52 protein-coding genes, 1 tRNA gene, 1 other RNA gene and 2 pseudogenes (1 of these 56 running past the window's edge) are annotated in these 57671 nt (G+C 30.6%); 27 read left to right on the top strand and 29 right to left on the bottom strand.

All coding sequences use genetic code 11. From position 1 onward, the window contains the following. The 3 genes in view from AJ930_RS03955 to AJ930_RS03945 are tightly spaced (at most 3 nt apart) and all read left to right on the top strand, a layout consistent with a single transcriptional unit that may run on beyond the window. Window positions 1-393: the 3' portion of a triose-phosphate isomerase gene (locus tag AJ930_RS03955; protein ID WP_044780152.1), read on the top strand. 279 nt of this gene lie to the left of the window's left edge; 393 of the gene's 672 nt are visible here — the last part of the coding sequence; the start codon falls outside the window, past its left edge; the stop codon is at window positions 391-393. Window positions 394-396: 3 nt separating this feature from the next. Further along, window positions 397-1221: an enoyl-ACP reductase FabI gene (gene fabI, locus AJ930_RS03950; RefSeq protein WP_002922790.1), complete on the top strand. Its 825-nt coding sequence runs from the start codon at window positions 397-399 to the stop codon at window positions 1219-1221. Between the two features lie 3 nt (window positions 1222-1224). Further along, complete coding sequence (locus tag AJ930_RS03945) at window positions 1225-2718, top strand: hydrogenase small subunit (protein ID WP_070274879.1); 1494 nt, start codon at window positions 1225-1227, stop codon at window positions 2716-2718. Here the strand turns inward: AJ930_RS03945 and feoB are convergent. The 7 genes from feoB to AJ930_RS03910 all read right to left on the bottom strand — a co-directional run bounded on the left by feoB (window position 2704) and on the right by AJ930_RS03910 (window position 10567). Next, the gene (feoB, locus tag AJ930_RS03940; protein ID WP_070274878.1) at window positions 2704-4557 is read right to left on the bottom strand and encodes a ferrous iron transport protein B; all 1854 of its coding nucleotides are present in this window, start codon (window positions 4555-4557) and stop codon (window positions 2704-2706) included. The genes AJ930_RS03945 and feoB overlap by 15 nt on opposite strands. Further along, the gene (locus AJ930_RS03935; protein ID WP_002779147.1) at window positions 4554-4778 is read right to left on the bottom strand and encodes a FeoA family protein; all 225 of its coding nucleotides are present in this window, start codon (window positions 4776-4778) and stop codon (window positions 4554-4556) included. The genes feoB and AJ930_RS03935 overlap by 4 nt, the downstream gene beginning before the upstream one ends. 81 nt (window positions 4779-4859) lie before the next feature. After that, entirely contained in the window at window positions 4860-6200 is a 1341-nt protein-coding gene (locus AJ930_RS03930) for an MmgE/PrpD family protein (RefSeq protein WP_070274877.1), read from the bottom strand. An 8-nt stretch (window positions 6201-6208) separates the two neighbouring features. Continuing rightward, a complete protein-coding gene (purB, locus tag AJ930_RS03925) occupies window positions 6209-7576 on the bottom strand; it encodes an adenylosuccinate lyase (RefSeq protein ID WP_070274876.1) in 1368 nt (455 codons plus the stop codon). 9 nt (window positions 7577-7585) lie between these two features. After that, complete coding sequence (gene metC, locus AJ930_RS03920; RefSeq protein WP_070274875.1) at window positions 7586-8749, bottom strand: cystathionine beta-lyase; 1164 nt, start codon at window positions 8747-8749, stop codon at window positions 7586-7588. Window positions 8750-8761: 12 nt separating this feature from the next. Beyond that, window positions 8762-10201 carry a C4-dicarboxylate transporter DcuC gene (gene dcuC / locus AJ930_RS03915; protein ID WP_070274874.1) on the bottom strand — a complete coding sequence of 480 codons (1440 nt, stop codon included), beginning with the start codon at window positions 10199-10201 and terminating at the stop codon, window positions 8762-8764. A gap of 3 nt (window positions 10202-10204) precedes the next feature. Continuing rightward, a complete protein-coding gene (locus AJ930_RS03910) occupies window positions 10205-10567 on the bottom strand; it encodes a RidA family protein (protein ID WP_052950112.1) in 363 nt (120 codons plus the stop codon). A gap of 167 nt (window positions 10568-10734) precedes the next feature. On the opposite strand from AJ930_RS03910, the gene AJ930_RS03905 reads away from it, so the two are divergent. Continuing rightward, on the top strand, window positions 10735-11391 hold the full coding sequence (locus tag AJ930_RS03905; RefSeq protein WP_070274873.1) for a helix-turn-helix transcriptional regulator: 657 nt from the start codon (window positions 10735-10737) through the stop codon (window positions 11389-11391). Here AJ930_RS03905 and AJ930_RS03900 read toward each other — a convergent pair whose 3' ends face one another. Together AJ930_RS03900 and AJ930_RS03895 are read right to left on the bottom strand one after the other, a co-directional pair. Further along, complete coding sequence (locus tag AJ930_RS03900) at window positions 11392-11862, bottom strand: Cj1386 family hemin-binding protein (RefSeq protein ID WP_002862058.1); 471 nt, start codon at window positions 11860-11862, stop codon at window positions 11392-11394. Window positions 11863-11918: 56 nt separating this feature from the next. Beyond that, complete coding sequence (locus AJ930_RS03895) at window positions 11919-13343, bottom strand: catalase (protein ID WP_070274872.1); 1425 nt, start codon at window positions 13341-13343, stop codon at window positions 11919-11921. A gap of 170 nt (window positions 13344-13513) precedes the next feature. Between AJ930_RS03895 and AJ930_RS03890 the strand changes: the two genes are divergently transcribed. From AJ930_RS03890 to fldA, 3 genes are read left to right on the top strand one after another with little or no spacing between them, the layout of a single operon-like run. Further along, the gene (locus AJ930_RS03890) at window positions 13514-13828 is read left to right on the top strand and encodes a DUF2325 domain-containing protein (RefSeq protein ID WP_002855637.1); all 315 of its coding nucleotides are present in this window, start codon (window positions 13514-13516) and stop codon (window positions 13826-13828) included. Window positions 13829-13830: 2 nt separating this feature from the next. Further along, the gene (locus tag AJ930_RS03885; protein ID WP_070274871.1) at window positions 13831-14526 is read left to right on the top strand and encodes a hypothetical protein; all 696 of its coding nucleotides are present in this window, start codon (window positions 13831-13833) and stop codon (window positions 14524-14526) included. Further along, window positions 14526-15017, top strand: a complete 492-nt coding sequence (fldA, locus tag AJ930_RS03880; protein ID WP_002855629.1) for a flavodoxin FldA — start codon at window positions 14526-14528, stop codon at window positions 15015-15017. Before AJ930_RS03885 ends, fldA begins: the two co-directional genes overlap by 1 nt. On the opposite strand, the gene AJ930_RS03875 is transcribed toward fldA, so the two are convergent. The 4 genes from AJ930_RS03875 to selA are packed head-to-tail and all read right to left on the bottom strand — an operon-like array spanning window position 15014 to window position 19481. Next, window positions 15014-15592: a hypothetical protein gene (locus AJ930_RS03875; protein ID WP_070274870.1), complete on the bottom strand. Its 579-nt coding sequence runs from the start codon at window positions 15590-15592 to the stop codon at window positions 15014-15016. The genes fldA and AJ930_RS03875 overlap by 4 nt on opposite strands. Before the next feature lie 5 nt (window positions 15593-15597). Continuing rightward, window positions 15598-16308: a thioredoxin fold domain-containing protein gene (locus AJ930_RS03870; protein ID WP_002862054.1), complete on the bottom strand. Its 711-nt coding sequence runs from the start codon at window positions 16306-16308 to the stop codon at window positions 15598-15600. Window positions 16309-16356: 48 nt separating this feature from the next. After that, complete coding sequence (selB, locus tag AJ930_RS03865; RefSeq protein WP_070274869.1) at window positions 16357-18162, bottom strand: selenocysteine-specific translation elongation factor; 1806 nt, start codon at window positions 18160-18162, stop codon at window positions 16357-16359. After that, complete coding sequence (selA, locus tag AJ930_RS03860; protein WP_070274868.1) at window positions 18159-19481, bottom strand: L-seryl-tRNA(Sec) selenium transferase; 1323 nt, start codon at window positions 19479-19481, stop codon at window positions 18159-18161. Before selA ends, selB begins: the two co-directional genes overlap by 4 nt. A gap of 77 nt (window positions 19482-19558) precedes the next feature. Between selA and AJ930_RS03855 the strand changes: the two genes are divergently transcribed. Continuing rightward, complete coding sequence (locus tag AJ930_RS03855; protein ID WP_070274867.1) at window positions 19559-21232, top strand: 4Fe-4S dicluster domain-containing protein; 1674 nt, start codon at window positions 19559-19561, stop codon at window positions 21230-21232. Window positions 21233-21234: 2 nt separating this feature from the next. Here the strand turns inward: AJ930_RS03855 and AJ930_RS03850 are convergent, their stop codons facing one another. Further along, window positions 21235-22536: an MFS transporter gene (locus AJ930_RS03850; RefSeq protein ID WP_070274866.1), complete on the bottom strand. Its 1302-nt coding sequence runs from the start codon at window positions 22534-22536 to the stop codon at window positions 21235-21237. Window positions 22537-22700: 164 nt separating this feature from the next. On the opposite strand from AJ930_RS03850, the gene rdgB reads away from it, so the two are divergent. After that, complete coding sequence (gene rdgB / locus AJ930_RS03845; protein ID WP_044778863.1) at window positions 22701-23303, top strand: RdgB/HAM1 family non-canonical purine NTP pyrophosphatase; 603 nt, start codon at window positions 22701-22703, stop codon at window positions 23301-23303. Between the two features lie 30 nt (window positions 23304-23333). Here the strand turns inward: rdgB and AJ930_RS03840 are convergent, their stop codons facing one another. Genes AJ930_RS03840 through mqnE form a run of 6 tightly spaced genes read right to left on the bottom strand, consistent with a single transcriptional unit; the run spans window position 23334 to window position 29978 of the window. Next, entirely contained in the window at window positions 23334-25805 is a 2472-nt protein-coding gene (locus AJ930_RS03840; RefSeq protein WP_070274865.1) for an efflux RND transporter permease subunit, read from the bottom strand. Beyond that, complete coding sequence (locus AJ930_RS03835; RefSeq protein ID WP_044794245.1) at window positions 25805-26374, bottom strand: Tgt2/MlaC family protein; 570 nt, start codon at window positions 26372-26374, stop codon at window positions 25805-25807. The genes AJ930_RS03840 and AJ930_RS03835 overlap by 1 nt, the downstream gene beginning before the upstream one ends. Before the next feature lie 9 nt (window positions 26375-26383). Next, window positions 26384-27082 (bottom strand): MlaA family lipoprotein, encoded by a 699-nt coding sequence (locus tag AJ930_RS03830; RefSeq protein WP_070274864.1) that lies wholly within the window; start codon window positions 27080-27082, stop codon window positions 26384-26386. Window positions 27083-27126: 44 nt separating this feature from the next. Then, entirely contained in the window at window positions 27127-27570 is a 444-nt protein-coding gene (locus AJ930_RS03825; RefSeq protein WP_002853580.1) for a phosphoribosyltransferase, read from the bottom strand. A 14-nt stretch (window positions 27571-27584) separates the two neighbouring features. Continuing rightward, window positions 27585-28904 (bottom strand): NCS2 family permease, encoded by a 1320-nt coding sequence (locus tag AJ930_RS03820; protein ID WP_070274863.1) that lies wholly within the window; start codon window positions 28902-28904, stop codon window positions 27585-27587. A 9-nt stretch (window positions 28905-28913) separates the two neighbouring features. Next, window positions 28914-29978, bottom strand: coding sequence for an aminofutalosine synthase MqnE (gene mqnE / locus AJ930_RS03815; RefSeq protein ID WP_070274862.1), 1065 nt, complete (start codon window positions 29976-29978; stop codon window positions 28914-28916). Between the two features lie 142 nt (window positions 29979-30120). On the opposite strand from mqnE, the gene AJ930_RS03810 reads away from it, so the two are divergent. From AJ930_RS03810 to fumC, 3 genes are all read left to right on the top strand, one after another. Then, window positions 30121-32469 carry a nucleotidyltransferase gene (locus AJ930_RS03810; protein WP_070274861.1) on the top strand — a complete coding sequence of 783 codons (2349 nt, stop codon included), beginning with the start codon at window positions 30121-30123 and terminating at the stop codon, window positions 32467-32469. 3 nt (window positions 32470-32472) lie between these two features. After that, window positions 32473-34269 carry a glutamine--fructose-6-phosphate transaminase (isomerizing) gene (gene glmS / locus AJ930_RS03805; RefSeq protein ID WP_070274860.1) on the top strand — a complete coding sequence of 599 codons (1797 nt, stop codon included), beginning with the start codon at window positions 32473-32475 and terminating at the stop codon, window positions 34267-34269. A 133-nt stretch (window positions 34270-34402) separates the two neighbouring features. Beyond that, window positions 34403-35794: a class II fumarate hydratase gene (fumC, locus tag AJ930_RS03800; protein ID WP_002854099.1), complete on the top strand. Its 1392-nt coding sequence runs from the start codon at window positions 34403-34405 to the stop codon at window positions 35792-35794. Window positions 35795-35823: 29 nt separating this feature from the next. Here fumC and AJ930_RS03795 read toward each other — a convergent pair whose 3' ends face one another. Beyond that, window positions 35824-36867, bottom strand: a complete 1044-nt coding sequence (locus tag AJ930_RS03795) for an AI-2E family transporter (RefSeq protein WP_044780168.1) — start codon at window positions 36865-36867, stop codon at window positions 35824-35826. 3 nt (window positions 36868-36870) lie between these two features. Then, window positions 36871-37878, bottom strand: a complete 1008-nt coding sequence (gene ruvB, locus AJ930_RS03790) for a Holliday junction branch migration DNA helicase RuvB (RefSeq protein ID WP_002862037.1) — start codon at window positions 37876-37878, stop codon at window positions 36871-36873. A 90-nt stretch (window positions 37879-37968) separates the two neighbouring features. Between ruvB and AJ930_RS03785 the strand changes: the two genes are divergently transcribed. Together AJ930_RS03785 and ssrA are read left to right on the top strand one after the other, a co-directional pair. Beyond that, complete coding sequence (locus tag AJ930_RS03785) at window positions 37969-38379, top strand: hypothetical protein (RefSeq protein WP_002783915.1); 411 nt, start codon at window positions 37969-37971, stop codon at window positions 38377-38379. Next, window positions 38380-38738, top strand: a transfer-messenger RNA (tmRNA) gene (gene ssrA, locus AJ930_RS03780). Between the two features lie 85 nt (window positions 38739-38823). Here the strand turns inward: ssrA and AJ930_RS03775 are convergent. Beyond that, window positions 38824-40908, bottom strand: a complete 2085-nt coding sequence (locus tag AJ930_RS03775; RefSeq protein ID WP_053872787.1) for an RNA degradosome polyphosphate kinase — start codon at window positions 40906-40908, stop codon at window positions 38824-38826. Window positions 40909-41095: 187 nt separating this feature from the next. Between AJ930_RS03775 and nrfH the strand changes: the two genes are divergently transcribed. The 4 genes from nrfH (at window position 41096) to AJ930_RS03755 (ending at window position 44292) form a co-directional block, all read left to right on the top strand. After that, the gene (gene nrfH, locus AJ930_RS03770) at window positions 41096-41611 is read left to right on the top strand and encodes a cytochrome c nitrite reductase small subunit (protein ID WP_070274859.1); all 516 of its coding nucleotides are present in this window, start codon (window positions 41096-41098) and stop codon (window positions 41609-41611) included. A 14-nt stretch (window positions 41612-41625) separates the two neighbouring features. After that, on the top strand, window positions 41626-43458 hold the full coding sequence (locus AJ930_RS03765) for an ammonia-forming cytochrome c nitrite reductase subunit c552 (protein WP_070274858.1): 1833 nt from the start codon (window positions 41626-41628) through the stop codon (window positions 43456-43458). Window positions 43459-43584: 126 nt separating this feature from the next. Continuing rightward, window positions 43585-44139: a membrane protein gene (locus AJ930_RS03760; protein WP_002892921.1), complete on the top strand. Its 555-nt coding sequence runs from the start codon at window positions 43585-43587 to the stop codon at window positions 44137-44139. 63 nt (window positions 44140-44202) lie between these two features. Then, window positions 44203-44292: transfer RNA gene (locus tag AJ930_RS03755), tRNA-Ser, on the top strand. A 72-nt stretch (window positions 44293-44364) separates the two neighbouring features. Here the strand turns inward: AJ930_RS03755 and ceuE are convergent. The 6 genes from ceuE to AJ930_RS03725 all read right to left on the bottom strand — a co-directional run bounded on the left by ceuE (window position 44365) and on the right by AJ930_RS03725 (window position 49668). Beyond that, window positions 44365-45357, bottom strand: a complete 993-nt coding sequence (gene ceuE, locus AJ930_RS03750) for an enterochelin ABC transporter substrate-binding protein CeuE (protein ID WP_052949159.1) — start codon at window positions 45355-45357, stop codon at window positions 44365-44367. A 12-nt stretch (window positions 45358-45369) separates the two neighbouring features. Further along, entirely contained in the window at window positions 45370-46125 is a 756-nt protein-coding gene (gene ceuD, locus AJ930_RS03745; protein ID WP_070274857.1) for an enterochelin ABC transporter ATP-binding protein CeuD, read from the bottom strand. Continuing rightward, a complete protein-coding gene (gene ceuC / locus AJ930_RS03740) occupies window positions 46122-47060 on the bottom strand; it encodes an enterochelin ABC transporter permease CeuC (RefSeq protein WP_002881476.1) in 939 nt (312 codons plus the stop codon). The genes ceuD and ceuC overlap by 4 nt, the downstream gene beginning before the upstream one ends. After that, a complete protein-coding gene (gene ceuB / locus AJ930_RS03735) occupies window positions 47053-48021 on the bottom strand; it encodes an enterochelin ABC transporter permease CeuB (RefSeq protein WP_002871405.1) in 969 nt (322 codons plus the stop codon). Before ceuB ends, ceuC begins: the two co-directional genes overlap by 8 nt. Window positions 48022-48106: 85 nt before the next feature. Next, a complete protein-coding gene (locus AJ930_RS03730) occupies window positions 48107-49096 on the bottom strand; it encodes a phospholipase A (RefSeq protein WP_070274856.1) in 990 nt (329 codons plus the stop codon). Continuing rightward, the gene (locus AJ930_RS03725) at window positions 49093-49668 is read right to left on the bottom strand and encodes a molybdenum cofactor guanylyltransferase (RefSeq protein ID WP_070274855.1); all 576 of its coding nucleotides are present in this window, start codon (window positions 49666-49668) and stop codon (window positions 49093-49095) included. The genes AJ930_RS03730 and AJ930_RS03725 overlap by 4 nt, the downstream gene beginning before the upstream one ends. Window positions 49669-49729: 61 nt before the next feature. Here AJ930_RS03725 and AJ930_RS03720 point away from each other — a divergent pair, with 61 nt between their 5' ends. From AJ930_RS03720 to AJ930_RS03680, 9 genes and pseudogenes are all read left to right on the top strand, one after another. Further along, a complete protein-coding gene (locus AJ930_RS03720) occupies window positions 49730-51037 on the top strand; it encodes an NFACT RNA binding domain-containing protein (protein WP_070274854.1) in 1308 nt (435 codons plus the stop codon). A 1-nt stretch (window position 51038) separates the two neighbouring features. Beyond that, the gene (locus tag AJ930_RS03715; RefSeq protein ID WP_002855905.1) at window positions 51039-51377 is read left to right on the top strand and encodes a hypothetical protein; all 339 of its coding nucleotides are present in this window, start codon (window positions 51039-51041) and stop codon (window positions 51375-51377) included. An 8-nt stretch (window positions 51378-51385) separates the two neighbouring features. After that, the gene (locus tag AJ930_RS03710) at window positions 51386-52111 is read left to right on the top strand and encodes a phosphatidate cytidylyltransferase (protein ID WP_070274853.1); all 726 of its coding nucleotides are present in this window, start codon (window positions 51386-51388) and stop codon (window positions 52109-52111) included. Further along, the gene (gene dxr, locus AJ930_RS03705) at window positions 52108-53178 is read left to right on the top strand and encodes a 1-deoxy-D-xylulose-5-phosphate reductoisomerase (RefSeq protein ID WP_070274852.1); all 1071 of its coding nucleotides are present in this window, start codon (window positions 52108-52110) and stop codon (window positions 53176-53178) included. Before AJ930_RS03710 ends, dxr begins: the two co-directional genes overlap by 4 nt. A gap of 1 nt (window position 53179) precedes the next feature. Continuing rightward, window positions 53180-54574 carry a M99 family carboxypeptidase catalytic domain-containing protein gene (locus AJ930_RS03700; protein WP_070274851.1) on the top strand — a complete coding sequence of 465 codons (1395 nt, stop codon included), beginning with the start codon at window positions 53180-53182 and terminating at the stop codon, window positions 54572-54574. Beyond that, complete coding sequence (gene tsaD, locus AJ930_RS03695) at window positions 54571-55578, top strand: tRNA (adenosine(37)-N6)-threonylcarbamoyltransferase complex transferase subunit TsaD (RefSeq protein WP_052858220.1); 1008 nt, start codon at window positions 54571-54573, stop codon at window positions 55576-55578. Before AJ930_RS03700 ends, tsaD begins: the two co-directional genes overlap by 4 nt. After that, window positions 55579-56094 (top strand): type II secretion system protein, encoded by a 516-nt coding sequence (locus tag AJ930_RS03690; RefSeq protein WP_052949168.1) that lies wholly within the window; start codon window positions 55579-55581, stop codon window positions 56092-56094. Beyond that, window positions 56094-57333: pseudogene (locus AJ930_RS10185) on the top strand (DUF2920 family protein). The gene AJ930_RS03690 and the pseudogene AJ930_RS10185 overlap by 1 nt, the downstream one beginning before the upstream one ends. Window positions 57334-57342: 9 nt before the next feature. Then, window positions 57343-57671: pseudogene (locus AJ930_RS03680) on the top strand (motility associated factor glycosyltransferase family protein); the annotation flags it as partial.

Genomic DNA, 57671 nt, shown 5'->3' with positions numbered 1-57671 from the left:
GATGAAGAATTTATTAAGGCTAAATTTGATTTTGCTAAAGAGCATGGTTATAAAATTGTTTTTTGTATAGGTGAAAATTTAGATACAAAAAATTCAGGCAAGACTTTAGAGTTTTTAAAAAAACAACTTGAAATTATTGATTTAAATTATGAAAAACTCATTATTGCTTATGAACCTATTTATTCTATAGGAACGGGAGTCAGTGCACAAAGTACAGATATCGCTAAAGTGCTTGAATTTTTAGCGAGTTTAACCAAGGTACCTTTGCTTTATGGTGGAAGTGTGAATGAAAATAGTATCAAAGAAATTTTAAGTGTAAATCATTGTAGCGGAGTTTTGATAGGCTCTGCAGCTTTAAAAGTAGAAAATTTTATAAAATTAATCAAAGGATAAAAGATGATTATGAAGGGTAAAAAAGGCCTTATTGTAGGGGTTGCGAATAATAAATCTATTGCTTATGGCATAGCAAAAGCATGTTTTGATCAAGGAGCCCAGCTTGCTTTTACTTTTTTAAATGATGCTTTAAAAAAACGCGTAGAACCTATAGCACAAGAGTTTAATTCTAATTTTGTTTATGAGCTTGATGTAAATAATAACGAGCATTTAGATTCTATTGCCGAAAAAATCAAAAAAGATTTAGATGAGATTGATTTTGTGGTGCATGCGGTTGCTTTTGCTCCAAAAGAAGCTTTAGAAAATTCTTTTTTAGAAACTTCAAAAGAAGCTTTTGATATAGCTATGCAAACTTCTGTGTATTCTTTACTTTCTTTAACACGTGCGGTTTTACCTATTTTAAAAGATAAGGGTTCGATTTTGACTTTAAGTTATCTTGGTGGGGTTAAATATGTACCTCATTATAATGTTATGGGTGTAGCAAAAGCTGCACTTGAAAGTTCTGTGCGTTATTTAGCAAGAGATTTAGGGGTAAAAGGAATTCGTGTTAATGCTATTTCAGCAGGTCCTATTAAAACTTTAGCAGCAAGTGGAATAGGGGATTTTAGAATGATTTTAAAATATAATGAAATCAATTCTCCTTTAAAACGCAATGTTAGTATAGAAGATGTAGGAAATTCGGCTATGTATTTACTTAGCGATTTGGCAAATGGTGTTACAGGTGAAATACATTATGTTGATGCAGGATATAACATCATGGGTATGGGTGATGTTGAAAAAAATGAAGAAGGGCAAACTGTTCTTTGTTGGGATAATCAAAAAGGATAAAAAATGGCAAAGCTTAGCAATGAAGAATTAAAAAATATACTTGAAGATCGCATTAAAAAACTTGAGAATTCTACTTTAAAAGAGGATAAGGTTATCAATGAAGAAAGTGTAAAAATTCTTGCTAGGCATTTATCTTTAGGCAATGAAATTCCAGCTCTTGCTCAAAGATTTTTTCAAATCGCACCTAAAACAAAGTTAGTATGGCTTCATCTTTGTGAATGTACAGGGTGTAGTGAGAGTTTGTTGCGTTCTGAGTTGCCAAGTTTTGATGAGCTTATTTTTGATTTTTTTTCTTTAGAATATCATGAAACTTTAATGGCAGCAAATGGTACTAAAGCCGAAGAGCTTTTAGAGCATGTTTTAGAAGAAGATTTTATTTTAGCGGTTGAAGGTGGTGTTGCAGCGATTGATACCTTTTTTCTTACTATAGGAGCACAAGGAGAGAGTGGCTATGAAATTTTAGAAAAACTAGCCGCTAAAGCCAAGGCTATTTTTGCAGTGGGTACTTGTTCAAGTTATGGTGGTATTCAAGCTGCCTATCCAAATCCTAGTAAAACCTGTGGTATTAGTGAAGTCTTAAGTCAAAAAGTAGTAAATATCCCAGGTTGTCCTCCAAGTGATGTAAATATCATTACGACTTTAAGTTTTTTTGCTTTATTTGGAGTTTTGCCTGAACTTGATGAGCAAAATCGTCCTGTGTGGGCTTATGGTAAATGTTTGCATGATATGTGTGAAAGAAAGGCGAAATTTGAAAGTGGGATTTTTGCTGAACATTTTGATGATGAAGCTGCAAAGAATGGAGCTTGTTTATTTAAGATAGGTTGTAAAGGACCTTATACTTACAACAACTGCCCTAAAGTGAAATTCAATGCTAAAACTTCTTGGCCAGTGGCTGCAGGACATGGTTGTATAGCCTGTAGTGAGAAAAACTTTTGGGATGAGTTTGGGAATTATGAAAAGCCTATGGCAAATATTTTTTCTTACGCTAAACTTTGCAATGAAGAGTTAAAACAAGAATTTTTTCTAGAAGAGCAAATTAAAATTTTAGAACAAATAGATTTTGAATTTGAAAGCAATATAAAACTTATTTTACAAAATATAGCTAAAAATAAATTAGGTGCTTTGCTTGTAGAAAATTATAAAAAATCTTTTGAGAAAAACTATGCTTTTATAGAACAAAATTTTGATGAAAATTCCATGCCTTCAAAAGATTTTTGGAAATATCTTGAGATGAGTTTTATTTTAGTTAAAGGTGAGTTTTTAAAAGATAAGAATGATTTTTTAATTGCGGCAAAAAATTACGCTTTTAAACATGCAAGTCCTTATGATTTTAAGTTAAATATGAACGCTGAAAAACCAAAGCTTGATGTGAATAAATCTTTTCGTATGACTTTAATCTATCTTTGCGGCGGACTTGATTTTGAAGGTATTGCTTATAGCATTTTAAAAGCTTTTGAAGATAATATTACTAAAATTTCATCATTAAAAGCAAGTTAATTTAATAAAATTTTTAGCGATATGAAGTCCTATAAAAGCTACTATATAAGCACTTGTGCAGGTAAAAAGAAAGAGAAAGAGAGTGTATTTTAGCTTTCCACTTTCTTTTGAAAAAACTATAGTTGCTGCAAAGCAGGGATTATAAATCATTACAAATAAAATAAAAGCCACTGCACTTGGCATAGGTATGTTTTTAGCGATAATTCCTTTTAAATCATTATTTGTTTCATCTACATCTTTTCCTAGTGAATAAAGCACGCCCATAGTTGAGATCATCACTTCTTTAGCAGCCAAACCACTGATTAAAGATACGCTTAATTTCCAATCTAACTCAAGGGGTTTAAAAATAGGTTCTATGCCTTTGCCAAATTGTCCTAAATAACTTTGTTCTATAGCTCTTTCTTGAGCATTAAAATCATTTAAATTTTCTTCACTTTTTGGAAAATTGCTAGCAAACCATATGAGCAAAGAGGCCAAAAGTATGAAAGTTCCTGCTTTTTTAAGATACATTTTGGCTTTATTATAAACCATAAACCAAACTAAATGCCAATTTGGCATACGATATTTTGGCATTTCCATAACAAAAGGTTCATCAAGTCCACGAAATGCTGTCATTCTTAAAAATTTTGCAGCACAAAGTCCTAAAATCGCACCTAAAATATAAATTCCAAAAAGATAATTTCCTGCTTTTTCACTTGGAAAAAAAGCACCGATAAAAAGCACATATACAGGAAGTCTTGCCCCACAACTCATAAAATTGATCACAAAAAGAGTTAAAAGCCTATCTCTTTTGTTCTTAAGAGTGCGTGTAGCCATAAAAGCAGGTACCGAACAACCAAAACCAGTGATTAGCGGAATAAAACTTTTACCATGCAAACCAAATTTATGTAAAATCCCATCAAGTAAAAAAGCTACTCTTGACATATAGCCTGTGGTTTCTAAAAGAGCTATGCCTAAAAATAAAATCATTATATTAGGTAAAAAAAGTATCACAGCGCCAACACCTGCGATAATCCCATCAGCCAAAGCTGAAGCGATAAAGGTATTAGAAATATTGTTTTTAACAAATTCACCTAAGGCATTAAAGCCTGATTCTATATAATCCATAGGAATTTGTCCTAAGCTAAAGGTGAGTTGAAATAAAAGCCACATTAAAAATAAAAATATAGGCAAGCCAAAGAATTTATGGATAAGTAAGGCATCGATTTTTTTGGTTAAATTTCTTTCTTCTTTTTTGTGTGTAATAATTTTTTTTGAAAGTTCATTAATAAAATATAATAAATCTTCTTTTTCTGGACTTTTTTCGCAAAGCGGAGTATAAAATTGGGATCTTGGAATAAATTTATTTTCAAATAAAATAATAATTTTTTGCAGCAAAAGTTCTAAATTTTCTTTTGTTTTTGCTGAAATTTCAACAACTTGACTTTGAAATTCTTGGCTTAAAACAGAAGTGTCAAGCTCTATACCTTCTTTTTTGGCTTCATCGCACATATTTAAAGCTAAAAGCATTTTTTTATTAAGGCTTAAAAGTTCTGCACTAAGGATAAGATTACGTTCTAAATTGGTGGCATCTAAAACATTAACAATAACATCATAGTCATTTTGATTTAAAAAATGACGTGTGATTTTTTCTTCTTCGCTATATCCATCTAAAGAATAAGTTCCTGGTAAATCAATGACTTCAAATTCATAGTTTTTGTAAAAAGTTTTTGCGCTTGCTTTTTCTATAGTAACTCCGCTAAAATTTCCTACTTTCATATTAGCTTTGCAAAGCGCATTAATAAGAAGACTTTTGCCTACATTAGGCTGACCTACAAGGGCTATTTTGATTTTTTTCATATAAGATTCACTTCTATGGTTTTAGCTTCATCAGATCTTAGGATAACACAACTTGTATCAAGTTCTACCATTATGGTGGCATTTTTTAAAGAGGAGTGAATTTTTTTCAAGTTTTTATTTTTAATAAATCCAAAGCTTAAAAGTCTATTTTTGAGTTCTTTGTGAGCGTTTAAATTGACAATAATAGCCTTTTGTCCATCTTTTAACTCGTTTAAAGTCATTGTAATTCCTAAATTAATAATAAATATTATAATAAAAAAGTGTAATGAAATTATCCTTCTTGCAAAAAGAAGGATAAATATTTAAAAAGAAAAGTGGTTTAAATTTTCTAGATTGATGATTTGATCTAGAATTTTGTTAGCTTTAGCATTATCAAGGTAAATTTGTGCATTGGCTAAAAATTTAGCTTTTAATTCTTCAAAACTGAGCGGATTATCAAAATTACCTTTATTGATAAAAACATCTTTTTGGATTATGTGTCCATCTTGCAAACTGGCTTCTAAATGCCCTGGAAAATATTTTGGAAAGCCTTGAGATTTCCTTTTTTCGTAACTGATTTTTTTAGCAAATTCTAGTACTTCTTCACGCTTTAAATTTTCATAAGATTCAAGAGTGATTTTACCATCAAAGAATCCTAGAGCCATTAAAAAAGGCATGGAAAATTTAGCTTCATAAGCACTATTTGGAGTGTATTTTGCTTCCAAAGGATCACAGATAAAAGAAATAGGAACTTCATCTACAAAACAATGAATACTTTTAATTTCATCAGCTTTTAAACCATCATTTTTTAAAGCAATAGCACAATCAATAAGCCCATGAGCAAAATGACAACTTGGATAAGGCTTGATTGAAACTTGCATGGTTTGCCAAATTTCACCTAAGGATTTGCTAAGTTCTGTTTTATCGCATTCTTCTTCTATACCAAAACATTTAAAGATATTGTCTCTACCTTCAAAAATACTCAAAGGTCCACTCATATTGTTTTTGGCAAAATGAGCTACCATAATACCGTTTTTAATAGCATTGGCAATATGTAAAACCTTAGAATTAGAACCATTGGATAAAAACTCATTAATCCCACTTGCAAAACTTCCTGCAAGTCCTAAAGCATTGATGATTTGTTCTTTGTTAAGATCCAGCAAGATTGCACTTGCACTCACACTTCCAAAAATTCCTGCAATAGCAGTGGTATGAAAACCACGCTTATGAAAAGTGCCTTTACCTGCAATGCCTACTCTAGCTGCAATTTCCCAGCCTATTATAAAAGCTTTGATGATTTTTTTTGCATCTTTACTAACATGAAATCCATAACTTAAACAAAGTGGAGTTAAAATCGCACTTGCATGCAAAATCGCTTCTGTATGCGTATCGTCAAAATCTAACGCATGAGAAGCAATGCCATTAAGCATAGCAGCATATATAGGATCTAATTTTTGATCATTTACCCAAATAGGAGTATTTTTTTCTGTGCTTAAATTTTCAAAAGCTTTAAAAGCATTTAAAACACATTCTTCTTTGCTTGCTGCTATAGCTGTTCCAAGGCTATCAAGCATAAGTTCTTTAGCTCTTTGAACAACTGTATTAGGGATATTTTCATATTTAAGATTGAAAATAAAATCCGCTAAAATTTCACTATAGAACATGATTTTTCCTATTTTAAGATAGCGCTATTTTTGATTTTTGCCAAAAATTCATCTATAAGTTTTGGTGCATATCCTACATAGGTTGTTGCATCAAGCAAAGCATCGATTTCTTTTTCTTTCAATACCTTAGATACTCTTTTATCTGCAAGTAAAACTTCTTTAAAAGTTTTTTGTTTTTCTATACCTAGCATAGCATTTTCATAAACAATTTCATGGGCATGTTGTTTTCCATAATGATCGCTTAATGCAAACATAACACGCTCTGCTAAAACAAAACCATTAAGAGTATTTAAATTTTTAAGCATTTTATCTTTTTTTACTTCTAAATCGCTAAGAGCGAATTTCATGTTTGCTAAAACCACAGAAAGCATTAAAAACATTTCAGGTAAAAGCTTCCATTCCATTTTCCAAACTTGACCATCTCTTTCATGTTCATGTCTTTCAATATCACTTAAAATGGCTAAATTTGCTTTAAAAGCATTGCTTACTGTAACTGCATTTTCGCTTACTGCAGGATTTCTTTTGTGTGGCATAGTGCTTGATCCTACTTGTCCTTTGCCAAAAGGTTCAGCAACTTCATCAATTTCATTATGCGAAAGGATTAAAATTTCATGAGCGATTTTGTTAAAGGTTGCGTTGATATTACCTAGTACAAAACCAAGTTCTATAAAGCGATCACGTGCGCTCTGCCAAGAAATATTAGGCACATCAAGTCCTAAATTTTCTAAAGTGAGTTTTTCTACCTCATTGCACTTATCACTTAAACTTGCTTTAGTTCCTACAGCGCCTACTATACTGCCTACATAAAGTCTTTTTTCAAGCTCAAGTATTCTTTCAAAATGACGCTCAAGTTCGCTTAACCAAATAGCCACTTTATGTCCGAAAGTAATAGGCAAAGCCTGAAGTGCTAAAGTTCTTCCCATCATAGCAGTATTTTTATGGGTTTTAGCTAGTTTTGCTAGGGCTTTTGCGATAGCTTTTAATTCGCTTTTTACAAGAGTCATTGCTTCTTTAAATTGTAAAACCAGTCCTGTATCGATGATATCTTGAGTGGTTACTCCAAAATGCACATATTCTCCTAAATTATTATCGCAAGCTTTTTCTAATCCTCTTACAGTAGGAACTAAAGGGTGTTTAGTCTTTTTAAATTCAGCAAAGATAAAGTCCATATCCATAAATTTATAATGAGCTTTTTTTGCGATCTCATCAGCTGCTTTTTTAGGGATAATTTTAAGTTTTGCTTGTGCTTTTGCTAAAGCTGCTTCAACATCGAGCCATTTTTGTATGCGGTTTTGTTCGCAAAAAATAGCACGCATTTCCTGCGTGCTCCATGAGTCTGCTAGTAATCTATGATCAAATACGCTAATTCCTGTCATCTTATCTCCTTATTTTTTAATACTATCAAAAGCTTGTGTTAAATCAGCAATTAAATCTTTAGTATCTTCAAGACCTATATGAAATCTTACAAATGGCCCTCTTGCATTCCAATTTGTTGCAGTTCTAGGTGGAGTAGTTACGGTGGCCAAGCTTTCATATCCACCCCAGCTAGCACCAATTGAAAAGTATTCTAGTTTATCTACAAATTTAATAGCATCATCTTTGTTATAACCTTCTGCAAATTCTATGGTAATCATACCATTTGCACCTTTATGATCACGCATGAAAATTTTATGATTTGGGTGGGATTTGAGTTTTGGATAGAAAATTGTTTTAATTTCTTTTCTGCTTTGTAAAAACTCTACAATTTCATCAGCACTTTTTTCATGAGCTTTCATTCTCACATCTAGTGTTCTCATACCACGAAGTACTAAGTAAGCATCATCAGGGCTTGTTGTAAAGCCTAAAGCTTCTGGAAGTTTGTCAAAATTTTTCCATTCTTTTTCGTTGATTACTACTATACCCATGGTTACATCAGAGTGTCCGCTAAGATATTTTGTAGCGGCGATAACTGAAATATCCACTCCAAGCTCTAAAGGATTTAGAAAATATCCACTAGAATAAGTATTGTCAATAGCTACAGGGATATTATGTGCATGGGCAATTTTGCAAAGTTTTGGTAAATCTATGATTTCATAAAGTATAGAACCTGGACTTTCGCATAGGATAAGCTTGGTATTAGGTTTGATTTTTTCTTCTACATCACTTGCATCAGCTTTTAAAAAATCAATTTCAACACCCATTTTTTCTAAAAATAATTCACAAATCGTTCTTACAGGCCCATAAATTGCATCAGTGATTAAAAAATGCGCATCTTTGCTTGCATAGTTTAAAAGCACCATAGCTAATGCTGCAAGTCCTGTTGGGAAAAGTTGTGCTCTATAACCACCCTCTAGAGTGCAAATAAGTTTTTCAAGTTCAAAATTGGTTGTTGTTCCTCTAGCCCCATAGCTTAAAACACGATCTGTTTTTCTTAATTCTCTGTATTTTTGCCAAGTTGCGTGATCTTTAAAAAGTATGGTTGATGCACGCATAAGTGTAGGATTAACTGATCTTACTTCAGCACTTTGATCGCCTCTGCCACAATGAATAAGTTTAGTTTTTGAGTTCATTTTTTCTCCTTTTTAAAGATAAATATAAGTCATAATAACATTTACAATAGCCGCTACAAGCATAGGAATAGCTGTTCTTTTAACCACGGCAAAAGGACTTACTTTTGCAATAGCTGAAATAGCTAAGATCGCTGGTGCAATAGGACTAACACATCTTCCAAAGCCCGTCATGATTTGAATTGGTGCTATCATGGTGATAGTTTCAACTCCAAAGTGTTTTGCTATATTTGGGATAAGTGGAGCAAAGCTAAAAAATGCTGCATTTCCTGAACCCATTAAGAAAGCACAAACTGCAAGTAAGATTGAAACGGCGATAATAATAGCCAAAACTCCAAATCCTGCATTTTTGCAAAATTCTATTAAAGTATCTACAAAACCTACAGATAAAAGACCACTTGCAAATACTTGACCACAAACGATAAGTGAAACTGTGATAACAAATAAATGTCCCATTCCTTTAAAGAAAATCATAATAGAATTAAGAGTTTCTACTATGCTTTTATAGCGTATCATTTCAAAAATAATAGCCACAAAAGTTGAAATCACCATTGCTACTGGAACATTCATTTTAATTGCGGTACTAGCAGCTGCTTTGACTTCTTCAGCGCTACTTATTCCCATTAAAACCAAGATGCTATCAAGCACGGAACTAAATCCTAGGATTAAAACCAAAGGAATTATAGGTAAAATCGCATAAATTCTAGGAGGTTTTTTAAGTTCTTTTTCTTTACCTTCATTTTCATTTAGTTCTTTTTCAATTTCTTGTGCATTGAAGACAAAATTATCTTTTTTGTCAAAAAATTTATTGCAAAGATATATTGCAATACCTACAGCTATAATGATAGGCAAGGTTGTAGGGAGTTGATAATGAACAAAATAAATTGCAGGATCAACTTCAGCTACTTTTGATGCCATGATCACATTTCCACTTCCAGGCCCATGATCGATATATTGACAAATAGCAATCACACTTAAGGCAGAAAGTTTTGAAACACCAGAGCGTACAAGTATAGGATACATAGTAACCATAAGTAAAAGTGCCAAGCCTGCGTGAGAAGGGATGAAAAGAACTAAAAATTGCACGATAAAATAAGCAACTATGAGTAAAACATAAGGAGATTTTACGGCTTTTAAAGGTTTTTCAAAAACTTTAAAAAGTGCATAAGAAGCCCCTACATGATCCATATAAGCAGAAAAACCTGCTATAGTCATAAGTGTAAGTCCAAGCCCTGCTAATGTACTTGACATGGTTTGATTAAAAACTTGAAAAATATCAAAAAAACCTAAATTTAAAGAACCTTTAGCGACAATGTGTGGAGAAAGTCCAAAAATAGCAGCTAAGGAAAGTAAAAGTAAACCACTTAAAAGCAATGCCATGTGAGCATTGATTTTTTTATAAAGCATAAAAACAAGTAAAAAAATGCTAAATAGAGATAAAACAATACCTAGCATATTTTAGCCTTTTTGAGCGATAATCTCTATCTCTACTTTAGCTTTTTTTGGCAGATCTTTTACTGCAAAAGCACTTCTTGCTGGATAAGGATCTTTAAAAAATTCAGCATAAATTTCATTAAATGCTACAAAATCATTGATATCAGCTAAAAAGCAAGTGGTTTTAATCACTTTATCATAACTGATACCATTTTCTTCTAAAATAGCACCGATATTTTTCAAAGATTGTTTGGTTTGTTCTTTGATGTCAGAACTTTCTATTTCTCCTGAAGTAGGGTTGATAGGAAGTTGTCCTGATATAAATAAAAGTCCATTTACTTCTCTGTAAGCTGAGTATGGACCAATGGCCTTTGGATAGTTTGACATGAATTCTCCTTTGTTAAATATAGATTAAGCAGAATGCATTTTATCACTACAATAATAATTTGTCAATATTTTATTATCATAATAATAAAATTTTATTTTTAAGAAATGTTTTAAAGTATAAAGAGTAGAATTTAATATTATATTAATTTTTTATTGAAGGCAGTTTTATGGATGAGGGACAAAAACAACAATTTATAAAGTTGACATATTTTTTAGGAGAAGTTTTAGGTGAGCAATATGAGATAGTTTTTCATGTAATTACTGAAGATGGAGCTTATATTGCGGCAATTGCTAATAATCACATTAGTGGGAGAAATTTAGATTCTCCCTTGACTGCTTTTGCAAGTGAGCTTATGCAAAATAAAAAATATTTAGAAAAAGATTTTTTATGTGATTATAAGGCTCTTGTTGGAAAATCAAAATTAATTAGAGGATCTACTTTTTTTATTAAAAATCATGATAAATTAGTAGGTATTTTGTGTATTAATCATGATACTAGCATTATGAGAGATTTAATATGCAAGATGATTGATTTAGAAAAAATTGGAGATATGGGTGATATTTTAGGAAATATTAGTTTTTCTCAAAATGATTCAAGCATAGAAACATTAAGTCACTCGATAGAGGATATTTTAGTTCAAAGTGTAGATTCTAGTTATTTAAATTCTGATTATCAATTAAGTATTACTCAAAAAGAAGAAATTGCTGAAAAGCTATATGAAAAAGGTATTTTTAATATAAAAGGAGCGGTTCCTATCGTAGCAAAATTTTTAAAAATTTCAGAACCTAGTGTTTATAGGTATCTGAAGAAATTTAAAAAATAACTAAAATTTTTTGATAAATTTTAGTATTTTTAGGCTCATTTTCTTTAAAAAATTATTTTTAGATTTTTTGAGTAAAAATTCTGCCACATCTTTGCGTCCAAACATAATAGCAAAAGTATAAGGTGTCATTCCTAAACCATTGTTTTCATCAATATTTGCTCCATACTTAACTAAAAGTTCACACATAGGTAAGTATCCTTTAAAACAAACTCCTGCTAATGGGGTTTGTCCACGATCGTTTTTTTCATCTACTTTTGCACCTTTTTCTAAAAGCATTTTAGCGCTTTCATAAGAATTATTATAAGCTGCAAGCATAAGTAAGCTATCGCCTTTATGAGTTTTTAAATTTACATTTAAACCCGCTTCTATCATGATTTTAAGATTTTCACATTCATTATTTCTTGCAAAATTAAAAGCCATTTTGCAAAGCTCTTCAAATCTTTTTTCTTCTTCTAAACTAAGAGTTGTCATTGTTTTTCCTTAATTATTATAATCTTTAGTTTGCCACCAAAAGTGGCAAGTAAAAATTATTTTTCTAAAGCTTTCTTAATTCCTTTTGCATAATCAGGTGAAATTTTTTCAAAATGTTCTAAAGCTCTAGTGATAATTTTTTCATCAACTCCTTCCATAGAAGCAGCGATATTATGAAAAAGTTGAGTTTTTTGATCATCATTCATAAGATTAAATAAAGCTCTTGGTTGAGTATAAAAGTCATTATCTAGTGGAGCATATCTTTGTGCCACGCCTTCTAAGACTAAATCAGGTTCAAGATAGCTTTTATCTTCTTTTGGGCTGTTATCACAGCTGTTTGGTTCATAATAAGCAGCATCATTTTTATAATTATCAAAATTCATAGCACCAGCGACATTGTAAGTATTCACTTCGCTTTTTGCACGATTTACTGGTAAAAGATGATAATTAGTTCCTATTCTATATCTTTGTGCATCAGGATATGAAAAAATTCTAGCTTGCAACATTTTATCAGGGCTAAAGCCAATTCCAGGAACGATATTGCTTGGACTAAAGGCAGCTTGTTCAACTTCATTAAAATAATTTTGAGGATTTTTGTTTAGAATCATTTCGCCTATATCCATCAAAGGTACAAGACTATGAGGCCAAATTTTTGTTAAATCAAAAGGATTAAATCCAAGCTTTTCTATATCTTTTTCAGCAAGAATTTGAACTTGAACTTTCCATTTTGGAAAATCTTTATTTTCTATAGCATTATAGAGATCTCTTTGATGACTTTCCCTATCCTTTGCTATAAGCTCTGCAGCTTCTTGGTTGGTAAGATTTTTAATCCCTTGTTGGGTTTTAAAATGGAATTTCACCCAAAATCTTTCATTTTTATCATTAATAAAACTATAAGTATGGCTTCCAAATCCATGCATATGACGATAACTTGCAGGAATTCCTCTATCACTCATAAGAATGGTTACTTGATGTAAGCTTTCAGGACATAAACTCCAAAAATCCCAAGCAGCATTATTGCTTCTTAAATGTGTTCTTGGATCTCTTTTTTGAGTATGGATAAAATCAGGGAATTTATAAGCATCACGGATGAAGAATGTCGGAGTGTTATTTCCTACCAAGTCCCAGTTTCCTTCTTTGGTGTAAAATTTAATAGCAAAACCTCTCACATCGCGTTCAGCATCTGCTGCACCTGCTTCACCTGCTACTGTTGAAAAGCGTAAAAATAATGGAGTAACTTCGCCTTTTTGAAAAATTTTAGCTTTGGTATAAGCACTTAAGTCTGCTGTAATTTTTATTTCGCCATAAGCTCCACTTCCCTTAGCATGAACGGTTCTTTCTGGAATTCTTTCTCTATTTTGATGAGCAAGTTTTTCAAGTAAAAGATAATCTTGCATAAGTAAAGGTCCTTTTGCGCCTGCGCTTAATGAATTTTGGTTATCGGCTATAATGTTTCCAAAATCGTTAGTCAATTTTTTCATTGTTTTCTCCTAAATAATAAAATTTATTAATTAGTAAATTATATCTATTAAAAATTAAAATTAACTGAATAATTGCATTTTATTGATAATAAATTTCAAAATAAATTTAGTTTTTTTATATTATAATAATAATTATCAAAATATATTTTAAAAATCACAAAGGAGAATTTATGTCAGTTTTGGTTATTGGTGCAGATGAAATCACTCCTATTAGAGCTGTTTTACATGATTTAGGTGCTAAAAAAATAGAACACTGGGATGCGCGTAATGAAAATAGAGTTAATCGCAAGCCGATTCCTTGTGATACAGAATGTATAGTAATGTTAACAAGCTTTTTAAATCATAATACTATGAAAAAAATCAAAAATGAAGCTAAAAAGCGCAAAATTCCATTAGTTTGTGCAAAAAGAAGTGTAAGTTGTGTGTATTGTGAATATTGTAAAATTTTTAATCTTAATAAAGAATTTTCTTGCTATAAAGGTTAAAGATGTTATTTGGATTTGATGATAAGCGAGAATTTATACCGCAAATTTATCGCTATTTAAACAATCAAGAACTTATGTTGACTTTTTTAACTCAATATAATGCGAGTGTTGATAGCGCTCTAAAAATTCCTCTTTTATATGCAAAAAATACCAAGAGTTTAAAAATGATATTTGGAAATTTTTTACATGATATAATGCATGTTTCATTTGGTAAGATTCAAAATATAAATATCAAGCTTAATACATACGCTTTCTATTTTCAAAAAAGAAAAAGCTTGATTTTTAATACTAAAATATCTAAGAATATCAATCTTTTAAGACTTTTAAGAATTTATCTTTATGGTATTTGTTTTGATGCACAAATTTTATTTAGCTCTTATGTTTATGATAAGGTTTCTTTTCAAAATAATGGAAAAAATATAGATCAAGATGGTAATCTTATTATAATAGATAAGAAATTTGCAATTTTACCACTTTGCAAAGAGATTAATACGCATAATTTAAAAGTTGAAAATGAAATTCATGGATTATTGAATTTAATAAAAGAAAACAATTTTGAAAAATTTTATATTGTTTGTCCACGTAACAAAAATTTCACACATTTTATTGAAATAAAACATTTTTTGTGTGATTTAAACAAAACTATGTTAAAATTAGTTCCGTATAAAATATCAAATCAAATTATAAGGAGAAAATAATGTCAGTAGCAGTAATCTATGGTAGTGCTATGGGAAATACAGAAGGAGCAGCTAATACAATTGCTTCAAAACTTGGAATTAGCGATGTTTTTAATATCTCAGATATTGATGCGGCTAAAATGAATTCTTACGATAAATTAATTTGTGGAACTTCAACTTGGGGAAGTGGTGATTTACAAGATGATTGGGATGGTTTTGATTTTTCAGGGCTTAGTCTTGGTGGAAAAACTGTAGCTGTATTTGGTATGGGTGATAGTGAAAGTTATTCTGACACTTTTTGTGGCGGCATGGGTAAATTAGCTCAAAATTTAAAAGATGCAGGTGCAAATTTGGTAGGAGAAGTTTCAACTGATGGTTATACATTTGAAGCAAGCGATGCGGTTGTAGATGGTAAATTTGTTGGACTTGCTCTTGACAATGATAATCAAGAAGATCAAACTGAATCAAGAATTGATGCTTGGGTAGAACAAATCAAACCTTATTTTGCTTAATAATTCTTAAAATCAAGAGTTTTTATACTCTTGATTGTTCTTTTCTTAAAAATAAAAAAACTCACTATTTGATTTATAATTTTATTTTCTAAAGATAATTGACAGTGTTCTTTATTTCCAAGATAAGCTGTTCTTGCAAGAAGACTTGTTTTTTGAGAATTGTAATTTTTAGAGTTGATTTGTAAATTAACTTGCATAGTATAGTAGTTTTCTACCATCCATTCTCCATCACTTTCAAAAGGATCAAAATCATAAAAAAATCTTGCTGAAGTTGTGATTTTTTGAGCATAAGAACGCTTTTTCATATCTACAAGATTGATTAAAATTTCATAATCTGCATTCTCTTTTACTTCTTTTAAGCCTAAATTTTTAAGTTTTAAAGCCAAATCTCTATCCAAAGTAGTTCGAAGTTGGCTAGGATTTTGAAAGGAAATTTTAAAACTTTGTTGTTTTTGCGATCTGATAAAAATGCCTTCATTGCTTGTTTGAATAAAGCTTTGTATGAAAGTTGCATTGGTGCAAGCACTCATAAAGAGTGCTATAAAAAAGCTTAAAATTAAAGCAAATTTAGACATTAGGTTTATTTAATAATAGTTGGAGTAGCGCTAAGACCTAATGAGCGATATTTTTCATATAAGGAAAAAACTTCTTTTAATTCTGCATCACTTACTTTTGGATAATTTTTGATATTTGCATCATAGTATTTGTTTAAAATTGCGATTTTTTCTTTATCATTTTTTGCTTTTTTTGCTTCTTTGTAGATTAGAGCGGATTTTTCAAAAGCAGATTTTCCATGTACTGGAGTTAAAATATAATTAACTTGATAGTTTTTAAGTTCATCATCAATTTGAGCTAAATGCTCTCTACAATATGGACATTCAGGATCCGAAAAAACATAAATTGCAGGTTTATTTTTATCTCCCAAAGCTATTACCATGGTTTCTTTTTGTGCTACAGCTTTAGCATTTTTTGTAAAATTTTCTCTTGCTTCTTGAAATTTTTTCATTTCATATTCTTGAGCATAGGAAATTCCCGTTTTCAAATCGATAAGATCAGGGGTAATAAGACTATCTTTTGTAAAAAGAATGTTTTCTTGTTTTTGTCCATTTAATTCAACGCTTACAACAACACTTTCAAAACCCGTATTACCAACCTTTTGACGATTTGATACACTAACGGTAGCATTTGGAAATTGTGCTTTAATGCTTTTTGAATAAAAATCACTAATTTCTGAATTACTTGCAGCAAACAAAGATGCTGAACAGGCAAGAATTAAACTTAATTTTTTCATAGTTTATAAATCCTTTAAATAAATTATGTTTAATTCTATAATGATTTTCTAAATGTTTGTTAAAAATCTTTTTTCAGCTTCTTTGCTTACTTGAGGAAATTTGTCTAAGTATTCTAAATAAGCAATAGCATATTTTCTTGAAAGATTGAAATATTCTTTCATACTTTGCACATCAAGACTTTGATTTTTTAATAAATTTAAACATTCTTGCATAAGTTTTTCAAGAGCTTGTTTTTCTATAAAAAGATTGTGTGAAAGTCTTACAACCAAGCCTTTTTGGGTAAGTTTTTTGAGTATATTATCTCCGCTTTTTCTATCAAGTTCTAAAAAATCATAAAGATTATAAGGAGCTTCGGGTTTAATGCCTTGTTTTTTTAAAATTTCATACATTTGGTTATTGTTTTTTTCTTGAAGTTTTTCAAAATCTATACCTTTTTTAAAATAAATTCCATTTTGAAAATCCAATAAATTTGACATTTCTTTAAGTCCGAGTTCGCAAAAATTTTCACTTGCCCAAGTAATCCTTAAGGCTAAAGAATGTGCTGAAAGCATGGCATAAGGATTTTTTTCAAGTATGAATTTGATGAAATTTTTAATTTCTTCTAGACTTTGTAAATGATATACATTAAGATTTTTTTCATCGACAAATACTTGATTTAATTCTTTTGCTAATTTCAATGCTTTTTGATGAGAGAGTTTAAATCTTTGATAACTTGAAAGCAAGCCAAAGCCATATTTGTGTGCGTCTTTTAAGAAAGAAAAGGCTGCTTTAAAATCTTTATTTTTCAAAAACATTAAAAATTTATTTTTTTGTTCTTTTTTTAAAGGTTCGCTTAAAGGATTTAAAACCCTACCACCGCCTATAACACGATTGTTTTGTAATAAAATAAAAGCCTCATCAAAACTTAAAAATACATTTTTATCAAAACTAAAATGCACAAAAAATTCATCATTTTCTAGTTTTTTTAATATATTTATTTTGCATTCTATTTGTCTTGAACCCACGCAAAAAATCATTTTGCTATTTTGTAAATTTTTTGCTTTAACTAAAGCATCGCATTCTTTAAAGGCTTTAAAATAACCTTTTTTACTTAGCAAATAACCTTTTTTCAACTCTTTATAATCACAATTTAAACTTAAAGCCACACGGTTACAAGCTTTGATTTGCTCTAAATTAGTATCGTGGTTTTGTATATTTTTAACAATGAGTTCTTTTTGAGTGTCTAAACAGATGATTTTTTCATTTAAAGTAATACTTCCTTCATTAAGACTGCCTGTAACGACAGTTCCTATGCCTTTTAGAGAAAAAACTCTATCGATATAATAATGAAAAATCAGTTCTTCATCGTTTTCTTTGTTTTCTATGGTATAAAGATAATTTTTTAATTCTTCTATGCCTTGATTATTTTTTATACTGGTGTGAAATACTTTTAAAATGGGATAATCTAAATTTTTTAACTCTTCTAAAATTTCTACACTTTTTTGCTCTATATTTTCACAAAGATCACATTTGCTAAGCACTAAAATGATATTTTTAATATCAAGAATTTTTAAAATTTCTAAATGTTCTAAACTTTGTTCTTTTAAACCCTCGTTAATATCTATGACAAATAAACAAACACTAAAGCCAAAAGCTCCACTTACCATAGTTTTAACCAAATCTTTATGCCCTGGAACATCGATAAAAGAAATGTTTTTGTCTTTTAATTTAAGATTTGAAAAACTTAAATTAATGGTGATTTGTCTTTCTTGTTCTTCTTTTAAACTATCGCCTTCAAAACCATTTAAAGCTTTAATGAGTGAAGTTTTTCCATGATCAATATGTCCTGCAGTTCCTATAATAACAGATTTCATAAGTTTTCCATTTGATTGATTGTAAGAATAAGTTTTTGAAGTTCACTTTCTTGTATAGTTCTAAAATCAAGAACAAATTCATCATTTTCAATGCGTCCTATGATATTTTCTTTTCTAAATCGAGTTTGTAGTTTTAAAGCATCTCCTTGAAAAGTCAGTATATAAGTATCTAAACTTTTATCAGGCATAGAACCTCCACCTACTAAACTTTTGCTTTTTTTAAGCTGGGTTTGAAAATTTAATTCTTTTTGCACTCTTAAAGCTTTTTTTTCTATAAAGGATAAGTCATCATTTAAAAGTTTTAAGGTAATAATTTTTTCATAATCTTTTTGCAAATAAGCTTTTAAGCTTTCGTTTAAAAAAGATAGAGTTAATTTATCCACTCTTAGCATTCTTAAAAGTTGATTTTGTTTAAGCTTTTCTATGAGTTCTTTTTTTCCAAGTATAATGCCCGCTTGCACACTACCAAAAAGTTTATCTCCACTAAAACTTAAAATATCACATTCTTGCACGAGTTTTTTGATTTTAGGTTCATTTTTAATCAGTTTTTCATTTAAATTTTCACACCAGCCAGAACCTAGATCATAATAACTCAAAAGTCCTTTTTCTTTTGCTAGTTCATGTAGATCTTTTATATTTACTTCACTGTGAAAACCCATAAGAGCGAAATTAGACTTGTGGGTTTTTAAAATTAGAGCGGTATTTTCACTGATAGCTTGTTCATAGTCTTTTAAGTGTGTTTTGTTGCTAGTTCCAACTTCGCAAAGCTTTACACCTGCAGCTTTTATCACTTCAGGCACACGAAAACTTCCGCCAATTTCTACAAGTTCTCCTCTTGAGCTTATGACTTCTTTATCATAACAAAGAGAATTAAGTACTAAAAAAACTGCTGCAGCGTTGTTATTGACCACTAAAGCATCTTCACATTCAAAAAGCATTTTAAGTTTTTCTAGTACCAAAGCATAGCGAGAGCCTCTTTTTCCATTTTCTAAATCAAACTCTACATTAGAATAATTACAAATGATATCTTTACACGCTTCATAAAGTTCTTCATGGATTACACTTCTACCAAGGTTTGTATGTATAACCACTCCGCTTGCATTAATCACACTTTGTAAATCTTTGCGGTAAAAAGTTTTGATTTCTTTTTTGATTTCTAAAAGTAGTTTATCTTTAGAAATTTCATCTTGGGAAAAATTTTCTTTTAGTTTTGCGACAACTTTTTTACAAAAAAATGCTTTGATATAAAAAGGATAGGATTTTAAACTCTCATCTTCAATAAGAGTGTTAATCTGTGGAAAAGTTCTAAATTTGTTCATCTTAAGCCTTAAGAAAATATTTGGTTATTTTAACATAGAATTTATAAAATGATGTTTTAAAGAGATTAAGGAAGACAATGCAAGATTTTGTTTATATAAAAAATGATGTTTTGATCCCTTTGCCCGATGCTATTGAAATTTTAGATCAGGTAAATGATAAAGAAGCATTAGTTTGCAATGATAAAAATCAAAAAGCACAAATTTATGCCCCTGAGATTAATTTTTATCTTAAAAATTCTCAAGATGAAATTTTAGAGCAAAGTAAAAATGTTTTAACGCTTTATAAAGCAAGAGCTAGCGTTTATGATTTAGGGCTTGATTTAGAACAAAGCAAAGAAGTGCAAAATCGTTTGATTTTAGTAGATAGCGATGTTCAAACTGTAGAGTTTTTAAAAGAACATGGATTTAAGGTTATTGCTTTAAGCAGTGCAGAAATTTTAGCTGTTTTTGGAAGTGTAGGGGAACTTTGTGCTGTGGTTAAAAATCAAGGCGAAGAAGTGGAAATAGATTTTGATTTTTTACTTTTTAAAGCTGAGGATTTAAGCGTTGTACGTAAAGATTTTACAAGACAAAGTGGATGTTATAATCTTTTAAATTTTGAAAATTTTGAAGTATTGTTGGAGTTTTTGCAAAGCAAAAGTCCAAAATATCATTATAAAACTTATATTAGCTATAATGCTAGCGTGTGCCAATACCACGAAAGACGCAGTGAGCATTGTGCAAAATGTGCTGAAATTTGTCCTACTGTGGCGATTTTGAAAGATGATGAAAACAAACATTTGGAATTTTCTCAAGTGGATTGTTTGGGTTGTGGAGGATGTATTAGTGTGTGTCCTAGCGGATCGCTTGATTATGCTCCTATGCCAAGAGAAAGTTTTTTTACCCTTTGTGAGTTTTATAAAGATAAAAAAATTTTAATCATTCCTAAAAAAATGTCTTTAGAAAATTTAAATCTTGCTTTACCAAAAGATGTTTTACCCTTTATGATAGAGGGTGAAAAGTGGCTTTCTTCTATGCATTTTTTAACACTTTTGCAAAATAGTGGAGCAAATTTGGTTTTTTATACGGACTTTGTATCTCGTGGTAGCAATGAGGCTATTGTACTTTTAAATACTTTTTTTGAAAGAAAATTTCAAAAAAAAGCTATTTTTGTTGCTAAAGATGAAAAAGAATTGCAAAATGTTTTAAAAGAGCAAGAATTTATACAAGATTTAAAATATGATTTTCATAACAACACCTTAACTACAAGAGAAAATTTTGCCAAAAGAATGCAAGAAATGATAAAAAATGAAGATTTTGGCAGTATAGAAAGTGGCGAATGGTTGCGTTATGGCAAGGTAGAAATCAATCCTAACACCTGTACGCTTTGTCTTTCTTGTGTGGGTGCCTGTAATGTAGGAGCTTTAATCGCTGATAAACAAGAAAATGCTTTGAAATTTAATGCTTCTCTTTGTACGACTTGTGGGTATTGTGAGTTAAGTTGTGCCGAAAAAGATACTTTAAAATTATTTCGTAGTGGAATGGAGTTTAGAGCTTCTTATTTTGAATATCAAACCATGGCAAAAGATGAGCTTTTTGCCTGTATAGAATGCGGTAAAGAATTTGCCACCAAAAAAGCTGTAGAAAAAATAGCCAATTTAATGAAGCCTAAATTTGGTAATGATGAAAATAAAATCAAAACACTTTATTGTTGTGCAGATTGCAAGGCAAAAGTGATGATAAAAGCAATGGGTTTTGCGGGGCAAAATTAGATTTAGATCTTAATTTTGCCTTCTAATTCTTCTTTATTTGTAAGTTTACTATCAAATTTAACAACAAGATTTTTAGAGTTTTTATAAATATCTACAACTCCTAAATTTTCGCTAAAAGTACTGAAATTTAAAGGTGTTTCTAAAGGTAGATAAAGGTTTTTAAAATCAGCTGGATTTTTTAAGAAAAATAATGCCACAAGCCAAATTAGAGCTAAAATTACTAAAATAATAGCCAAAAGATTTAAGGCATCTAGATGTAAAAATATCCCTCCGATAATACCACCTATAAAACTTCCACCATATCCAAAAGCATTAAATAACCCTAATGCTGCACCTTTTTCATGAACTTTACAAAATTTTGATGCGCAACTTTGCATAATAGGTTCGTGTAAATTAAAACCTATAAAAAAAATCACAACCGCTATAATAAAAAAATCTATAGAATTACTAAAAGTAAAAAAAAGATAAGAAAGTATGAAAAAAACAATTCCTAAGAGTAAAATTTGTTTAGCTAAACCTCTTTTTTCGCCTAAACTTCCAGCAAAGCCCATAGCGATAAAACCTGCTATCATAGAAGCGCTATAAACAATCCAAAGTTTATCAGAAGCAAAGCCTAAATGTTTTACTAGAATGATAGGAATGCTTAAAAATGCTATACTCATAAGCATTTTTTGCATGAAATTAGTAAGATTCATAAGGGCTAAATTTTTTTGTTTAATAAGATGAAAAAAAGGAGTTTTTTCATTTTCATGAGTGATTTTGTTTTCTTTAGGTACAACGGTATAAAGTAAAATTATACATAAAAGAGACAAAGCTGCACTAAGATCAAAAAGGCTAGATAAACCCCATTTTGCACTCATTAAAGGAGAAATGACCATAGAAGCTGCAAAACTAAGTCCTATAAAAGAACCCATTACCGCCATGGCTTTACCACGATTTTCTTCTGTGATAAAATCACTTATCATTGCTGTAGCCACAGCTCCAATAGCTCCTGCGCCTTGGAGCATTCTTCCTAAAAGCATGATGTAGATATTTTCCGCAAAAGAGCAGATTAAAGAGCCTATTATAAAAATAATCAGTCCAATGAGCATGGTTTTTTTACGACCAATTTTATCACTTAAAATCCCAAAAGGCATTTGTAAAATCATTTGGGTTAAGGCATAAACACCAACTAAAAGTCCCACTAAAAATTCATTAGCGCCTTCAAGTTTTAAAGCATAAAGACTTAAAACTGGCAAAACTATAAAAAGCCCAAAAAATCTTGTTCCAACTATGAAAGATAAGGGTAAGACATTATTTAGCATTATCAATTTCCTATTAAATTTGAAATTTAAATTAGGATAATTTTACTATGAAATGGATTAAGCATTGATTAACATCGTTTTATCATTTAATATTTAAAAGCTACGCACAAGGATAAATTTTATAAAATCATATTTTTTTTTGATATTATTTTGGAGCTTTTGTTATGAAGATTATCCTAGCTACGAGCAATAAGCATAAGGTTTTAGAACTTAAAGAAATTTTGAAAGATTTTGAAATTTATGCTTTTGATGAAGTTTTAACGCCTTTTGAGATTGAAGAAAATGGAAAAACTTTTAAAGAAAATGCTTTGATTAAAGCAAGAGCGGTTTTTAATGCTTTGGATGAAAAGCAAAAAAAAGATTTTATCGCTTTAAGTGATGATAGCGGCATTTGCGTAGATGTTTTAGGAGGAAATCCAGGAATTTATTCTGCTCGATTCAGTGGTCAAGGTAATGATAAAAGCAACCGTGATAAGCTTGTAAATGAAATGATAAAAAAAGGTTTTAAACAAAGTAAGGCGCATTATGTTGCTGCTATTGCTATGGTAGGTTTGATGGGGGAATTTAGCACGCATGGAACAATGCATGGAAAAGTGATTGATACAGAAAAAGGTGAAAATGGTTTTGGTTATGATAGCCTTTTTATTCCAAAAGGTTTTGATAAAACCTTAGCCCAGCTTAGCGTGGATGAGAAGAATAACATCTCTCATCGTTTTAAAGCCTTAGAGCTTGCAAAAATCATTTTAAAGATTTTAAATAAAGGATAAAAATGAAAAATTTTTTAAAATATATAGCTATTATTGTTTTAATATATGCTCTTTATGTTGGTTTGGAAACTTGGCTTTCTTAGAATAAATAGTGATTAAAAAGCTTGGTAATAAGAACAAACTTCCACTTAAAAGCAAAATCATTACAAAAACGGTTAAAATTCCAAAATAAATTGTTGGAATGAAATTACTACTCATCATCACGCTAAAACCTAAAACTATGCTAATGGTGGTATAATAAAGTGCCGAACCTATACTAAGGTGAGAAATCATAATGGCTTCTTCTAGGCTTTTGTTTTTAATTTCTTCCCTAAAACGATAAATATAGTGCAGGGCATCATCAACGCCTATGCCTATAGCAATAGCAGCTATAGTAATACTCATCATATCCAAAGGAATACCTAAAAGTCCCATAAGAGCAAAAACCACGCTTAAAGGAATAACATTTACTAATATAGCCGCAACTGAAAATTTTAAATCTCTAAAAACAATGATAAAAAGTATAAAAATAGTTAAAATTACAAATATAAGAGTATCAAATTGCGATGAAAAAAGACTTTGAAGCATATTATTATAAAGCACCATTATACCTGTGATTTGTACTTCTACTCCATCGTTTTTTACAAGCTCGTTGAGCTGTTTTTTAAGATCTATTAAAAACTCATTACGTCTTAAATTCGGATCAGAGTCAACAATACGCATACTAAATCTTAACTCGTTATTTTCTATACTTACAAAAGGCGAAAGCAAGTCTTGTTTAAATTTAGCAGGTAAATTCTCATTTAAAAATGCAAGGGCAAAATCATCTAACTCTTTTCCATCGTTGATATTTTTCCCTAGGGTTAAAAGACTATTAAGACTTAAAACAGAACCTACAAATTCTTTGTTTTCTAAAAATTCATGAACTTTTTTTGCAATGCGTGTTTTTTTAGAGTCAAACCAATAAGTTTCTTGTGTGGCTAAATTTTCAAATTCACTTTCAAAACTATCAAGAGTATCGCTTGTATTTTGATCGTTTTTATTATTTTGAAAACGAATGATTACTTCTAAAGGCAAGGTTCCACCTAGATTTTTATCAATAACCAAAAGTCCTTTTTTGATTTCACTACCATCTTTGAAATAATTGACAAAAGAATTTTCAACTCTGAGTTTTGAAATGCCTATTAAAGCTAAGATTATAGCAAGAACTGAAATTCCATAAATCATGCGACGCTTTTTAGGATCAAGAGCGGTTTTAGCACAAAAGGCTAAAAGATTAAATTTAAACTCTTTTTTATGATAATTTTTTGGTTTTAAAAGAACTAAGATACTTGCTAAAAACAAATAACTAAAGATAAGAGCTAAACCTATACCTATACTCATCATAATGCCAAGTTTTATGATAGGTTCGATATTTGATAGGATTAAAGAAAAAAATCCTATCATCGTTGTAACAATGGCATAAAGGCTAGGATTTGCTTTGGCTAGTAAGGTTTCAAGCACTATGCGCTCAACTTTAGCTTTGGGATGATTTTGGGTGCTTTCGATAAAATGCGTGATCAAATGAACAACTACACTTAAGGTGATAATTAAAACTAAAGCAACGTAATTTGATGAAATAACTGTGATTTGAAAATTTAAAAGTGCAAAAACTCCACTAGCCGCACTTAAGCTTATAAAACAAATAAAAAGAGGTAAAAAAACAAAACGCCATGAACGGAAAAAATAATAAAGTGCAAATCCTAGTAAAAATACAAGAGAAACACCATAAAGCACAAGATCAGATTTTATATAAGCTATCATATCATCAGCGATCATGCTTACGCCACCAAGGTAGAGCGTATCTTTATTTTTTTCATAAGTGCGAACTATGCTTTTAATAGTATCTAGACTTTGTTTCGTGATAACTTTTTGCTTGTCTTGATGTTCTTTTATGGCAAGACGAATTTGATCTTTTTCTTTTTCATCACTAGCAAGATCGCGTTTTTCTATAAGATTATTATAAACTGTATCAGGCTTTAAGTAAATAATAAGCCCTGTTACTTTTCCATCTTTTGAGATGATATTATTTTTATAAAAGGGACTATTTAAAATTTCATTTTGGGCTTTTGTGCGGTTTATATCTTGGCTTTCTATATTTGGGATATTTTTTAAAAGTTCTTTTAAATCCGTATTTTGCGAACTTTGAAGCAAAGGGGCATTGATGATACTAAAAACGCGTTCTACTAAAGGGACTTTTTCTAATTCTTCATGAAGTTTTTTTAATTTGGCTAAATTTTCATTTGAAAAAGGTTTTTCATCATAGGGTTTGAAGGCTAAAAGTAAAAAATTATCACTTTTATAATGTTTTGAAATTTCTCTAAAAGTTTTTAAATCTGCATCATCTTCTAAAAGTAAACTTTCAGCACTTGCATCTACACTAAGCTTAAAAGCAAAAAAGCTTAAAAACAGGCATATAAACAAGGTTCCAAAAAAAGTACTTTTTGGACGAGAAATAAAAAACTTTAAAAGCTTTGCAAACATTATTCTATGACAATACTTTCAAGTTTTTGAAGTAGGGCATCAAAGCCTTGGTTGGCTAAAATATCTCCAAATTGTGATCTATAAGTTTGTACTATACTCACACCTAAAACATCTACATCATAAATAAGCCAGTTGTTATTATCATTGTAAAATTTGAAAATGATATTTTTTTCTTCCCCATCTACTATCATAGAAGTGGTTAAAAAATAGCGTTTTTCATTTTTTAACTCACCATTTTTGACCTTTAAAATCTGATCTTTATAAAGACTGAGTTTATCGGTAAAACTTTTTTTAAGACTTGTTTCAAAGGCTGTGGTAAATTTTTCTTGTTCTTTTGGGGTTAATTTAGAATAATTTTTCGAAAGACTGAGTTTTGCCATGAGTTTATAATCTATTATGCTATCAAAAAGTTTAAAAATTCCATCAGCAGCTTGTTTTTTGTCTTCTTTGCTATCTTGTAAAAGTTTTAAGCTTGCATCAATGTTTTTTTGCATAGTACTAGAAATTTCATCTAGTTGTAAGGCAAAAGCATTAAAAAATAAAGCCAAGATTAAAAATATTTTTTTCATTATTTTCCTTTATTTGCTAAGTTCATTGCGTCTTTGCTCGTAAGCATCACGCAAGAATGGATATAAATTAGGCGTGTTGTGATAAATTTCATCAATTTCATCAAGTCTAAAACTAAGTTCATTACCAAATCCATAAGCACTTATAGCTATACTTGCCCAAGTAGGATCAATGTAAGCGGTAAAACTTGCATACCAAGTTGCAGGTAAAGCAAGAGTATCTCTAAGATTACTAGGGCCGAGTATAGGTAAGACAATATGAAAACCGCTTCCTACACCCCAGTGAGCCAAAACGGTTCCTAAGTCCGCGGGATGTTTTTTAAGACCCATTTTTGATGCCACATCCATAAGTCCACCAAAGCCCATAATGGTATTGGCAGCAAATCTTTTAAATTCTTCTCCCGCTTCTTCAAATTTAAACTGCAAAACATTGCCTACAAAACGCAAAGGAGCAAGTAAATTATCAAAGAAATTTCTTGCCCCTAATCTTATAAATTCAGGAGTGATGGCGTTATAGCCCTTAAGAACGGGACGCAAACCATAATCATACAAAGCCACATTAAAACTTGTCATAGCTTTGTTATATCCTGAAAGCGGATCGTTTACTTGATAGTTTTGGTATTCTTGTTCAAAATCATCTAAATTTTGTTCTTTAGCAAAAGCAAAAATAGTAAAAAAAATTAAAATACAAGATATAAATTTTATTCTCAAGCAAAAACTCCTAAAAATTTTAAAAGTAAAATTATAGCAAATTTTTAATCAAGATTTATATCCCAGTAAAAATCCACCCATTCAGTAGCCTCTTTTACTTTAAAATCAGGCTCCAAAAGAGCAGTTTTTTTATAAAAAATGGTTGCAATTTTAAGTTCTATATGAGGAAATTTTTCAAGCAAAACTTTTTTTATTTCTGCTAAACTTTCTCCACTATCTACTATATCATCAATGAGTAGAATTTTTTTGTGCTTGCTTAAATCAGGAATGTTAAAAATTTCAATAGTATCAAGTTTTTTTGTATTATCGTAATGAATTGAGTTTAAAGCAAAAAGCTGACGTGTTTTTAAAGCCACTGCTAAAGAGTGTCCTAAACTCATCCCTCCTCTTGCTATAGCTAAAAGTGCATCGGGGTTAAAATCTTTTTTAATTTCTTTAGCAAGAATTTTTACATCTTCTTTAAATTCTTCATAGGAGTAAAATATCATTATATATCCTTAATTTATTGTAGTGCCATAAGTAAAAAATTACCCAAAGATAATAAACTTAAAACTATAATGCCAAGATTGATTTTATCCCATTCGCGTTTAAAAATTCTTACAAGCAAATAAGAAAGAAAACCAAAAGCAAAACCTGTGGTAATGGAGTAAGTAAAAGGCATCATGATAATAGTAAAAAAGCTTGCTACAGCTATAGCACTATCTTTAAAATCTATATTTTTAACTTCCATAAACATTAAAATTCCAACCATTACAAGTACGGGGTATATTGCGTTTGCAGGAATGGCTTTAAAAAGTGGCAGTAAAAAAAGTGTAAAAGCAAAACAAATAGCTACAACTAAAGCTGCAAGCCCCGTTCTTCCTCCGCTTTCAACCCCTGTAGTGCTTTCTACAAAAGCAGTAACTGTAGAAGTACCTGTCATAGCTCCTAAGGCTGATCCTGTTGCATCTGCCATTAAGGTTTTGCTTAGTTTTTTTTCTCCATTTTTGGGATCATTAAAAATCTTTCCTCTTTCACCCACACCTGTGATAGTTCCTATACTATCAAAAAGTTGAGTGATAAAAAAAGTAAGAATTATAGGTATCATAGTAATATTTAAGGCACTTTTGATATCAAGTTGTAAAAAGATGGCTCCTAAACCATTTTCCATGCTAAAATTTGGCAAAGAAAAGATTTGCACAGGAAAACTTGCGTTATCTAAATGAAAAATCCAAGCGATAATAGAGCTTGCTAATACCCCCAAAATAAAAGCTCCGCGAAGTTTTATAGCCCAAAAAAAGATGATTAAAGCTAGAGTAAAAATTCCAAAAAACACATGGGGGATTTTGAAATTTCCTATGCTGACTAAAGTATCTTTATTATGCATTATCACACCCATTTGACTTAAGCCTAAAAATGCAATAAAACAACCTATACCGGCACAAATTGCAAGACGTAAATCTTTTGGGATATTGCGGATTACCCAAAGGCGAAAATGCGTAAAGGAAAGTATGAGAAAAATAATACTTGAAATAAAAACAGCTCCTAAGGCACTTTGCCAAGCTATGTTTTGACCTAAACAAACTGCAAAGGTAAAATAAGCATTTAAACCCATTCCAACACTCATAGCTACAGGAGTATTGGCAAAAAAAGCATTAAAAGCACTTGCAACTATGGTGATTAAAGCTGTTGCGGTGATTAAAGCTTCTATGGGCATTCCTGTATTTCCTACTATGCTAGAATTTACAGGGATAATATAAACCATAGCCAAAAAAGTAGTAAGCCCTGCTATAACTTCAGTTTTAAAACTCGTATTGTTTTCTTTGAGTTTAAAGAAGTCCATTTTTTCTCCTTAGTAGGTTTTTAGATCGTTGTATAAACTATCGCGTTCTACAGGAATAAGATTTGAAGTTTTTATCATATCGATAAAAGTTTTTAAACTTGTGCCTTTGGCGGACTTTGCACCACCTGCACTTTGTATGCTTTCTTTTTCTATGGTACCGTCTAAATCATTAGCTCCAAATTCTTGTGCTACCATGGCTAAATTTAAAGTCATTGTTGCCCAGTAAGCTTTGATATTTTTAATATTATCAAGCACTAAACGAGCAATGGCAATGGTTTTTAAAATTTCTTCACTATCCATGATTTTATCAATTTGTATAAAGCTATTATCCCTTTGCCAAACTAGAGGGATAAAAGCATTAAAACCACCAGTTTGATCCTGAAGATCACGTAGTCTTAACATATGATCGATCCTGTGACGTCTTTCTTCTATATGCCCAAAAAGCATGGTAGCATTACTTTGCTTGCCTTTTTCATGCCAAAGTTTATGAATTTTAAGCCAATTTTCACTGCTAACTTTTCCATGGCAAATTTTCTTACGCACTTCTTCATCAAAAATTTCAGCTCCACCGCCTGGCATGGAATCAACGCCGTATTCAAGCATTTTTTCTATCACTTCTTCATAGCTCATTTTAAAACGACGATGTAAAAAATCAATCTCAGCAGCAGTCATAGCTTTCACATGAAGATTGGGATATTTTTCTTTTATCATTTTAAAAATTCCTAAGTACCATTGCCAAGTTGTATCTTTGTTGTGAGCTGAAACGATATGCACTTCTTTGGTTTCTCGTTTTACGGTTTCATCAACAATTTTCATGATTTCTTCATGAGTCATCAAATAAGGATTAGGATTTTTTCGGTGTGCTGAAAAGGCGCAAAATTTACAGGTATCTGCACAGATATTGGTTGGATTGATATGGCGATTAATATTAAAATAAACTTTTTTTCCATGAAGTTTGGTGCGTTTTTTATGGGCGTATTTGCCTAGGGTAAAAAGATCTAAATCCCAAAGTGCATTGGCTTCTTCTTGGTTTAATCTTTCTTCATTTTCTAGTTTGGTAATTAAATTTTTCATTTTAATTTTACTCTTTTGCTGTTTTTAAATAAAGCATTATAATTTTTGCTTACTGAAAAAGAGTTTATAGAAAAAGCCAAAATAAAAGATATTTTTGTTAAGATTATTATTAAAATATTAAAATTTAAAGAGAGTGGAAATTTTGTTAAATAAAGAATTAGAAATTTTTAAAAAAAATCTTAGTTCCTATACCCAAAGTTGTAGAAAATTTTTTCTTAAGCAAGGGGCGTTTAGCTTATATCATTCTAAAAATATGGATAATTTCATAAAAAAAGCTTATGATATAGTTCTTAAAGATTATTTTGATGATTTTTCACCTCCAAGTGATAATATCCCTTTTTGTGTTTTAGCAAGCAAAGCATATGCAAACAATAGTCTTTGTTTTAATGAAAGTATTTCTTTGATTTTTGTTTATAAAGATATTAAGGCTTTTCATTTAAAACCTATGATTAAGGCTTTTATCGAAATTTTAAATGATGTGCATTTGCAAATTAATTCGGTTGTCTTAGAATTTAATGGACTTTATAATGCTAGTAATGAGCTTAAGACTTCTATAATACAAACTCGTTTCATATGTGGTTCTAGGATTTTATTTAAAGGGATTAAGACAAAATTTGAGAGTATTTTAAAAGAAAATAAAAATGATTTTGCCAAGCTTTTGTTAGAAAATTTTAAAGAATTTGATATTCCATTTATAAAGCAAGAATTTAATATCTTAAAAGATTTTGGTGGATTAAATCATTTAAGATCCTTAGAGGGTTTGCTTGTTCTTTTTAAGACTTCTCCAAAAAATTATGCTTTAAATTTTATAGATGAAAAAAATTTAAGCGAGTTACGTTTAGCTGGAGGCTTTTTACTTTCTTTAAAATCAGCGATGAATTTATTAAGTGCTAAAGATGAGGATGAATTTTTACTTATTAATGTTCATGACTTGAGTGAATTAATGTATAAAAAAGCTAAAAAACATTTTGGAGCAAATGAGTTGTTGGTTCAAAAGGCTTTGCAAAGTATGCATACTATAGGTTTTTATACACACTTTTTAGCAAAGCAAATTCAAGATGGATTAAATCATACTCTTAAACAAGAATATAAATTTAAAACTCTTGTGGAAGTTTTAGAATACTTATTAAAACTTGAAGATAAACAGGTTATTTTCGATCTTAACTTGGTTTTTGCCCTAAGAAGATTGAAATACGGTAAAAAAGATATAGAAAAAGCTTTAATGCTTTTTGAGAAAATTTTTTATAAAAGGCATAGTTTTTGTGTTTTAAAGCTTTTGCTTGATAGTGGAATTTTAAAAGATTTATGCAAGCCTTTTTGGACAGTTCGTTTTTTAAGTGATGAAGAAGGAAATTATAGTTTTGATGAGCAAGTTTTTCTTATGTTAAGTGAATTTGAAAAATACGAAGATGAGCTTGAGATACTCCAAAAACTTAAAACCGATGAAAAAATGATTTTAAAGCTTGTGATACTTTTAAGCGCTATAGAAAGTGAAAATGAAATTTCTTTAGCAGGCATATATAGAGCGTATTGCTCTAAATTTGATTTAAAGAATGAAATTTTAGAATGGGGTCTTAAAATATTTAAAAACAATAATGCCTTAAAAGATCTTGTAGAAAAAGAAGATATATATAATCCTATTGTTGTAAGTAGCTTGGTTTCTAAACTAAAAAATTTAGAAAATTTAGAGCTTTTATACACTTTAACTTGGCTAAAGGCTAAGGCTTTAAATTACAATGCTTTTTATTTTAGGGTTCTTGATAAACTTTTAGAAAATGCAAAACAAGGTTTTGAAGATGAAAATCTACTTGAAGAAAGTGCAAGAAGAGTAAAAAAAGAATTAACACTTAAAAGAAGTAAGATTTTTTTAGAGCAAGATGAAATTTTGCAAGATAAAATCATACATATTAAATCAAATCTTTTTATTATAAAAAATACTTTTGAAGATATTGTTATGATTTCTAAATTAGCCAAAGAAAATGATTTTAAATTTTGGTTTAGTAATGAAACAAATCTTAGTTTGCAAATTGTTGCGCCACTTCATTTTAATATCGCTATTATTTTAAGTTCTTTAACAAATTTAAATCTTATTTTCATGAATTTTTTTGAACTTTTTGATGATAAAATTTATTTAAGGTTTGAATATGATAATATTATCAGTGATGAGCAAAAACTAAAACTTTGCGAGCTTTTAAATTCAAATCTTTCTGGTTTTAATTTGAAAAAAATTAAAAAGCCAGCCATTAAAAAAGATGAGTTAAAATTAGACTTAAATTATTCTAAAATGTATGCCAAATTAGGTCTTAATACTAAAGATCAGCAGGGTTTAATGGCGTATTTGATGAATGTTTTTAATGAACTTGAACTTGTTTTATGCGCAGCAAAAATTCAAACCATAAGACAAAGGACGCGCAATATTTTTATTTTTCAAAAGAATGAAAAATTAGAACATAGCGAGCAAAAGCTAGTTAATTTATTAATAAGTGAGTAAAAAATGTGTGGAATCGTAGGCTATATAGGAAATAATGAAAAAAAACAAATTATACTAAATGGACTTAAAGAATTAGAATATCGTGGCTATGATAGTGCGGGTATGGCAGTGATGCAAGAAGGCGAACTTAGTTTTTTTAAAGCTGTAGGAAAACTTGAAAATTTGGCGAATAAATGCATGGATTTTGAAAGTCAAGGTTATGGTTTTGCTATAGGTCATACAAGATGGGCAACTCATGGTAAGCCTACTGAAATCAACGCACATCCTCATTTAGGACAGTATTCTTGCGTGATTCACAATGGTATTATAGAAAATTATAAAGAAATCAAAGATAAACTTGAAAAAGAAGGCGTGAGTTTTTTAAGCCAAACAGATACTGAAGTTATTGTCCAGCTTTTTGAATTTTATGCAAGAAATTTGGGAGTTTTTGAAGCTTGGCAAAAAACCATCAAAGAACTTCGCGGTGCTTTTGCTACTTTGTTAGTAACAAAAAAAGATCCCCATCATGTGTATTTTGCAAAAAATGCTGCTCCTTTGATTATCGGTAAAAATGCAAATAAAGAATGGTATTTTTCTTCAGGTGATGCACCTTTGATAGGAAGTTGTGATGAGGTAATGTATCTTGAAGATTTAAGCTTGGGATACGCGAGTAAAGATGAGCTTGTCGTTTATGAAAATGATGTTTTAAAATCACTTTGTTTTTCTAAGCTTTCAGGCGATAAGGCTTATGCAAAAAAAGACGGCTTTCGCTTTTTTATGGAAAAAGAAATTTATGAACAAAGTCGCGTGATGAGTGAAGTTTTAATGGGACGTATTCAAGGCGATGAAGTCGTTTTTGATGAGCTAAACAATGAAGATTTAAGTCAAGTAGATGAAATCACGCTTTGTGCTTGTGGAACAAGCTATCATGCTGCAATGGCAAGTGCTTATTTGTTTGAAAGAATTGCTAAAGTTAAAGCTAAAGTAGAAATTGCAAGTGAATTTCGCTACCGTGAAGCAATTATAAAAAAAGATTCTTTATTTATCGTTATTTCTCAAAGTGGAGAAACAGCAGACACTTTAGAGGCTTTAAAGATTGCAAAAGAGCAGGGTGCTAAGACTTTTGCAATTTGTAATGTGGATAATTCTAATATAGTGCGTTTAGCACATCTAAGCCTTTTAACTCGTGCGGGCATAGAAAAAGGAGTTGCTTCAACTAAAGCTTTTGCCACTCAGGTTTTAACACTTTGGATGCTTGCTATTTTTATGGCACAAAAAAGAAATTTAAATGTTTCTGCTGAAATTAAAGCGCTTTTACATACTCCAAATTGTGTGAGTGTAAAACAGGCTTTACATGAAAAAATTCATCGTTTATCCAAGCGTTATTTAGATGGACATGGCTTTTTCTTTATAGGTAGAGATGTGTTTTATCCTTTGGCCTTAGAAGGAGCTTTAAAACTTAAAGAATTATCTTATCTTCACGCTGAGGGTTATCCTGCAGGAGAGATGAAACATGGCCCTATTGCTCTGGCTGATTCTAAACTTTATACTATAGCTTTAATGCCAAAGCATATGCTTTATGAAAAAACAAAATCAAATGTTGAAGAGCTTATTGCTAGGGATTCTACAGTGCTTAGCATTTCGCCTTTAGAATTTGATTTGAGTGATGATTTTATAAAAACCAATGAGCAAGATCATTATATGTGTGAATTTTTTGAAATGATGGTAATTACTCAACTTTTAGCAATGGAAATTTCTATAAGACTTGGTAATGATGTGGATATGCCAAGAAATTTGGCTAAAAGCGTAACAGTGGAATAATCCGTGCAGTTTAAAGAAACTGCACATAACTTTCAAATACTTCAAAAATTATAAATAAATTTTAAATTATAAGCTAATTTTATGCTTATTTTTGCTTAAATAATTCTAACAATATTTCTAGAAAGGAAACACTATGGAATACAGAGTTGAACATGATACCATGGGTGAAGTTAAGGTCCCAAATGACAAATATTGGGGAGCTCAAACTGAAAGAAGTTTTGAAAATTTCAAAATCGGTTGTGAGAAAATGCCAAAGGTTTTAATCTATGCTTTTGCAAATCTTAAAAAATCTTTAGCTTTAGTCAATAACAAACTTGGCAAACTTGATGATGCTAAAAAAAATGCTATAGTTCAAGCTTGTGATGAGATTATCGCAGGTAAATTTGATGATAATTTTCCACTTGCGATTTGGCAAACAGGTTCAGGTACGCAAAGCAATATGAATATGAATGAAGTTATTGCAAATCGTGCCACTGAAATCATGGGCGGAGATTTTCGAAAAGAAAAGCTTGTACATCCAAATGATCATGTTAATATGAGTCAAAGTTCAAATGATACTTTTCCAACTGCTATGAGTATTGTTGCGGTTGAGCAAGTAGAGAAAAAGCTCATCCCTGCGCTTGATGAGCTTATTGCAACTTTTGAAAAAAAAGTAAAAGAATTTGATGGTATTATCAAGATAGGACGCACGCATTTACAAGATGCTACGCCACTTACTCTAGCACAAGAATTTAGTGGATATCTTTCTATGCTTTTGCATTCAAAAGAGCAAATCATCGCTTCTTTACCAACTTTAAGAGAACTTGCCATAGGAGGAACCGCAGTAGGAACAGGGCTTAATGCGCATCCAGAATTAAGCCAAAAAGTAAGTGAAGAACTAACTCAACTTATAGGTACGAAATTTGTTTCAAGTCCAAATAAATTTCATGCTTTAACAAGTCATGATGCGATCAATTTCACTCATGGAGCAATGAAGGGTTTGGCTGCAAATTTAATGAAAATTGCAAATGATATAAGATGGTTAGCTTCAGGCCCAAGATGCGGTCTTGGTGAGCTTATCATCCCTGAAAATGAGCCAGGAAGTTCGATTATGCCAGGTAAGGTAAATCCTACCCAGTGCGAAGCTGTTACTATGGTTGCTGTACAAGTGATGGGAAATGATGCAGCTATTGGATTTGCAGCAAGTCAAGGAAATTTTGAGCTTAATGTGTTTAAGCCTGTGATTATTTATAATTTCTTGCAAAGTCTTGATTTGTTGGCTGATTCTATGCATTCATTCAATATCCATTGTGCTGTAGGCATAGAACCAAATCGTGCAAAAATCGATCATAATCTTCATAATTCTTTAATGCTAGTTACCGCTCTAAATCCACATATAGGTTATGAAAACGCTGCTAAAGTAGCCAAAAATGCCCATAAAAAAGGTATTTCTTTAAAAGAAAGTGCAATGGAGCTTGGTTTGGTTAGCGAAGAAGATTTCAATAAATTTGTTGATCCTACTAAAATGATAGGTCCAAAAGCCTAGAACATAAAACTTGCCTTTTTTAAGGCAAGTTAAATTAAATTCTTATCTTTTAAAATCACATACATTCTTAAAGTTGATACAAAAAAGGTTAAAATCGCAGGACCTAGTATAATACCCCAAAAACCAAAGGTAGAAATTCCTGCTATCATAGCCAAGAAAATTAAAAGTTCGTTGATTTTGGTTGGAGTTTTTACAAGTTTTTTGTTGATCCATTTGATGATTAAAGGTTTGATTAAAGTATCTGCTATAAAAGAAATTACAATTACAGAATAAATAAAAATAACAAGAGCTGAGTTAAGATTGTTTGAGGCAAATTCATAAAGACTTACAGGCACATAAATTAAAGCTCCTCCTATAGCAGGTATGAGAGAACTTACAGCAAAAATTACTCCCATTAAAATTCCATCATAACCATAAAACATTGTGATTAAACCAAAAAGTGCACCTTGAAATATCGCTACAATCACCATAGAGTAAAGCACAACAGCCATAACATTACCCACTTCGCTTAAAACATCATCGAGTTCTTTTTTATCAATAGGAATGATGGATTTAAGATAGATAACAAGTTCTGTTCCATATAGATTTGCAAAGAAATAAAACACGCAAATTAAAACCATATCTATAAGGAATTTAGCTCCTGATTTTGTAAAACTTGAAGCATAACTTAGGATTTGTTTGGAAATGCTATTTAAATCTATAGAAGCTAAAAATTCTTTGATTTTAGGTTCTAAAAAATTAAAGCTTTCAGGCAAGGTAAATTGATAGTTTTTGACATAATCAAGTGTTTGTGTGACTAAATTGATATCAAAATTCTTTAAAGCTTTGGCAAGTTCTATCATGGCATAAACAAAAGGTGCAAAGAAAAGCAAAACCATGCAAGCTGTTGTAAGAATGGAAGCTAAAAATTTATGTCCTTTAGTAAGATTTAAAAATTTCGCATTGATGTTTGAGGTAGCTACCGCCATTAAACTAGCTATGATAATCACAAGTAAAAAACCTTTAAAAAGATAAAGCAAAAGAAATAAAATAACTAAAATAAAGCTTATAAGAAAGATTTTTCCATTTTGCAAAATTTACTCCTCAAATAAAGTTTTTTCATAGTTTAATTTTAAAGCACTATAGCTTTTTGTGCTAGCTATACGTCCTTTTGCAGTGCGTTCTATATAGCCATTAGCAAGCAAATAAGGCTCAATTACATCTTCTATGGTATTTTCATCTTCGCTTAAAGCCGCAGCAATACTTGCAAGCCCGATAGGTTTTTGCTTAGCAGCGGTTAAAAGTTCAAGATATCTTAAATCCATCGCATCAAAACCAAGCTCATTCACTCCTAAAGAATTTAAGGCTTCATTAGCTCTTTTTTCTGTGATAATCTCTTCATCATTAACATCAGCAAAATCTCTTACCCTTTTTAAAAGCCTTAGAGCTATTCTAGGGGTTGAACGACTTCTTTTAGCGATCTCAAGTGCGGCTTTTTCTTCGCAAGTTTTATTAAGTTTTAAAGCTGCTTTTTGCAAGATGAGAGCAAGTTCGCTATCTTTGTAAAATTCTAATCTAAATTGCATACCAAAACGATCTCGCAAAGGATTACTAAGCATACCTGCACGCGTTGTAGCTCCTATAAGAGTAAATTTTGGCAAATCGATTTTTATGGTTTGGGCGGCTGGACCACTACCTATGATAATATCAAGGCGGTAATCCTCCATTGCAGGGTAAAGCACTTCTTCGATAGCAGGGCTTAAGCGATGAATTTCATCAATAAAAAGTATATCTCCTTCGCTAAGATTAGTTAAAATAGCGGCTAAATCCCCGCTTTTTTCTATCATAGGAGCGGCGGTTGTTTTGATATTTGCACCCATTTCATAGGAGATGATATTAGCTAGTGTTGTTTTTCCAAGTCCTGCAGGACCGCTAAAAAGTATATGATCTAAACATTCATTGCGTTTTTTAGCTGCAGCTATAAAGACATTTAAATTTTTTTTAATGCTTTCTTGACCTATATAACCATCAAAATTTGAAGGACGCAATGAAGTTTCGTAAGTTTCATCAAAGGAGTATTTTTCTATTTCTACTATTCTATCCATATCTTTGCTTATATTTTGGAAAAATTAAAATAAGATTTTAGCTAAAATTTGCTAGAATTTACATTAAACTTTAATGATTATGGTTTAAAAATGGGAATTTTAACAAAATTAGAATTAGATTATGAAATTGACGATATAGAAAAATTTTTACAATTTTTTAGAACCATGTGCGATAGGTTTGAACCTTTAATCATCAAGCTTGGAAGCGATAGTGTGCGTTATAAAGAAGCTATAAAAGAGCTTGAAACTTTAGCACACAATACCGCTTGGGCAGCAAGACGTTTAAATCTTGAAGAAGTGACTGATTTTTGTGTATTTTGTGAAGAGATGATGGCGCAAGCAAATCGCTTTAACGGACCTGCTAGTGATGAATTTACGGATTGGATGCTTTTGATGAGCGATCAGTTTGAAAAATATTGTCGTTCATATGAAAATGATGATTCTGTTTTAGCGGTTTTTAATCCTTTAATTGTTAATGTTCCAAATATTATTTCTAAATAAGGGAGCGACTTGGCTTCGACAGGAGTAAGTCTGCTTAGATGGCATGTCGCTTTGGGTAAAGCGTAAAAAGCCCAAATAAAATTAAACGCAAACAACGTTAAATTCGCTCCTGCTTACGCTAAAGCTGCGTAAGTTCAGTTGAGCCTGAAATTTAAGTCATACTATCTAGCTTAATTTTCGGTCATTTTTGATAGTGTAGCCTTGCGTTTGACAAGCGTTGAGGTGAAATAAAGTCTTAGCCTTGCTTTTGAGTTTTGGAAGATGAGCGAAGTAGGGTGAAGTAGTCATCTTTGCTAAGCATGTAGAGATCTTTGTGGGATTATTTTTGGACAGGGGTTCGATTCCCCTCGCTTCCACCAGTTTTAAAATTAATATTTATTGAAATTTGAAGATTAATAAAAATTCATAGTTTAAAGTTTTTAAGGTATAAAACCCTAAAAACTTTTAGTTTTCTTTGAAAAGTTTGGAAGCTAAGTGCGTTGCACGACTTTGATCTGTATCTTTTTTAAGTGTTTTATAAATTTTACTTACATATTCTTCTAAGGTTTGTTGAGAATCTATGGTTTTTTCAGAAGAAGGAATTTTTTCATATTCTCCATTGTTTTTAAGCTCATAAGCTAAAACATTATCGCTAAGCTGTAAGCGTAAAAATTGAGCTAATTTAGCTTTGCTTCTTTCATCATATATAGGAGTCATAAGTTCTAAGCGACGCTCTAAATTTCTTGGCATCCAATCTGCACTCGATATAAAATAATTTGGCTCACTATGTTTAAAATAAAATACTCTAGCATGTTCTAAGTATTTTCCTATGATGCTTCTAACGCGTATGTTTTTGCTGTATTCTTCATCAGGTTTTAAGCAACAAATTCCGCGTATGATAAGATCGATTTGCACTCCTTCCATACTTGCTTCATAAAGAGCTTGTATGATATCACTATCTACAAGAGAGTTCATTTTAGCTACAATCACACCTTCATTTTTCTTGCTTGTTTCAATGCGTATCATTTCTAAAACTTTTTCTTTGATTTGATTTGGACTCATTGAAAGAGTTTGAAGACGACGGTTTTTACTAAAGCCTGATAAGATATGAAAAAATTTTGTCGTATCTCTTGCAAATTCTACTTTGCTTGTAAAATAACTCACATCAGTATAGATTTTAGCACTGCTTGCATTGTAATTTCCTGTGCTTAAATGCATATAAAATTTAAGCTTATCCCCTTGTTTGCGTATGACTTGAGAAACCTTAGCGTGGACTTTAAAACCTGTAATGCCATAAATAACATGAGCTCCGGCATTTTCTAAAGCTTTCGCCCAATGAAGATTATTTTCTTCATCAAAACGTGCTTTTAATTCTACCATCACAGTTACTTGTTTTCCATCGCTTGCAGCATCAATTAAAGCTTGAACTATATTGGAATTTTTTTCAACTCTATAAAGTGTCATTCTTATGGAAATTACTTCAGGATCTTTGCTTGCTTCTTTGATAAATTTATAAACTGGATCAAAACTTTCAAAAGGTTGTATGATGAGTATATCTTCTTTTTCTACAGCATCAAAAATAGATAAATTCTCATCAAAAGGTGGTAAAGTTTTAGGCGTGTAAAGTGGGCTTAAAAGATGTGTAAAGGTTTTATTTCCTGCGATTTGCCAAAGGCTAGGGAGATTGAGTAAAATAGAATATTCATAAACATCTTTATGAAAAATTTTCATGTGAGTATTAAGAAATTCTACGATTTGCTCATCTGCATCTTTTTGAATTTGCAATCTTACAAAAGCTCCTTTTCTGCGAAGCTTCAAGCCTTGCTCTAAAATCATCATAAAATCATCAGCTTCTTCCTCTTCTATTACTATATCTGCATTTCTAGTCACTCTAAATGCTGCTGAAGCTAAGAGTTTATAGCCTGGAAAAATTTCTTCTGCGTGTTGATGGACTATACTTTCTATAGGAACATAAATATTTGCACTTACTTCATAAAAACGAGGTAAAACTCTTGGAATTCTAATCATTCCAAATTTTACAAGTTCAGGATGTGCTTTATCACAAATTTTAACCGCTAGTGAAAAAGATAAGTTGTTTAAATGCGGAAAAGGGTGAGTCGCATCAACAGCTATTGGAACAATAACAGGAAAAATATTAGAGAAAAAATACTCATCACATTTTTGTTTTAAATTTTCATCTAAATTCTCATAATGCTTTATGAAAAGATTTTCTTTTTCTAATTCACTTGTGATTTCATTAAAATAATGCTCCAAAAGCTCTTTTTCTTGGTGTAAATATTTGCGTATGGCTTTTAATTGTTGTAAAGGGGTCATTTCATCGCTACTGCTTGCATTAACTCCAGCTGAAAAAAGTTGTTTTAAGCCTGCAACGCGTATCATATAAAATTCATCTAAATTAGTGCAATATATAGCTATAAATTTTAATTTTTCTAATAAGGGTAAATTTTTAGAACATTGGTCTAAAACACGAGAATTAAAGCGAAGCCAAGAAAGTTCGCGATTGATAAACATATCAGGACTTATTTGCATTAATTTTTCCTTTTTTTGTTATATTTTATCATTTATTTTAAAATTATTGAATAAAAGTTTCAAATTTTTTAGGTTAATTAAGAGTAAATATATCTTTAAAATTATATTAAATTCATCTATGTTAAAATTACAAAATTTATTTCTGGGAAATTCTGTGACATTATTGTTCTATTGAAGATTTTAAGAAATGATAATTTTAAGGAGGAAAATTTTGAAGAAAACTTCGAATCTTTTTACTATTTTTCTTGTTTTGCTTTTTGTTTTCTTTGCGGTTGGGTTTTATACTTTTTATAACGCTAAGGGCACATCTTATTTAAGCAATGCAAGCGAATCTTGTAATAACTGCCATATTATGAATGAAGTTTATAATGAATACATGGCAGGGCCGCACTCTCAAAAAGTCAAAGGCGAACCTAGGGCAACTTGCGTGGATTGCCATTTGCCACATAATTTTGTAGCTAAATGGATAGCTAAAGCTCAAAGTGGTTTAGGGCATGCTTATGCTTTTACTTTTAAACTTGATGAGTTGCCTACAAATTTGAGTGCGACTGAAAAAAGCAGAAAAATAGTGCAAGAAAACTGCATACGCTGTCATGCAGATTTTGCTCAAACAGCTATCAATGCTACAACAAATCCACATGCAGACAAGTCATTAAATTGTGCTTCTTGTCATAAAGATGTTGGACATAAACACGGAATTTAATAAGGAGAAGATGAATGAAAAAAAATATTTTACGCTTGGGTATTGTTGTTTTGGTTTTACTTATAGCGGGAGTTTTATGGCTAAATAATGATATCAATCAAAAAAAAGAAGATGAAGCAAATAAAAATGCTATTGCAGCAAATGCTGATTTTTCTTTGCTTAGCGATGATGATCCAAATTTTGAAAAATGGGGTAAGGTTTTCCCAGAGCAACTAAAAATGTATTTAACAGTTGAAAAAGAAGAGCCTAAGGCTACTGAGTTTGGTGGTAATTTAGCTTATTCAAAATTGATTCGCTTTCCTCAATTAACCATACTTTGGGCAGGATATCCTTTTAGCCTTGATTTCAATGAAGAAAGAGGGCATTTTTGGGTTCAAGTAGATCAAATGAAAACAGCAAGAAACAACAAAGATTTTCTTAATGCTCACGGCCTTGCTGCTTTTAAAGGCCAGCCCGCAGCTTGTATGAATTGTCATAGTGGATGGACTCCATGGCTTATAAAAAATGTTGCTAAAGGGGATTTTACTGCTTTTAACTCTACAAATTATTGGACCATGATTAAAAATATCCCAGCCGTTGATGGTATAGTGGAAAATTCACCTGAACATGCAGGTCCACATGGTGGTAAAAGAATGGGTGTAACTTGTGCAGATTGTCACAATCCAAATGATATGAGTTTAAGACTTACTCGTCCAGCAGCTATTAATGCTTTAGTTTCTAGGGGATATGAAAAAGATCCAGTACAAGGCGTAAAAGCTACAAGAGAAGAAATGAGAACTTTAGTTTGCTCTCAATGCCATGTTGAATACTATTTTAAACCAACAGGGGAAAAAGTAAAAGTAATGGGTGAAACTATTGTAGATGATAGTTCTAAAAAATGGTGGAATGGAACTCAGAAAAATTATGATGAGTATGAGTTTTGGAGAGATGGAAATAAAGCTAAAGAGATTGAAACCGATGGTATAGTTTTAACTTTTCCTTGGAGTGAGTGGAAAAAAGGACAACCATTTAGAATTGAAATGCTAGATGATTATTATGATAAAGTTCGTGGAGTATTTGGAGCTGATTTTACTCATAAATTAACAGGGGCACAAATTATTAAAATTCAACACCCAGAAAGTGAACTTTATAGTGGCGGTGTGCATGCTGCAAATGGAGTAAGTTGCGTGGATTGTCATATGCCTTATGTTAGAGAAGGGGCTAAAAAGGTTACTCAACACAATATCACTTCTCCTTTAAGAGATATTAACTCTGCTTGCAAATCTTGTCATAAACAAAGCGAAGATTATTTAAAAGCTCAAGTACTTGACATACAAAATAGCGTTGCACATGATCAAAGAACTGCAGAGTACGCAATTGTTAGTTTGATTATGGATACTAAAAAACTACGCGATGAGCTAGGCAATATGGAAAAATTCCAAAGCGATGGAAAAGCTGATGCGAAAAAAATTAGCGAAGAGCTAAAAGAAGTTTTAGAACTTCATCGTAAAGCTCAAATGAGAGCGGATTTTGTTAATGCTGAAAACTCAACTGGTTTTCATAATCCTCGCGAAGCTTCAAGAATGTTATTGCAAGCTGTTGATATGGCAAGAATGGGACAAACTAAACTTGTAGAAATTGCAGCGGTAAATGGAATTAAAGATTTTAAAACTTCAAATTTAGGTTTTGAAGATATTCAAAAATTTAATCTAGGAGAGCTTTATTATAAAGTAGATGTTAATGGTCATAAAGCTGGAGAGCGTTACTATGCAGATGAAAAAGATGTTAATGGCAATCCTCCAAAAGAACTTTTAGAGCATGATAAAGAGCTTGTTCCTTATAATTATCAAGTGATTGATAAAAAATAATTCTTAAGCCCTATAATCATAAGGGCTTTTTCTTTTCATTGTTTTAAAAAATATAAACTTTTTATTTAAAATTCACTTTATTTTGTCAAAATATCACAAATTTTAATAATAAAAAAAGGACTTAAAATGATTAATAAAAATAAATTGTTTAGACAGGTTCATATCTATCTTAGTTTGTTCTTCTTGCCTTGTGCTTTGCTTTTTGCTTTAACGGGTATAGCGTATATTTTTGGTATTAATCAAGATGTGGGTTTGAAAGTTGAGCAGTATCAATTGTCAAAAGTTATAGAAAGTGGTAAAGAAAGAGAAGCTTTAATAGAGTACTTAAAAACAAATGGTTTAAAAGTGCCATCTAATACAGATATCATTAAAAGTAAAGATAAAGGCATAACAATAGGCGGAACTCATTATAGTGCTAATATAACTCAAAATTCTACTAATGAATACAACATTACCTTAAAAACAAGATCTTTACTTGGAGATATGATTATGCTTCATAAAGATAAGGGCGCTTGGTATTTTTCTGTGCTTAGCGTAGGCTTTGGTATTACTTTATTTATGCTTTATATTTCAGGGCTTATGATTACTTTGTTTGCAAATAAAAAAGATAGAAGTAAACAATTTGCAGTTCTTGGAGTAGGGGTTGTTGTAACTTTGCTTTTGGCTTATCTTAGCCTTTGATTTTTCCTAGCTTTTTAAGCTAGGTATTATTTATTTTTTTGTATAATCACACTTTACTTTATTGGACAGATGGGTGAGCGGCTGAAACCACACCCCTGCTAAGGGTGCAGATCTTAACGGGTCTCGAGGGTTCAAATCCCTCTCTGTCCGCCACTAAAACTTTCTTGAAAATTCCAAATATTTTATTAGGTATTAAAGCAAGAGACTAGCCCTTGCGAGGTTGTATTATTTTACAGCATTTTTGATTTCTAAAATCATAGTTTTTAAAGACTCTAGTCCATTTCCACTTGCTAAATACCAGTATTCTGGATCAAGATAGATGATTTTTTTGTTTTGTGCTGCTTTGGTTTTAGCAACAAGCGCATTATCGAGTATGCCTTGAGCGCGTTCTTTGTTGCCTACAATGATATTTCTATCAACAACAAAAATATAATCAGGATTTTTTTCTAATATAAATTCAGAATTGATACTTTTGCCGTGTGTACCTACTTTTATATTCTCATCTACCGCGTTAATCCCTAAAACATCGTGAATAATCCCAAAGCGAGATTGAGGACCAAAGGCTGAAATTTTGTTAGAATTTGTAAGAATGATAAGAGCTTTTTTATCTTCATTAACTATGCTTTTGGCTTTTTCAATTTCATTTTTAATATCTGAAATTTTTTCTAAAGCTTCTTTTTCTAAACCATAAAGTTTTGCAATGCTTAAGACATTGTTTTCAAAAGAGCTTAAAAAATTTGCATTATCAAGACCTACAAATAAAGTTGGAGCTATTTCTTTTAATTTATCATAAAATTTACTTTGGCGTCCAGAAATGATGATAAGATCAGGTTTTAAAGCATTAATGGCTTCAAAATCAACTTGTTGCACTCCACCTACACTAGGTTTGTTTTTAAATTGTTGTAGGTATTTTGGTAAATTTTTAGCAGGAACGCCTGCGACTTTATCGTTTAATTTTAAAGCATCAAAAGTATCTAAAATTCCAAGATCTAAGATCACTACCTTAGAAGGATTTTTAGGGATTTTATTTTCTCCTAGACTATCCTTTACTAAAAAACTATCACCCTCATCACTCATGCTAATAGGCAAAACTTTCACCGTAGCAGTGTTGGTTTTTGTTGTAGAGCTTGCATTGTTTTCATTTGAGTTTGAATTACAAGCTGTTAAGATTAGACTTAAAAAAAATGCAAAAAATGCAAAAACTAAAGATTTTTTCATATTTTCTCCTTTTTAAAAATAAATACAAATTTTCTTACCATCAATTTGACTTACAGGTATATCCATATCATAAATTTGTTTTAAATTTTCTTGATTGATGATTTCATCTTTTGAACCTTGTTTTAAAAGCTTCCCATCTTTTAAGGCTATGATTTCATCAGAATAAATCGAAGCAAAATTAATATCATGCAATACAACAGCTATACTTTTGTTAAAGTCTTTGACTAAATTTTTCATTAGTTGCATGATTTGTACGCTATGTTTCATATCAAGATTGTTTAAAGGTTCATCAAACATTATAAATTCAGTATCTTGAGCGATGATCACGGCTATAAAAGCTCTTTGTTTTTGTCCGCCGCTTAATGTATCTAAAAATTCATTTCTTAAGTTGCTAAGCCCCATGTATTCTAAAGCTTCATTGATTTTGATTTTATCGTTTGCATTAAGTCTTCCTTGAGAATGTGGAAAACGCCCAAAAGCGACTAATTCTTCAACTTTTAATCTTAAATTGATATTGTTTTGTTGTTTGAGAATGGAAATTTTTTGTGCTAAGATTTGCGCTTTATAGTCTTTTAAATTCATTCCATCAATATAAATTTCTCCGCTACTAGGTTTTATCAAACGACTTGCTAGAGCTAAAAGAGTGGATTTTCCAGCACCGTTGGCTCCTATTATAGAAGTGATTTTGCCTTTATGAAAATCAAGGCTAAGATCTGAAATAATGGCTTTATTGTCATAAAATTTGGTGATATTTTTTAGTTTAATCATAATTTATTACCCTTTAATACAAGATAGATAAAATATATCCCGCCTAAGAAATTAATAACCACGCTTATAGTGGCATTATAATCAAAAACTCTAGAGACAAAAAATACCCCTCCAAGCAAAGCTAAAATGCTAATGAGTATACAAGCACTTAGTAAAATACTATGCTTTGCAGTTTTAAATAGTTCATAAGTGATATTTACTACCAAAAGCCCTAAAAAGGTTATAGGACCTACAAGCGCGGTGCTAATAGAAGTTAAAATAGCTATGATAATCATCAATTGTTTTGAAATTTTTTGATAATTTATCCCTAAATTTATCGCTAAATCTTTGCCTAAATTCAAAGGATCCAAAAATTTCATATAGCGAAAAATCCATATAAAACTTAAAAAGCTAATAATATAAGCAAGAATTAAAACATCAAAAGCAATATTATCAAAGCTAGCAAACATTCTTCCCTGTATCACCATGAATTCATCAGGGTCGATTAATACTTCAAAAAAAGAGCTTAAAGTGCTAAAAAGTGTTCCAAAAACTAAGCCTAAAAGCATGATAAGATAAATGCTTCTATCGCTACTAAATAAAATTTTATAAAGTCCTAGTGAAAAAACTACCATACAAACCAGAGTGATTAAAAAATTGATATCGTTTTTATAAACACTTAAATTAGCCGCACCAAAAGAAAAGATAAGAGCACTTTGAAGTAACATATATAAAGAATCTAATCCTATGATAGCAGGGGTTAGAATTTTGTTATTGCATAAAGTTTGAAAAATCACTGTTGAAACAGCGATACAAATAGCTACTATGATAATAGCTGCAATTTGTAAAAAACGACTTTTTAAGGCGTACTCATCAAAGCCATTTAAACCCACAAGTATAAAAATCCCTATCATGTTAAGTGTTAAAAAGCTTAAAATCAGCATTTTTTTACGCATAAACTTTCCTTTTTAACAAAAGAAAGATAAAGATTAAAGATCCTAAAACACCTGTAGTGATACTTAAAGGCATTTCAAAAGGAAAGATGACAAGTCTTGAAATGATATCGCAAACAAGTAAAAACAAAGCTCCACAAAGTGCTATATAGATAAGATTTTTTCTAAGGTTATCACCTAGATAAAGAGCTACTAAATTTGGGATAATTAGCCCTAAAAAAGGGATAATCCCAACGCTTACAATCACTAAGCTAGTGATAATGCTTACAATCATCAAGCCTAAAAATAATATACCATTATAAGAAATTCCAAGATTTAAAGCTATATCTTCGCCCATGCCAACTATGGTGATTTTATGAGCTAAAAAATAAGCAAGTATAAAAAGTGGTAAAGAAATGTAGAGCAATTCATAATTTCCTTGCATAACATTTGCCATACTGCCTTGTAACCAGCCTTGGATATTTTGTATATAATTTAAAGCATAAGCAAAAAAAGTGGTTATAGCACTAATAATGCCTCCAAACATCAAGCCTATCAAAGGTACAAAAATCACATCTTTGAGTTTGATTTTTCTTAAAATTTGGATAAATATAAAAGAACCCAAAAGCGCAAATACAGATGCAATGATAGCTTGAGTGAAAAAAGACGCTCCAGCAAAAAATATTAAAGAAACAAGTATGCCAAATTTAGCACAATCCATAGTCCCTGCTGTAGTTGGGGAAACGAATTTATTTTGCGTGAGTTGTTGCATGATAAGTCCGCATATACTAAGACTCATTCCCGTGAGTAAAATCGCTATAAGTCTAGGAATTCTTGTGAGAGTTATGATTTCTAATTGAGTGGAGTTAAGATTAAGAATATCTTTTACATTGATACTGATAACTCCTATAAATAAACTTATCATTCCAAAGAATAAAAGTAAAGCTATAAGCGCTTTTAAACTCAATATATGCTTAAAAAACAAATCTTTCCTTATAGTAATAATAATTATCAAAAATGAAATTGTAATGAAATTTGTTTTAAGAAATGATAAAACTACAAAGGATATTTTAGTAAGAAATCAAAAATCCAGTGGAAAGTCTTTGCAAGTGTTTGTTATAATCTATAAGACTTTCTCCATAGCCATTAAAGTATTGTAAATACCAATAAATTCCGTTATTAAAAATATCATATCCTAGATCAACCTGTATAGCACCTTTGTTATCGTGGAATTTAAGATTGTTTCTTAGCATAAGATTGATAAAATAATCATCGCCTAAATACGCTAAATTCACATCAAAATTTCCCATATAATGCAAGATGGCAGGATTATCATCATCTTTTTTGCTTTCAGGAATCCTATACCAAAGGCGTGGAACAAATAAAAATTTATTATATAAAATAGCTGTAGATACATAAATTCTATTCCATGAGCGAGATTGCAAATTCTCATCTCCCTTACCATTGCTTTCATGCAATATACCTACGCGTAGGTTGTTAAAAAATTCATAATCTTTAAGATACAAAGGAAAATCTATAAAAAATTCTGGCTGATAGTTGGTTTCTCTAAAAGGAGAAGAATGTTCATAAATTTGCCACCAAGAAGTTTGAGTATAGGCTATATAATATTTTTCATCCAATCCTAGCAAATTTTCAAAAAGCCTTTTTTTAATGCTAAGTTGAAATTTAGCTTCACTTTTATTGTGATTTTCTTCCAGAGAGTTAAAACTATAAGCCAAAGGTAGAAAATAATTCATTTTATAAGCACTAATGCCAAGAGGGTTAAAGTATTCATCTTCTTCAAGATAATTTGCCAAGGCAAGACGAGCAAAATCTTGTCTTTCTTCTTTGGCTGCAATAATAGATTTTTCATTTTGAGTAGTTTGTTTAGTTTTATTTTGTTCTTGAGGGATTAAAACAGATGAATTTTTTAAAGCGAGTTTTTTGTAAATTTCCATAGCTTTTTTATAATCGCCTTGTTTTTCATACTCTAAAGCTTGTTGTAAATCACTAGCCCATATAAAAACACATAAGCTTAAAAATAAAGCAATTTTTCTCATTTTAACTCGCTTTTAAATTTTTCATATTCTTCATAAAAATTAAGATTTAAAAAAGCATCTTCATCTTCAAATTCTACAAATTTGGTTTTAATCTCAGAAAATAAAAGTCCTATTTTTTGTTCATTTTTTTCTAAGAAATTTTTACAAGTTTGAGCTAAAGAGCTGTGGTAAAAGCCACATAAGGGATGTTTATGTAAAGGGGTTTTGGCTATGATTATTTTATAGTTTTGCTCTAAAAAAGGAAGCATTTTTAAAAGCTCATTTTTACCTACTTTAGGACTATCTACACTTAAAACAAAAACAAATTCATTTTTAAAATTTGAAAGTATAGAGTAAAGCGCAAGCATAGGAGAGTAAACTTCAAATTCTAAAGAATCTTTTATCAAGCTAAAATGGTTTTCAAATTTGTCTTCTTTTGCGCTCACATAGACATTTTTAAAAATTTTAGAAAATTTATTTACTTGAAATTGAGTTAAATTTTGATTTTTAAGAATCAATTTGCTTTTATCTTGTCCCATACGACTAGATTTACCACCACATAAAATCACACAATTTAGCTCATTAAGCTGCACAAATTTCCTTTTTTAGTTTAATTCTACCACAAATTCGCTAAAATATTTTATAATTTCTTTTATGAAATACACAGAACTTTTACAATTGCAAACTTTTTTTTCTCAGTTTAAAAAAATCGATTTTATCAAGCGTATCAATGACAATATTTTGGAATTAAGCTTTGATAAAGAAAGATTTATTTTTGATCTCACTCGTGCAATGAGTGCGATTTATACAGCTAAATTTAATGCAAAAAACTATAATGCACCTTTTGATTTTATGCTTAAAAAGTATTTTAGCAATGCTTTTATAAAGGAAGTTAAAGTCCTTGAAGGCAATCGTATTTTATGTTTTAGTGTAAAAGCTAATAAGGCTTATAAAAGCTATGAGAGCAAAATTTATTTTGAATTTACGGGTAAAAATACCAATGTTATTCTTACAGATGAAAAAGATTTGATCATAGAGGCTTTAAGGCATATTGATAAAAGTTATCGTGTTGTAAAACCTAATGTGATTTTAGAGTCTTTAAAGCCTTATAAAATGGATGAAAATTTTGAGGAAATTAAAGACTTTGCAGATTATTTTTCTCGCAAATTTACAAGCATTTATGAGAGTAAAATCAAACAAATAAAAAATTTAAAACTTGCACAAGTGGATAAAAAAATACAAAATTTACAAGAACTTTTTTCTAGTTTAGATGAAGAAAATTCTTTACTCTTAAAAGCTTTAGAATACAGAAAAAGGGCTGATGTATTGTTTGCAAATTTGAGTGTTTTAAAAGATTATGAAAGGGAATTTAAGCTTGATGATTTTGAAGGCAAAGAGCTTGAATTTAAGCTTGAATTTAGTCCTAAGCAAAGTGCTAATTTATACTATAAAAATGCCAAAAAATTAGAACAAAAAGCTAAAAATTTAAACATACAAAGGCAAAATTTAAAAGAAAAGTTAGATTTTACCTTGAGTTTAAAAGAATTATTGCTTCAAGCTAAGAGTGAGATAGAGCTTGAAATTTTACTACCTAAAAAAAATAGCAAAAAAAATCAAGATCATAAACAAGAAGATCTTGTGGCAAATTTTTATTTTAATGAGTTTAAAATTTGCGTGGGTAAAAATGAAAAAGGCAATGAATTTTTACTTAAAAATGCTAAAAAAGATGATTTGTGGCTTCATGTAAGGGATATTCCTAGTGCACATACTTTGATTGTATCAAACAAGCAAAAAATCAGCCTTGATGTGATAGAATTTGCTGCAAGGCTTTGTGTAAGCTTTTCTAAGTTAAAGAAAGGTTCGTATTGGGTCGATTATACCTTAAAAAATTTTGTTAAGGTTCAGCAAAAGGCGTTTGTAAATTATACAAATTTTAAAAGTATTAATATCACGAAGGATTAAAATGCCAGTTAGCCCATTAGGAAATGTCAATTATATAAATCAAAATATGGCTTATCCAGCTACACAAGCAAGCAATGAGCTTGCAAAAGAAGGTTTTGCAGCTACGCTAAATATGGCTGAATTTAATGAAAAAGAAAAAACTTTAAACAAGCTTGAAAAAGTCAATGAGACTCATGAAATCAAAGAAGAGATCAAAGAAAAAGCCGAACAAGAAGAAAAAAAGAAAAAACACAATCAAGAAGCTAAAACCAGCGATGATGAGAAAAATGAAGAAGATGAGTCTAAAGATCCAAATTTTAAAGACGCACAAAGCATTCATCGCTTAGATATTAGTATATAAGGAAAAATATGTTTAATACAACTAGAATTATTTCAGCTCTTGTGATGATAGGGGCTATTATTATTATCGCGTTGATTGATCAATTTTTTATCAATTTTATCGTTTTTGCGGTTTTATTGTATTTATCTTTTAGTGAAGCAAAAAAACTTTTTGCTTTAGAAAATATTTCTATTATCCCTTTGGTTATAGCTTTTATTTTGGGAAGTTTATCGCATAAAGCTTTACTTTTTGGGATTTTAGCTTTGTTATTAGTTGTTGGATATTTGGTTTATAAAAAGGCTTCCTTAAAACCAGCTCTTATTTATATGTATCCTAGTTTGCCTATTTTAGCACTTTGGCAAGTGTATTTAGATCAGGGTATGTTTGCGCTTTTTTGGCTTATCATTATCGTTGCAGCTTGTGATAGTGGGGCGTATTTTATCGGAAAACTTATGGGTAAAACTCCTTTTTCTCCAACAAGTCCAAACAAAACCTTAGAAGGTGTTATAGGTGGCTTGATTTGTGCGAGTGTTATTGGAACTATTTTGGGAGTTTTTGTTTATAGTTTTTGGCTTTCTTTGCTTTGTTCGTTTTTTGTAGCGATTTTTGCAGTAATTGGAGATTTGCTTGAGAGTTATTTTAAAAGAGAAGCAGGTGTAAAAGATAGTGGAGATCTTATCCCTGGTCATGGGGGTGTGCTTGATAGGATCGATGCGGTGATCATTGCTGCTTTTGTGATGGTTGCTCTTTTATGATACTTTTTGGAAGTACGGGTAGTATAGGAGTAAATGCTCTTAAACTTGCTGCTTTAAAAAACATTCGTATTTCTGCTTTAGCTTGTGGAGATAACATCGCTCTTTTAAATGAACAAATCGCAAGGTTTAAGCCTAAATTTGTTGCCATAAAAGATTCAAAAAATAAGCATTTAGTTAAACACGATAGAGTTTTTATAGGGCAAGAAGGTTTAGAGCGAATTTTAACAGAATGCCAAGACAAACTTTTGCTCAATGCTATTGTAGGTTTTGCAGGACTTAAAAGCACTTTAAAGGCTAAAGAACTTGGCAAAAACATAGCTTTAGCTAACAAAGAAAGTCTTGTGGTGGCGGGGAGTTTTTTAAAAGGGGCTAAATTTTTACCCGTTGATAGTGAGCATGCGGCTTTAAAATTTTTACTCGAAGGTAAAAAAAATATAGCAAAACTTTATATCACAGCAAGTGGTGGAGCTTTTTATAAGTACAAAATCAAAGATTTAAATCAAGTTAGTGTCAAAGATGCTTTAAAACATCCTAATTGGAACATGGGAGCAAAGATCACTATAGATAGTGCGACTATGGCAAATAAGCTTTTTGAGATTATAGAGGCTTATCATTTATATGATTTTAAAGAAATTGATGCTTTAATAGAACCAAGATCTTTAGTGCATGCAATGTGTGAATTTAAAAATGGAGCTAGCACGGCGTATTTTTCAAAAGCAGATATGAAACTAGCTATTTCAGATGCTATATTTGAAAAACAAGATACACCTATTTTAGAGGCTGTTGATTTTAGCAAAATGCCCGCTTTAAAATTTCATAAAATTAGCACAAAAAAATATCCTATTTTTAAGCTTAAAAATACATTTTTAAAAGAGCCAAATTTAGGTGTTATTATCAATGCTGCTAATGAAGTTGGTGTTTATAATTTTTTAGAAAATAAAAGTAGATTTTTAGACATTGCTAAATACATTTTTAAAGCTCTTGATCACTTTGGAGTACCTAAAATTTCAAGCATAGAAGAAGTTTTTGAGTATGATTTTAAAACAAGAGAGTATTTAAGGAGTTAAAATGAAATTTTTTTTAACAATTTTATTTCTTATAACAAGTATTTTTGCTTTAGAGCTAGACTTTAGCGTAGGAGAAAATGGTAAAAGCCTAGATGACAATAATACGGTTTTGATCTTTGGTGGAATTCAAGGCGATGAGCCTGGTGGATTTCATGCGGCAAGTTTGCTTTTGAGTGATTATAATATCACTAAGGGTAAGATTATAGTGGCTCCAAATTTAGCTTTTGATAGCATTATCAAGCGTTCGCGTGGGAATAATGGGGATTTAAACCGTAAATTTGCAAGTATTAGCCCAAAAGATCCTGATTATAAAAGAGTTCAACGCATTAAAGAGCTTATTTTACTTCCTGAAGTTAGTATGGTGATCAATCTTCACGATGGTTGGGGTTTTTATAAACCTACTTATATTGATGCGATGCAAAATCCTAAGCGTTGGGGAAATTCAAGTGTGATTGACACAAGCGAAATCAATGCAAGCAAATACCCTGATCTTGAAAATATCGCTACTCAAACCGTAAATAGTGTCAATTCTTCACTTGCTGATCCAAAGCATGCTTATCATCTTAAAAACACCAAAACCCAAGAGCTTGGTGATACGGAAATGCTTAAAGCTTTAACTTATTTTGTGATTTCAAATCACAAAGCTGCTTTTGCAAATGAAGCGAGTAAAAATCTGCCTGTAAATTTAAGAGCTTATTATCATCTTTTGGCAATTGAAAATTATCTAAAAACCGCAGGAATTGAATTTAGCAGAGATTTTGAACTTACCCCACAAGGGGTTGATAAAGCCATAAATAAAGAGCTTGAAGTGAAACTTTTTGATGATAGAATTTTACTTTCTTTAAAAAATCCAAGAAAGGTTATCAACTATGTGCCTTTTCCGGTAAATAAAGAGTTAAATTATAATACAAGTAATGAACTTACTGCTGTTATCGCAGAAGGAAATTCTTTTTATATCCAGTATGGCAATCGTTTTCAAACAAGATTATATCCTGAGTATTTAGAATTTAGCGATGCTTTTAATGAAGTAACTTTTCAAGTTGATGGCAATGAAACCACCGTTCCTTTTGGAACCAAGGTAAAAGTAAAAGAGAATTTTCTTATTCCAAAGATAGCTAATGTGCGCGTAAATATCATAGGCTTTGATCATGGAAAAGATGAAAGTGATATTTTAGTTCATAAAAAAAATATGCAAACACAATACTCTTTGGATATGGCAGGTAAAATTTATAGAGTGGAATTTTATGAGTTAAGAGGGGTGAATTTGCAACAACTTTTAGAGGCAAATACCAATAGCAAGTTGATCAAAAATGCTAAAAATTTGGACTTAAACACTCTTAAAATGGCAAGATCAAAAGATAAATTCTTAGGTTCTATTTTAGTGGAATTTGAATGAAAAATCTTATCCTAGCTATAGAAAGTTCTTGCGATGATAGTTCTATAGCTATCATTGATAAAAATACCTTAGAGTGTAAATTTCATAAAAAAATTTCCCAAGAATTAGATCATAGTATCTATGGGGGAGTGGTACCTGAACTTGCTGCAAGACTTCATAGCGAAGCTTTACCAAAGATACTTAAGCAATGCAAAGAGTATTTTAAAAATCTTTGCGCCATAGCTGTGACAAATGAACCTGGACTTAGTGTTTCTTTGCTCAGTGGAATTTCTATGGCAAAAACTTTAGCAAGTGCCCTAAATTTGCCTTTAATCCCTATAAATCATCTTAAAGGTCATATTTATAGTCTTTTTTTGGAAGAAAAAATTTCTTTAGATATGGGAATTTTGCTTGTTAGTGGTGGGCATACTATGGTGATTTATCTTAAAGATGATGCAAGCTTAGAGCTTTTAGCAAGCACAAATGATGATAGTTTTGGAGAAAGTTTTGATAAAGTAGCTAAAATGATGAATTTAGGTTATCCTGGTGGGGTCATCATAGAAAATTTAGCAAAAAATGCCAAACTTAAAAATATCTCTTTTAACATACCTTTAAAGCATTCTAAAGAACTTGCTTTCAGTTTTTCAGGACTTAAAAATGCAGTGCGTTTGGAAATTTTAAAGCATGAAAATTTAAGCGATGATATAAAAGCTGAAATAGCTTATGCCTTTGAAAATACAGCTTGTGATCATATCATGGATAAATTAGAAAAAATTTTTAATCTTTATAAATTTAAAAATTTTGGCGTTGTAGGTGGAGCTAGTGCAAACCTTAATTTGCGTTCGCGTTTGCAAAATTTATGTCAAAAATATAATGCAAATTTAAAACTAGCTCCTTTAAAATTCTGTTCTGATAATGCGTTGATGATAGCAAGAGCTGCGGTTGATGCTTATGAAAAAAAGGAATTTGTAACCATAGAAGAAGATATTTTAAGCCCTAAAAATAAAAATTTTTCAAGGATATAGATGAGAAAAGCTTTTACTATATTAGAACTTGTTTTTGTGATCGTTATTTTGGGAATTTTAGCTGCTATTGCTTTACCAAAAATGAGTTCAAGCAAGGATGAAGCTGAAGTTAGCAAGTCTTTAAACAACCTTAAAACTTTGATCAATGATATAAGCATTTATACTTTAAAAAATGATCATTTAAGCTCTATAAAAACGATGAGTAATGTAAGCGGGGTTGAAAATGCTGATCTTGGCAATTTTAACGGCACAAAAGAAGTAAATTTTCGCGTAGGCGATGATAAAGAATGCTTAAAACTTGTTTTTATAAATAAAGCTGATTTTATGCTCATGGGAATTTCAAGCAATGAAGCAAGTAAAAATGCTATCATCAACGCAGCCAATCAAAGCCATGAAGATTTAGAAAATATAGACTTTACAAGCTCTTCAAGCAATAAAGCTTGTGTGATCTTAAGCAAGAATGAAAATTTTAAAAACCTAGCGAGTAAAACTTATCTTTTAATAGGGGGAATGTAATGATAGTGAGTAAAACTTATGAGATTGATTCTTGTGATGATGTAGAGCTTGGTATAAAAAGAGAATCAAAGCTTGAATTTAAGCTTTGGTATGATGATGAAAAAACACCCAAAGCTTTGGTGTTTGTGGTGCAAGGTATGGGTGATGATATATCATCGATCCAATATGTTGGTGATTATATGGTAAGACAATTTAATACTGCTGTAGTTGGAGTAAATTATCATTGTATTGGCAATCGTCCTCAAACTGGATCAACTTTTTATTTAGATGATATAGACAAGCTTATTTTAAAAGCAAGTTGTGAAGCTGTGGATATCAAGCTTCCTTATGATATTGATAAAATTCAAGACTATAAACAAATGAGTGAGATTTTTCACTTTGTAAATAATCAAATAATAGAAGGCAAGCAAAAAGGTAATTTTACACCAAATTATTTTTTAAATTTACATGTGAGTTTGCAACCTACAAAAAATGAGTATCAAAATTTTGGGATCATGCAAGCTCAAGATCTTTTAAATGTTGCACTTTATCTTAAAAAACATGCTCCTTTTGATACTATGGGGGGGTATACCAGTTATCATGATAGGGGGTTCTCATGGGGGATATTTAGCACATTTGGCGGCTAAAATTGCACCTTGGCTAATAGATGGAGTGTTGGATAATTCTGCATATGCTAAGTTTTTATGGAGAGTTGTAGGTTTTGGAAAGGAAATAGATTTTATGCAGTATAGCGAATTTGCTACTTTTGATTTTTTTCATCATATTAAAACACATTGCTCGACAAAAACTTTTTGGACAAGTAATTCTTCATCGCCTTATTTTTTTTCTCCCGCAAGAAGAAAAATTCGAAATCTTTTAGAAGGAGATCATCTTTTAGAACAATCAAAATGTTTAAAAACTTGCTTTATAAGTTATCATTCGTTATATGATGAGTATGTTTCTTTAAAAGAAAAAACTATGCTTTATGAAGAGCTTGAGAAACTTGGTTTTGATGCAACTTTGTATTCTATTACTAAAGAATCTCAAGTTGATGGAAAATTTATTAAAAACTTAAATCATGGTATGGGAATTCCAGTAAAACTTTTGATTAAGAAAGAACTTCCTTTAATGCTAGAAAAAATAAAACAAAATCCAAAAAAAGATTGTAAAGAAAAATGCATCTCTTATCCTTGTGAGGATTTGTTGTATCAATTTAGTGAAAAAGATGACAAAATATCACTCAAAATAGATAAAATTTAAGGAAATTTCATGACTATATTAGAAAAAAACATACAAGCTTTATTAAGTGGAGTAAATGAACCCTTAGGAAATAAACTTTTAAATTTCATACAAAATAAAACTTGTTCTCGTTTTAATATAGATGAAAATTTAAATATCTTTGATAAAACTCATAATGTTTTCATGTATGAAAACTTAGAAGAAGAATTAAATTTTTTCTATCAAAGTATTTTAGAAAAAACTCCTAGATATCCTTTTATATGTATTTATGGTATAGGCAATGCTTTGCTTATTAAAAATTTAGCTAAACACTATAAACATCTTTTTGTATTTGAAAGTGAAATAGAACTTTTTATCCT

It is taken from the genome of Campylobacter sp. BCW_6871, from assembly GCF_001762325.1.
Classification (GTDB): domain Bacteria; phylum Campylobacterota; class Campylobacteria; order Campylobacterales; family Campylobacteraceae; genus Campylobacter_D; species Campylobacter_D jejuni.
Note: the sequence above shows the minus strand (reverse complement) of the source record. Positions and strands in the feature narration are given on the sequence as shown.

What these genes read in the sequence shown, in the direction of transcription:
- ceuE (WP_052949159.1), bottom strand. Translation starts at nt 45,357, where the DNA reads ATGAAAAAATCTTTAGTTTTTGCATTTTTTGCATTTTTTTTAAGTCTA.
- AJ930_RS03690 (WP_052949168.1), top strand. Translation starts at nt 55,579, where the DNA reads ATGAGAAAAGCTTTTACTATATTAGAACTTGTTTTTGTGATCGTTATT.
- fldA (WP_002855629.1), top strand. Translation starts at nt 14,526, where the DNA reads ATGTCAGTAGCAGTAATCTATGGTAGTGCTATGGGAAATACAGAAGGA.
- AJ930_RS03875 (WP_070274870.1), bottom strand. Translation starts at nt 15,592, where the DNA reads ATGTCTAAATTTGCTTTAATTTTAAGCTTTTTTATAGCACTCTTTATG.
- rdgB (WP_044778863.1), top strand. Translation starts at nt 22,701, where the DNA reads ATGAAGATTATCCTAGCTACGAGCAATAAGCATAAGGTTTTAGAACTT.
- AJ930_RS03930 (WP_070274877.1), bottom strand. Translation starts at nt 6,200, where the DNA reads ATGTTCTATAGTGAAATTTTAGCGGATTTTATTTTCAATCTTAAATAT.
- dcuC (WP_070274874.1), bottom strand. Translation starts at nt 10,201, where the DNA reads ATGCTAGGTATTGTTTTATCTCTATTTAGCATTTTTTTACTTGTTTTT.
- AJ930_RS03730 (WP_070274856.1), bottom strand. Translation starts at nt 49,096, where the DNA reads ATGAGAAAAATTGCTTTATTTTTAAGCTTATGTGTTTTTATATGGGCT.
- AJ930_RS03715 (WP_002855905.1), top strand. Translation starts at nt 51,039, where the DNA reads ATGCCAGTTAGCCCATTAGGAAATGTCAATTATATAAATCAAAATATG.
- metC (WP_070274875.1), bottom strand. Translation starts at nt 8,749, where the DNA reads ATGAACTCAAAAACTAAACTTATTCATTGTGGCAGAGGCGATCAAAGT.
- AJ930_RS03900 (WP_002862058.1), bottom strand. Translation starts at nt 11,862, where the DNA reads ATGACAACTCTTAGTTTAGAAGAAGAAAAAAGATTTGAAGAGCTTTGC.
- selA (WP_070274868.1), bottom strand. Translation starts at nt 19,481, where the DNA reads ATGAACAAATTTAGAACTTTTCCACAGATTAACACTCTTATTGAAGAT.
- AJ930_RS03820 (WP_070274863.1), bottom strand. Translation starts at nt 28,904, where the DNA reads ATGGACTTCTTTAAACTCAAAGAAAACAATACGAGTTTTAAAACTGAA.
- AJ930_RS03700 (WP_070274851.1), top strand. Translation starts at nt 53,180, where the DNA reads ATGAAATTTTTTTTAACAATTTTATTTCTTATAACAAGTATTTTTGCT.
- AJ930_RS03785 (WP_002783915.1), top strand. Translation starts at nt 37,969, where the DNA reads ATGGGAATTTTAACAAAATTAGAATTAGATTATGAAATTGACGATATA.
- tsaD (WP_052858220.1), top strand. Translation starts at nt 54,571, where the DNA reads ATGAAAAATCTTATCCTAGCTATAGAAAGTTCTTGCGATGATAGTTCT.
- mqnE (WP_070274862.1), bottom strand. Translation starts at nt 29,978, where the DNA reads ATGAAAAATTTAATTACCAAACTAGAAAATGAAGAAAGATTAAACCAA.
- AJ930_RS03765 (WP_070274858.1), top strand. Translation starts at nt 41,626, where the DNA reads ATGAAAAAAAATATTTTACGCTTGGGTATTGTTGTTTTGGTTTTACTT.
- AJ930_RS03935 (WP_002779147.1), bottom strand. Translation starts at nt 4,778, where the DNA reads ATGACTTTAAACGAGTTAAAAGATGGACAAAAGGCTATTATTGTCAAT.
- purB (WP_070274876.1), bottom strand. Translation starts at nt 7,576, where the DNA reads ATGACAGGAATTAGCGTATTTGATCATAGATTACTAGCAGACTCATGG.
- AJ930_RS03945 (WP_070274879.1), top strand. Translation starts at nt 1,225, where the DNA reads ATGGCAAAGCTTAGCAATGAAGAATTAAAAAATATACTTGAAGATCGC.
- AJ930_RS03825 (WP_002853580.1), bottom strand. Translation starts at nt 27,570, where the DNA reads ATGATATTTTACTCCTATGAAGAATTTAAAGAAGATGTAAAAATTCTT.
- feoB (WP_070274878.1), bottom strand. Translation starts at nt 4,557, where the DNA reads ATGAAAAAAATCAAAATAGCCCTTGTAGGTCAGCCTAATGTAGGCAAA.
- selB (WP_070274869.1), bottom strand. Translation starts at nt 18,162, where the DNA reads ATGAAATCTGTTATTATAGGAACTGCAGGACATATTGATCATGGAAAA.
- ceuC (WP_002881476.1), bottom strand. Translation starts at nt 47,060, where the DNA reads ATGCGTAAAAAAATGCTGATTTTAAGCTTTTTAACACTTAACATGATA.
- AJ930_RS03850 (WP_070274866.1), bottom strand. Translation starts at nt 22,536, where the DNA reads ATGCTAAATAATGTCTTACCCTTATCTTTCATAGTTGGAACAAGATTT.
- fumC (WP_002854099.1), top strand. Translation starts at nt 34,403, where the DNA reads ATGGAATACAGAGTTGAACATGATACCATGGGTGAAGTTAAGGTCCCA.
- AJ930_RS03885 (WP_070274871.1), top strand. Translation starts at nt 13,831, where the DNA reads ATGTTATTTGGATTTGATGATAAGCGAGAATTTATACCGCAAATTTAT.
- AJ930_RS03905 (WP_070274873.1), top strand. Translation starts at nt 10,735, where the DNA reads ATGGATGAGGGACAAAAACAACAATTTATAAAGTTGACATATTTTTTA.
- AJ930_RS03775 (WP_053872787.1), bottom strand. Translation starts at nt 40,908, where the DNA reads ATGCAAATAAGTCCTGATATGTTTATCAATCGCGAACTTTCTTGGCTT.
- glmS (WP_070274860.1), top strand. Translation starts at nt 32,473, where the DNA reads ATGTGTGGAATCGTAGGCTATATAGGAAATAATGAAAAAAAACAAATT.
- AJ930_RS03710 (WP_070274853.1), top strand. Translation starts at nt 51,386, where the DNA reads ATGTTTAATACAACTAGAATTATTTCAGCTCTTGTGATGATAGGGGCT.
- dxr (WP_070274852.1), top strand. Translation starts at nt 52,108, where the DNA reads ATGATACTTTTTGGAAGTACGGGTAGTATAGGAGTAAATGCTCTTAAA.
- AJ930_RS03855 (WP_070274867.1), top strand. Translation starts at nt 19,559, where the DNA reads ATGCAAGATTTTGTTTATATAAAAAATGATGTTTTGATCCCTTTGCCC.
- AJ930_RS03910 (WP_052950112.1), bottom strand. Translation starts at nt 10,567, where the DNA reads ATGTCAAACTATCCAAAGGCCATTGGTCCATACTCAGCTTACAGAGAA.
- AJ930_RS03760 (WP_002892921.1), top strand. Translation starts at nt 43,585, where the DNA reads ATGATTAATAAAAATAAATTGTTTAGACAGGTTCATATCTATCTTAGT.
- ceuD (WP_070274857.1), bottom strand. Translation starts at nt 46,125, where the DNA reads ATGATTAAACTAAAAAATATCACCAAATTTTATGACAATAAAGCCATT.
- AJ930_RS03835 (WP_044794245.1), bottom strand. Translation starts at nt 26,374, where the DNA reads ATGAAAAAAATATTTTTAATCTTGGCTTTATTTTTTAATGCTTTTGCC.
- ruvB (WP_002862037.1), bottom strand. Translation starts at nt 37,878, where the DNA reads ATGGATAGAATAGTAGAAATAGAAAAATACTCCTTTGATGAAACTTAC.
- AJ930_RS03720 (WP_070274854.1), top strand. Translation starts at nt 49,730, where the DNA reads ATGAAATACACAGAACTTTTACAATTGCAAACTTTTTTTTCTCAGTTT.
- AJ930_RS03895 (WP_070274872.1), bottom strand. Translation starts at nt 13,343, where the DNA reads ATGAAAAAATTGACTAACGATTTTGGAAACATTATAGCCGATAACCAA.
- AJ930_RS03890 (WP_002855637.1), top strand. Translation starts at nt 13,514, where the DNA reads ATGTCAGTTTTGGTTATTGGTGCAGATGAAATCACTCCTATTAGAGCT.
- nrfH (WP_070274859.1), top strand. Translation starts at nt 41,096, where the DNA reads ATGATAATTTTAAGGAGGAAAATTTTGAAGAAAACTTCGAATCTTTTT.
- AJ930_RS03870 (WP_002862054.1), bottom strand. Translation starts at nt 16,308, where the DNA reads ATGAAAAAATTAAGTTTAATTCTTGCCTGTTCAGCATCTTTGTTTGCT.
- AJ930_RS03840 (WP_070274865.1), bottom strand. Translation starts at nt 25,805, where the DNA reads ATGTTTGCAAAGCTTTTAAAGTTTTTTATTTCTCGTCCAAAAAGTACT.
- fabI (WP_002922790.1), top strand. Translation starts at nt 397, where the DNA reads ATGATTATGAAGGGTAAAAAAGGCCTTATTGTAGGGGTTGCGAATAAT.